At 69.9% G+C, this 48043-nt stretch carries 39 protein-coding genes, 1 pseudogene and 2 riboswitches (1 of these 42 cut by a window edge); of the genes and pseudogenes, 19 read left to right on the top strand and 21 right to left on the bottom strand.

The features are described from left to right. Positions 1-535, bottom strand: the 5' portion of a protein-coding gene (locus tag Aco03nite_RS10260) for a GNAT family N-acetyltransferase (RefSeq protein ID WP_203794622.1). It extends 17 nt beyond the left edge of the window; 535 of the gene's 552 nt are visible here — the first part of the coding sequence; the start codon lies at positions 533-535; its stop codon lies off the left edge, out of view. 71 nt (positions 536-606) lie between these two features. Here Aco03nite_RS10260 and Aco03nite_RS10265 point away from each other — a divergent pair, with 71 nt between their 5' ends. Next, a complete protein-coding gene (locus Aco03nite_RS10265) occupies positions 607-1572 on the top strand; it encodes an Acg family FMN-binding oxidoreductase (protein WP_203794624.1) in 966 nt (321 codons plus the stop codon). Positions 1573-1587: 15 nt separating this feature from the next. On the opposite strand, the gene Aco03nite_RS10270 is transcribed toward Aco03nite_RS10265, so the two are convergent. Beyond that, positions 1588-3243, bottom strand: a complete 1656-nt coding sequence (locus Aco03nite_RS10270; protein ID WP_203794625.1) for an alkaline phosphatase family protein — start codon at positions 3241-3243, stop codon at positions 1588-1590. Between the two features lie 87 nt (positions 3244-3330). Between Aco03nite_RS10270 and Aco03nite_RS10275 the strand changes: the two genes are divergently transcribed. The 3 genes from Aco03nite_RS10275 to Aco03nite_RS10285 are packed head-to-tail and all read left to right on the top strand — an operon-like array spanning position 3331 to position 7639. Then, positions 3331-3939, top strand: a complete 609-nt coding sequence (locus tag Aco03nite_RS10275) for a TetR/AcrR family transcriptional regulator (RefSeq protein ID WP_203794627.1) — start codon at positions 3331-3333, stop codon at positions 3937-3939. Then, the gene (locus Aco03nite_RS10280) at positions 3933-5672 is read left to right on the top strand and encodes an ABC transporter ATP-binding protein (protein WP_203794629.1); all 1740 of its coding nucleotides are present in this window, start codon (positions 3933-3935) and stop codon (positions 5670-5672) included. The genes Aco03nite_RS10275 and Aco03nite_RS10280 overlap by 7 nt, the downstream gene beginning before the upstream one ends. After that, positions 5669-7639, top strand: coding sequence for an ABC transporter ATP-binding protein (locus tag Aco03nite_RS10285; RefSeq protein ID WP_203794630.1), 1971 nt, complete (start codon positions 5669-5671; stop codon positions 7637-7639). The genes Aco03nite_RS10280 and Aco03nite_RS10285 overlap by 4 nt, the downstream gene beginning before the upstream one ends. Positions 7640-7697: 58 nt before the next feature. Here the strand turns inward: Aco03nite_RS10285 and Aco03nite_RS10290 are convergent, their stop codons facing one another. The 8 genes from Aco03nite_RS10290 to Aco03nite_RS10325 all read right to left on the bottom strand — a co-directional run bounded on the left by Aco03nite_RS10290 (position 7698) and on the right by Aco03nite_RS10325 (position 17436). Then, positions 7698-11072: a Calx-beta domain-containing protein gene (locus Aco03nite_RS10290; protein ID WP_203794632.1), complete on the bottom strand. Its 3375-nt coding sequence runs from the start codon at positions 11070-11072 to the stop codon at positions 7698-7700. Positions 11073-11087: 15 nt separating this feature from the next. Continuing rightward, positions 11088-11166, bottom strand: a riboswitch (cyclic di-GMP riboswitch). A 266-nt stretch (positions 11167-11432) separates the two neighbouring features. After that, positions 11433-12140: a collagen-like domain-containing protein gene (locus Aco03nite_RS10295; protein ID WP_203794633.1), complete on the bottom strand. Its 708-nt coding sequence runs from the start codon at positions 12138-12140 to the stop codon at positions 11433-11435. A 166-nt stretch (positions 12141-12306) separates the two neighbouring features. Next, the gene (locus Aco03nite_RS10300; protein ID WP_203794635.1) at positions 12307-12924 is read right to left on the bottom strand and encodes a response regulator; all 618 of its coding nucleotides are present in this window, start codon (positions 12922-12924) and stop codon (positions 12307-12309) included. Then, positions 12921-14036, bottom strand: a complete 1116-nt coding sequence (locus tag Aco03nite_RS10305; RefSeq protein ID WP_239145043.1) for a sensor histidine kinase — start codon at positions 14034-14036, stop codon at positions 12921-12923. The genes Aco03nite_RS10300 and Aco03nite_RS10305 overlap by 4 nt, the downstream gene beginning before the upstream one ends. After that, complete coding sequence (locus Aco03nite_RS10310; protein WP_203794636.1) at positions 14033-14824, bottom strand: ABC transporter permease; 792 nt, start codon at positions 14822-14824, stop codon at positions 14033-14035. The genes Aco03nite_RS10305 and Aco03nite_RS10310 overlap by 4 nt, the downstream gene beginning before the upstream one ends. Continuing rightward, a complete protein-coding gene (locus tag Aco03nite_RS10315) occupies positions 14821-15657 on the bottom strand; it encodes an ABC transporter ATP-binding protein (protein WP_203794638.1) in 837 nt (278 codons plus the stop codon). The genes Aco03nite_RS10310 and Aco03nite_RS10315 overlap by 4 nt, the downstream gene beginning before the upstream one ends. Before the next feature lie 79 nt (positions 15658-15736). Further along, positions 15737-16495, bottom strand: coding sequence for an ABC transporter permease (locus tag Aco03nite_RS10320; protein WP_239145044.1), 759 nt, complete (start codon positions 16493-16495; stop codon positions 15737-15739). Beyond that, positions 16492-17436, bottom strand: a complete 945-nt coding sequence (locus Aco03nite_RS10325) for an ABC transporter ATP-binding protein (RefSeq protein WP_239145045.1) — start codon at positions 17434-17436, stop codon at positions 16492-16494. Before Aco03nite_RS10325 ends, Aco03nite_RS10320 begins: the two co-directional genes overlap by 4 nt. A 141-nt stretch (positions 17437-17577) precedes the next feature. Between Aco03nite_RS10325 and rnhA the strand changes: the two genes are divergently transcribed. After that, positions 17578-18030, top strand: coding sequence for a ribonuclease HI (gene rnhA, locus Aco03nite_RS10330; protein WP_203794640.1), 453 nt, complete (start codon positions 17578-17580; stop codon positions 18028-18030). 7 nt (positions 18031-18037) lie between these two features. Here rnhA and Aco03nite_RS10335 read toward each other — a convergent pair whose 3' ends face one another. Next, entirely contained in the window at positions 18038-18370 is a 333-nt protein-coding gene (locus Aco03nite_RS10335) for a hypothetical protein (protein WP_203794642.1), read from the bottom strand. 73 nt (positions 18371-18443) lie between these two features. Here Aco03nite_RS10335 and Aco03nite_RS10340 point away from each other — a divergent pair, with 73 nt between their 5' ends. From Aco03nite_RS10340 to Aco03nite_RS10360, 5 genes are all read left to right on the top strand, one after another. After that, on the top strand, positions 18444-19694 hold the full coding sequence (locus Aco03nite_RS10340; RefSeq protein ID WP_203794643.1) for an ABC transporter substrate-binding protein: 1251 nt from the start codon (positions 18444-18446) through the stop codon (positions 19692-19694). Positions 19695-19711: 17 nt separating this feature from the next. After that, on the top strand, positions 19712-20662 hold the full coding sequence (locus Aco03nite_RS10345) for a DNA polymerase domain-containing protein (RefSeq protein WP_203794645.1): 951 nt from the start codon (positions 19712-19714) through the stop codon (positions 20660-20662). A gap of 106 nt (positions 20663-20768) precedes the next feature. Then, on the top strand, positions 20769-21866 hold the full coding sequence (locus Aco03nite_RS10350) for a sensor histidine kinase (protein WP_239145046.1): 1098 nt from the start codon (positions 20769-20771) through the stop codon (positions 21864-21866). Continuing rightward, a complete protein-coding gene (locus tag Aco03nite_RS10355) occupies positions 21863-22519 on the top strand; it encodes a response regulator transcription factor (RefSeq protein ID WP_203794649.1) in 657 nt (218 codons plus the stop codon). Before Aco03nite_RS10350 ends, Aco03nite_RS10355 begins: the two co-directional genes overlap by 4 nt. Positions 22520-22568: 49 nt before the next feature. Continuing rightward, the gene (locus tag Aco03nite_RS10360) at positions 22569-25166 is read left to right on the top strand and encodes a putative bifunctional diguanylate cyclase/phosphodiesterase (RefSeq protein WP_239145047.1); all 2598 of its coding nucleotides are present in this window, start codon (positions 22569-22571) and stop codon (positions 25164-25166) included. Between the two features lie 130 nt (positions 25167-25296). Here the strand turns inward: Aco03nite_RS10360 and Aco03nite_RS10365 are convergent. From Aco03nite_RS10365 to Aco03nite_RS10390, 6 genes and pseudogenes are all read right to left on the bottom strand, one after another. Next, positions 25297-26178 (bottom strand): annotated as a pseudogene (locus Aco03nite_RS10365) (ABC transporter ATP-binding protein); the annotation flags it as partial. Next, entirely contained in the window at positions 26175-27248 is a 1074-nt protein-coding gene (locus tag Aco03nite_RS10370; protein WP_203794652.1) for an ABC transporter ATP-binding protein, read from the bottom strand. The gene Aco03nite_RS10370 and the pseudogene Aco03nite_RS10365, both read right to left, overlap by 4 nt. 31 nt (positions 27249-27279) lie before the next feature. After that, on the bottom strand, positions 27280-28269 hold the full coding sequence (locus tag Aco03nite_RS10375) for an ABC transporter permease (RefSeq protein WP_203794654.1): 990 nt from the start codon (positions 28267-28269) through the stop codon (positions 27280-27282). 87 nt (positions 28270-28356) lie between these two features. Further along, positions 28357-30093, bottom strand: a complete 1737-nt coding sequence (locus tag Aco03nite_RS10380) for an ABC transporter substrate-binding protein (protein ID WP_203794656.1) — start codon at positions 30091-30093, stop codon at positions 28357-28359. A 92-nt stretch (positions 30094-30185) separates the two neighbouring features. After that, positions 30186-31208, bottom strand: a complete 1023-nt coding sequence (locus Aco03nite_RS10385) for an ABC transporter permease (protein WP_203794657.1) — start codon at positions 31206-31208, stop codon at positions 30186-30188. Positions 31209-31715: 507 nt separating this feature from the next. After that, complete coding sequence (locus tag Aco03nite_RS10390) at positions 31716-32627, bottom strand: TIGR03619 family F420-dependent LLM class oxidoreductase (RefSeq protein WP_203794659.1); 912 nt, start codon at positions 32625-32627, stop codon at positions 31716-31718. A gap of 593 nt (positions 32628-33220) precedes the next feature. Between Aco03nite_RS10390 and Aco03nite_RS10395 the strand changes: the two genes are divergently transcribed. After that, positions 33221-33853, top strand: a complete 633-nt coding sequence (locus Aco03nite_RS10395) for a carbohydrate-binding protein (protein ID WP_239145048.1) — start codon at positions 33221-33223, stop codon at positions 33851-33853. A 178-nt stretch (positions 33854-34031) separates the two neighbouring features. On the opposite strand, the gene Aco03nite_RS10400 is transcribed toward Aco03nite_RS10395, so the two are convergent. Then, on the bottom strand, positions 34032-34439 hold the full coding sequence (locus Aco03nite_RS10400; protein WP_203794661.1) for an Hsp20/alpha crystallin family protein: 408 nt from the start codon (positions 34437-34439) through the stop codon (positions 34032-34034). A 145-nt stretch (positions 34440-34584) separates the two neighbouring features. On the opposite strand from Aco03nite_RS10400, the gene Aco03nite_RS10405 reads away from it, so the two are divergent. Both Aco03nite_RS10405 and dinB read left to right on the top strand, forming a co-directional pair. Next, positions 34585-34995: an alpha-L-rhamnosidase C-terminal domain-containing protein gene (locus Aco03nite_RS10405; protein ID WP_275415856.1), complete on the top strand. Its 411-nt coding sequence runs from the start codon at positions 34585-34587 to the stop codon at positions 34993-34995. A gap of 10 nt (positions 34996-35005) precedes the next feature. Beyond that, positions 35006-36184: a DNA polymerase IV gene (gene dinB / locus Aco03nite_RS10410; protein ID WP_203794665.1), complete on the top strand. Its 1179-nt coding sequence runs from the start codon at positions 35006-35008 to the stop codon at positions 36182-36184. 18 nt (positions 36185-36202) lie between these two features. On the opposite strand, the gene Aco03nite_RS10415 is transcribed toward dinB, so the two are convergent. Then, positions 36203-36631, bottom strand: a complete 429-nt coding sequence (locus Aco03nite_RS10415) for a hypothetical protein (protein ID WP_203794667.1) — start codon at positions 36629-36631, stop codon at positions 36203-36205. 423 nt (positions 36632-37054) lie between these two features. On the opposite strand from Aco03nite_RS10415, the gene Aco03nite_RS10420 reads away from it, so the two are divergent. From Aco03nite_RS10420 to cobF, 3 genes are read left to right on the top strand one after another with little or no spacing between them, the layout of a single operon-like run. Then, positions 37055-38179, top strand: a complete 1125-nt coding sequence (locus Aco03nite_RS10420; protein ID WP_203794669.1) for a sensor histidine kinase — start codon at positions 37055-37057, stop codon at positions 38177-38179. After that, positions 38176-38934 carry a response regulator transcription factor gene (locus Aco03nite_RS10425; RefSeq protein ID WP_203794670.1) on the top strand — a complete coding sequence of 253 codons (759 nt, stop codon included), beginning with the start codon at positions 38176-38178 and terminating at the stop codon, positions 38932-38934. Before Aco03nite_RS10420 ends, Aco03nite_RS10425 begins: the two co-directional genes overlap by 4 nt. 15 nt (positions 38935-38949) lie before the next feature. Then, the gene (cobF, locus tag Aco03nite_RS10430; protein WP_203794672.1) at positions 38950-39711 is read left to right on the top strand and encodes a precorrin-6A synthase (deacetylating); all 762 of its coding nucleotides are present in this window, start codon (positions 38950-38952) and stop codon (positions 39709-39711) included. Here the strand turns inward: cobF and Aco03nite_RS10435 are convergent. Together Aco03nite_RS10435 and cobN are read right to left on the bottom strand one after the other, a co-directional pair. Then, positions 39698-40210 carry a GNAT family N-acetyltransferase gene (locus Aco03nite_RS10435; protein ID WP_203794674.1) on the bottom strand — a complete coding sequence of 171 codons (513 nt, stop codon included), beginning with the start codon at positions 40208-40210 and terminating at the stop codon, positions 39698-39700. The genes cobF and Aco03nite_RS10435 overlap by 14 nt on opposite strands. Then, on the bottom strand, positions 40207-43869 hold the full coding sequence (gene cobN, locus Aco03nite_RS10440; protein WP_203794676.1) for a cobaltochelatase subunit CobN: 3663 nt from the start codon (positions 43867-43869) through the stop codon (positions 40207-40209). Before cobN ends, Aco03nite_RS10435 begins: the two co-directional genes overlap by 4 nt. 33 nt (positions 43870-43902) lie before the next feature. Continuing rightward, a riboswitch (cobalamin riboswitch) is annotated at positions 43903-44021 on the bottom strand. Between the two features lie 114 nt (positions 44022-44135). On the opposite strand from cobN, the gene Aco03nite_RS10445 reads away from it, so the two are divergent. The 3 genes from Aco03nite_RS10445 to Aco03nite_RS10455 are packed head-to-tail and all read left to right on the top strand — an operon-like array spanning position 44136 to position 47954. Next, positions 44136-45629 (top strand): ferredoxin-like domain-containing protein, encoded by a 1494-nt coding sequence (locus tag Aco03nite_RS10445; protein ID WP_239145049.1) that lies wholly within the window; start codon positions 44136-44138, stop codon positions 45627-45629. After that, entirely contained in the window at positions 45629-46246 is a 618-nt protein-coding gene (locus Aco03nite_RS10450) for a precorrin-8X methylmutase (RefSeq protein ID WP_239145053.1), read from the top strand. Before Aco03nite_RS10445 ends, Aco03nite_RS10450 begins: the two co-directional genes overlap by 1 nt. A gap of 37 nt (positions 46247-46283) precedes the next feature. Next, positions 46284-47954, top strand: coding sequence for a precorrin-2 C(20)-methyltransferase (locus Aco03nite_RS10455; protein ID WP_203794680.1), 1671 nt, complete (start codon positions 46284-46286; stop codon positions 47952-47954). Positions 47955-48043: the final 89 nt, after the last annotated feature.

The raw sequence follows: 48043 nt of genomic DNA on the forward strand, positions 1-48043 counted from the left end.
GCCACTCGGACGCGAGCACCGCCCAGATCTCCGTGTCGTTGCGGCGGCCCTGCCACGGGTAGGCCTCGCGGAGCAGCGCCTCCCGGGTCATGCCGAGCCGCCGGGCGACGTTCGAACTGTCGACGTTGAGCGGGTTGCAGTGCCACTCGGCCCGGTGCAGGCCGCGCACGGTGAACGCCCAGTCGATCAGCACCCGCACCGCCCGGGTGATCAGGCCCCGGCCGGTCGCGGACGGCTCCAGCCAGACGCCGATCTCACAGTTGCCGACCTTGGTGTCGAAGGCCACGAACATGGTGCCGCCGACCAGGATGCCGTCCAGCCAGATCCCGAACAGGCGCTTGCCGTCCTGCGCCTGCCCGTCGGCGTACCGCTGCAGTGTCGCGGTGGCGCCCGCCAGATCGGCGCTGACACTGGCCCAGGGGATCCACGGGTCCACGGTCGCCCGGGCCCGGTCCATGTGGGCCAGGAACTCCTCGGCCTGCCACGGTTCGAGCGGGCGGAGCTGGGCACCTTCGGTCAACTCGATCGAGAACACGAAGCAGAGCCTAACGATGATAGGGCCGTTGGACCTTACCCGTCGCCGAGCGGAAGGCGCACGATCGGAGTATGAACGAGAAAGACGAGGTCAAGCGGGCACTGGTCCAGGCGGCGGACGCGGCACGGTTCGCCCCGTCGATCCACAACACGCAGCCCTGGCGCTGGGTGGTCCAGGGCGATCGGCTGGAACTCTTCGGGGTCGCCGAGCGGCAGTTGCACGAGCAGGACCCGGGTGGGCACATGCTGTTGCTGAGCTGCGGGACCGCCCTGCACCACGCCCGGGTGGCGCTGGACGCCGAGGGCTGGCGGCACGAGGTGGACCGGCCGGCCGGCGAACCGCTCGCGGTGCTGCGCCCGGTCGAGCGGATCCCGGTCGCCCCGGAGGCCACCCGGCACTTCCAGATGCTGCAGGTACGGCGCACCGACCGGCGCACCGTCACCGACGAGCAGGTGCCCGAGGACACCCTGCGCCACCTGGTGAAGGTGACCGAACAGAACGGCGCCCGCCTGCACGTGCTCGGCCGCGACCAGGTGCTCGCGCTGGCCGTCGCGGCCGACCGGGCCCAGCACGCCGAGGACGGCGACGAGCGGATCGCGGCGGAGACCGCGGCCTGGGCCGGCGGCGACCGGCCGGACGGCACCGGCATCCCGGCGTCGGTGCTGCCCGAGGAGGTGCCGCTGACCACGGTGGCCGAGCGGGACTTCCACACCACGGGCACCCTTCCGGCCGGGGACGGGCACGACGCGGCGGCGACGTACGCGGTGCTCTACGGCGAGGGTGACGAGGCCGAGGACTGGCTGCGCGGCGGCGAAGCGCTGAGCCGGCTGTGGCTGGCCGCGACCGAGCAGGCGGTGAGCCTGCTGCCACTGAGCGGCCCGGTGGAGATCCCGTTCACCCGGCAGACGCTGCGCCGGATGCTCGGCGACGTCGGTTTCCCCTACCTCGCGGTGCGGCTGGGCACCCTCGACCCGGCGACGTCGGCCCCGCCGAAGACCCCCCGGCTCCCGGCCGGGCAGGTCATCGACGTGGCGTGATGCCGCCGGAACCGGTCAGTGCGGGTCGCCTTCCGGGCCGAAGGCCGCGAGGAACTTGTCCCGGAAGGAGTCCATCCGCCAGATCGGGGCGGCCGGGTCCGGCTTGAGGCCGTCGGTCCAGCCCCACGAGGCGATCCGGTCCAGGGTCTTCGGGTCCTTCGCGATGATCGTGATCGGCACGTCCTTGGTCGCCTCGGTGCCGACCACCACCGACGCCGGCTGGTGGTCGCCGAGGAAGACCAGCACGGTGTCGTCGTTGCCGTACTCGGTCAGGTGCCCGAGCAGGCTGTCGATCGAGTACGCGACGGACCGGGCGTACTCGGTGCGGATCTTCTCGTCGTGTTTCCACACGCTGGCGGTGCTCTCGGCGCTCGCGACGACCGGGCCGTAGACGCTGCCGTCACCGACCGCGTTCCAGTCCAGCATCGACGGGACCGGCGACCACGGGGTGTGGCTGGAGGTCAGGGTGATCTCGGCGAGCAGCCGGCCCCGGTCGGCCTTGCCGTACTCCAGCTTCTGGAACGCCGACATCACGAACTGGTCGGGCATCGACGACCAGCTGAACGACGGCCCGTTGTAGCCGAGCGTGTGCGAGTCGTAGATGTGGTCGTAGCCGTAGAAGCCACCCTCCGGCCAGGCGAAGACGATGCCCGGTTCGACGCCGACGGCCCGGTGCCCGGACTGGGCGAACGCGCGGGTCAGGGTGAGCCGGTCGGACGAGACCAGGCTGCGGTACCGCTGCTCGTTGTCGATCCAGAGACCGGACAGGAACGTGGAGTGCGCCAGCCAGCTGCCGCCACCGGCGGTCGGTGAGGCGAGGAAACCGCTGCGGCTGGCGTACCCGGCGGCTTTGAGCTTGTCGCCGTTGGCCTGCAACGAGGCGAGGACCGCGCCGTTGTAGGCCGGGTTCTCGATCGCGTCCCGGCCGTAACTCTCGATGAACCCGATGATCACGTCCTTGTCGCGCAGGGCGGTGAGCATCTGGTCCGGGTCACGGTCCCGGTAGTTGTCGACCTGCACCTCGGCGGCGAACTTCTTGCGGTCGGCGAGGTTCTGCGGCAGGGCCATCACGGTGTGCCCGGCCAGGTCGGCGGCGGCGTGCGAGGCGACCGGGAGACCACCGATGAGCTGGACGCCCAGCACCGCGAGCACCGCCCAGGCGACGCCGGCCGTGCCGATCCCCCGCCAGGCGCCGATCCGGTGACCGCGCATCACGGTGTCGAGCCGGAGCACCGCCCAGGTCATCCCGGCGACCAGGAGCACCCCGCCGAGGACCAGGCCGATGGCGGCGGCGACGGTGGCGGCCTGCCCGATCGAGTCGACGAGGAAGTTGAAGCCGTCGTCGAAGAGGGTCCAGTCGAGCACCGGGTCGAACCGGCGGGCCAGCACGGCGTAGAAGCCGACGTCGATCATCTTGATCACGGTGAGCAGCCCGAGCACCACGCCCAGCCCGATCACGATGCCGCGGCGGCCCTTCTTCGGCAGCAGCAGCAGGATCGCCGCGGCGATCAGCGCCTCGACCGGGATCCGCAGGAGTGCCGTCCAGGGTGAATTTCCGGGCGGCAACCGGGTGATCTGGTCGGGGACGATCAGGGCGAGGAACACCAGCACTGCGGCGAATCCCGTGGTCACGTGCCGGATGGCCCGGCGGTACGGCTTGGTTGTGCTCACGTTCTCTTCATACGCCACTGGCGTCACTCTGGTTCGACTGGCTTGTTCATTTGAATGAGCGAGCACTCACTCAGTACAGTCGACCACATGGAGCAACGACGCAAACGCGTCCCGGCGATGCAGCCGGAGGAACGGCGGGCCGCCCTGATCGAGGCGACCATCCCGCTGCTGCACGAGCACGGTCTGGAAGTGAGCACCCGGCAGATAGCCAGCGCCGCCGGAGTGGCCGAGGGCACGATCTTCGGCGTCTTCGAGAGCAAGAGCCAGCTGGTGGTCTGCTCGGTGATCAAAGCGCTCGACCCGGAGCCGGAGCTGGAGGCACTGGCCGCGATCGACCGTTCCCGGCCACTGCGCGAACGGGTGATCATCGCCGCCGAGCTGGTGCACAAGCGCTTCCTGGAGCGCGCCCACCTGATGCACGCGGCCCGAAAGATGATCATGGTCGGGGAGCAGGACCCGGAGACCGTCAAGCGGATGGCCGCCAACCGGGCCCGGATCGGCGAGGCGGTCGCGGACGTCTTCGCGCCCGACGCGGCCGATCTGCGGGTGGCACCGGACCGGGCTGCCCACCTCCTGCTGATGTTCTGCGGCGCCAACACCTTCGGGCCCTACGGGGAGCCCGACTCGTTCAGTGGTGCCGACCTGGCGGCGTTGCTACTGGACGGCATCCACATCAAGGAGAGCCCGACGTGCTGATCAAATTGTTGAGAGTCCATCTCCGGCCGTACCGGAAGGAGATCGGTCTGGTGGTGCTCTTCCAGTTCCTCCAGACCATCGCGACGCTCTATCTGCCCGCGCTGAACGCGGACATCATCGACAAGGGCGTGGTCAAGGGCGACACCGGCTACGTCATGCAGGTCGGCGCCGGCATGCTCGGCATCACCCTGCTGCAGATCGCCGCCCAGATCGTGGCGGTCTACTTCGGGGCGCGCACCGCGATGGCCGTCGGCCGGGACATGCGCTCCTCGATCTTCACCCGGGTGCAGAGCTTCTCGGCCCGTGAGGTGGGCCAGTTCGGCGCGCCCACCCTGATCACCCGGACCACCAACGACGTCCAGCAGATCCAGATGCTGGTGCTGCTCACCTTCACGCTGATGGTGTCGGCGCCGATCATGTGCATCGGCGGGATCGTGCTGGCGCTGCGCGAGGACGTCCCGCTGTCCGCGTTGCTGCTGGTCGCGGTGCCGATCCTGATCACCGTGATCGGCCTGGTCATCGTGCGGATGCGGCCGCTGTTCCGGTCCATGCAGGTGCGCATCGACCGGATCAACCAGGTGATGCGCGAGCAGATCACCGGCATCCGGGTGATCCGCGCGTTCGTCCGCGACGACCACGAGCGGCAGCGGTACGGGGTGGCCAACGACGAGCTGACCGACGTGTCGGTGCGGGCCGGCCGGATCATGGCGATGATGTTCCCGACCGTGATGCTGGTGGTGAACATCTCCAGCGTCGCGGTGATCTGGTTCGGTGGCCTGCGGATCGACTCCGGCGGCATGCAGGTCGGCGCGCTGACCGCGTTCGTCAGCTACCTGATGCAGATCCTCATGTCGATCATGATGGCCACGTTCATGTTCATGATGGTCCCGCGCGCCGAGGTCTGCGCCGAGCGGATCGAGGAGATCCTCGGCACCGAGTCCAGCGTGGCGCCGCCGGCGAAACCGGTCACCACCCTGGCCCGGCACGGCGAACTGGAACTGCGGGACGTCGGCTTCAAGTACCCGGGCGCGGAGGCAGGTGTGCTTTCGGGGGTACATCTGACCGCCCGCCCGAACGAGGTCACCGCGATCATCGGCAGCACCGGCAGCGGCAAGACCACCCTGCTCAACCTGGTCCCCCGGCTGTTCGACGCCACCGAGGGCCAGGTCCTGGTGGACGGGGTGGACGTCCGGGAGATCGATCCCGATCTGCTGGCCCGGGTGATCGGGCTGGTGCCGCAGAAGCCGTACCTGTTCACCGGCACGATCGGTTCCAACCTGCGGTACGGCAACCCGGACGCCACCGACGAGGAGCTCTGGCAGGCCCTGGAGATCGCCCAGGCCAAGACGTTCGTCGAGTCCATGGACGGGCAGCTGGACGCGCCGATCGCGCAGGGCGGCACCAACGTCTCCGGCGGTCAGCGGCAGCGGCTCGCGATCGCCCGCACCCTCGTGCACCAGCCCGAGGTCTACCTCTTCGACGACTCGTTCTCGGCACTCGACTACGCCACCGACGCCGCGCTGCGATCGGCGCTGACCGAGCACATCACCGGCGCCACCGTGGTGATCGTGGCGCAGCGGGTCAGCACCATCCGCGACGCCGACCGGATCATCGTGCTCGACGACGGCAAGGTGGTCGGCACCGGAACCCATGAGGACCTGATGGACAACAGCCCGACGTACCGCGAGATCGTCCTGTCGCAGCTGACCGCGGAGGAGGCGAGCACCCGATGAGCTCTTCTGAAACGCCGCAGCGCCGGGGTCCCGTTCCCGGCGGGCCACCCGCGGCCCGGATGATGATGGCCGGTGGTCCGCCGGAGAAGCTCGAGGACTTCAAAGGCTCGACCAAGAGACTTCTCACACTTCTCAAACCCCAGCGGTTGTACGTGGGGGCAGCGCTCGCCTTCGGTGCGGTGAGCGTGTTCCTCTCCGTGCTCGGCCCGTACATGCTCGGACGCGGCACCGACGTGATCTTCAGCGGGGTCATCGGCCGGCTGCCGATCTTCCGGACCGGGGTGACCAAAGAGCAGGCTGTCTCCGGTTTACGCGCCGACGGGCAGGACAACCTGGCCGACCTGGTCGCCAACGTCGACTTCACCCCCGGCCAGGGCATCGACTTCGACCGGCTGGGCCAGGTGCTCGCCTGGGTGGCACTGATCTACGTGTGCGCGTGGTTCTTCGGCGTGTTCCAGGGCCGGCTCACCACCCGCGCCGTCCAGGCCGCCGTCTACGACCTGCGCCAGCAGGTGGAGGCGAAACTCGGGCGGCTGCCGCTGTCCTACTTCGATCAGCAGCCGCGCGGTGAGGTGCTGAGCCGGGCCACCAACGACACCGACAACATCGCGCAGACGTTGCAGCAGACCTTCGCCCAGTTGGTGACGTCCCTGCTCATGATCGTCGGCGTACTGGGGATGATGTTCTGGATCTCCCCGCTGTTGGCCCTGATCGCCCTGGTCACGGTGCCGCTGTCGATCTGGCTGACCACCGTGATCGGCAAGCGGTCCCAGCCGCAGTTCGTCAGCCAGTGGAAGGTCACCGGGCAGCTGAACGGGCACATCGAGGAGATGTTCACCGGGCACACCCTGGTCAAGGTGTTCGGCCGGCAGCACGAGGCGTCCACGGTCTTCGGCGAACACAACGACAAGCTGTACGCCAGCAGCTTCCGCGCCCAGTTCATCTCCGGGCTCATCCAGCCGGCCATGATGTTCATCGGCAACGTGAACTACGTGCTGGTGGCGGTCGTCGGCGGTCTGCGGGTGGCGTCCGGGACGCTGACGCTGGGCGAGGTGCAGGCGTTCATCCAGTACTCGCGGCAGTTCAGCCAGCCACTCACCCAGGTGGCGTCGATGGCGAACCTGGTGCAGTCCGGGGTCGCGTCGGCGGAGCGGGTGTTCGCGCTGTTGGACGCGGCCGAGCAGTCGCCGGAGCCTGGTTTCCAAGAGATGCCGGCCGTACAGGGGCGGATCACCTTCGAGAACGTTTCGTTCCGCTATCTACCGGACAAACCGCTCATCGAGAACCTGAACCTGACCGTCGAGCCGGGCCAGACCGTCGCCATCGTCGGGCCGACCGGCGCCGGCAAGACCACCCTGGTCAACCTGCTGATGCGGTTCTACGACGTGACATCCGGACGGATCACTCTCGACGGGGTTGATATCGCGACGATGCCCCGTGAACAGTTGCGCTCGCACATCGGGATGGTGCTGCAGGACACCTGGCTGTTCGGGGGGAGCATCGCGGACAACATCGGGTACGGGGCTTCCGTTTTTGATCAGGCTTCCGTCCACGCCGCCGCCGAGGCCGCCCATGTCGACGGATTTGTGCGGATGCTGCCCGACGGTTACGACACGAAGATCGACGAGGAGGGCTCGAACGTCAGCGCCGGGCAGAAACAGCTGGTCACGATCGCCCGAGCGTTCCTCGCCGAGCCCAGCATCCTGATCCTGGACGAGGCCACCAGCTCGGTCGACACCCGCACCGAGGTCCTGATCCAGCAGGCGATGGCCACACTGCGCAGCGGCCGCACCAGCTTCGTCATCGCCCACCGCCTCTCCACCATCCGGGACGCCGACGTGATCCTGGTGATGGAGAACGGAACCATCGTCGAACAGGGCTCCCACGACACCCTGCTCGCAGCGGACGGCGCGTACGCCCGCCTGTACTCGGCCCAGTTCGCCCAGGCCGTGGTCGAACTCGACTGACTTTTTCATACGGAACGGGGGCGGCCTGTCGGCCGCCCCCGTCTCGTACTACCAGGCCTTACTTGATGGTGATCCACTTCTCAACGGACCAGCCACTGTTGATGCCCATGCTCGCGGCCGCACCGACCTCGGCACGGATCTTCAGCTTGGCCCCGGACTTCTGCGACCAGGTGCCCTTGTAGACACCGTTGGAAGCGGTCTTGCCCGGAGTGGCGACGTTCTTCCACTTCTTGGCCTTGGCGTCCCACCACTGCACGGTGACCGTCTGACCAGCCCACTTCGGGTTGCTGGTGACCGACACGGTCAGCTTCCCCTTGGTGCTGCTGACAGCCAGAACCGGGTTCTGCGTCAGCTTGACCGTCTTGACAACCGAGACAAGCTCATCGGACATTGTCGCGAACGCGTAGCCCTGGTTCACCGACCAGTCCTTGAACTCGTACCAGCCCTTGCCGTCGGCGTCGGTCTTGGCGAGCCACTTGAACTTGGTCGGGTCGGTGGTCGGCAGAGGCGCCCCCCACAGGTCGACGGTGGCGTACGGTCCCGCCATGCCCTCGAAGGAGACCTTGCCGGCACCCTTGGCCGGGCCCTTGACCGTCAGGACCGGCTTGACCGGCTTGACCGTCTCATCCGACTTGATGGTGACCTCGCCGGCCGCCTTCTTGATCGGCGAGCCGATCGGGTTGAGCGGCGTGCCCAGCTTGACCCAGAAGTTCTCGTCCCGCTCAGCCAGATTGTCGTCGATCAGCTCGACGTTGACCTTCGCCTCGAGCTCGCCCGGCTTGACGGTGATGACGCCCTTCGAGGCCTTGTAGTCCTCGCCGGCCTTCGCCGTACCGTCCGCCGTATACCACGGGATCGAGATGGTCTGCGTGGTCGACTTGGTGTTCGCGTCGAAGGCGAAGTCCACGTGGACGTCGACCGACTTCTCGTCCTCCTTGATCGACTCATCGTGGACCGAGGCGGCCGGCGGCATGTCCGCCGGGTCGTCGTTGATCCGGTAGGTGCCGGTCACGTCGGTGAAGCCCTGCAGGAACGGCGTCACCTCCTTGACCGTGAAACCGAAGGTCTCGGTCGGCTCGTCGATGTCGTCCGGCTTGAGGTAGATCTCAGCGAAGTTGCCGGTCAGCTTCTCCTGGCCACGAGTGATGTTGACCGTGGTGGTGGCGAAGTTGGTCGGCAGCTCGTAGTCGACGCCGACCGTGGCCGGGTTCTCCCCGATCGGGCCGGTCGCGAAGCCGAGCGTGTACGGGTACTGCGAGACACCGACCAGCGTGCCGCTGACCCGCATCGTGCCACCCTCGGTGCCGTCGATCTCGTCCAGCTTGACCGTCGGCTTGGCGTCGTCGTTGACGATCTGCACCCGCGACTTGGTGAGGTTGGCGGCCGACGGCGTGCTGTCCACCGCAGTGCTCGTGGTGGCGAAGGTGACGCTCAACCACTCGTCCCGCTCGTAGGTGGTGTCTCCGTTGATCGGAATCTGCAGCCAGCCAGACTTGTCGCCGGCCTTGATCGTGACAGTGGATACGGCGGGCACATCGTAGTCGTTGTCACCGGCGGTGGCACCGGAGTTCACACCGGTCTCGGTGGCGGTGCCGTCCGAGCCGAAGGTGGCGCTGAACGTCACGTCGGAGGCTGCCGGGCCACTCAGCAGGACCGGTACCTTCGCCGATGTTGCGCCCGAGTTTCCCTCAGCGACGGAGATATCGTTGGTGGTCCAGGTCGGGTTGGCGTCGGCCTCACCGTTCTCGGTGAGGTAGATCGTCTTGGTGCTCGGTGAGATCGTCTTGGTGGAGCTGGTGAACAACACCTGGAATGTCTCGTTGCCCTCCAGGATCGTGTCACCCACGACCGTCACCGGGATTTTCGCGCTCCACGTCGTGGAGGTGGCCCCGACCGGGATGGTGAAGCTGCCGGCGGTGCCCTTGTAGTCGACCCCGTTCGTGGCGGTGCCGTCCTTGAAGGCGTAATCGACCGTCAGTGGGAGCTGCCATGGGCCGGTGCTGCTCGGCAGCGACAGCGCGATGTACCGAACCGCCTCGTCGCGGTCCATCTCGTGGAACGACGAGCCGGAGTTGTTGATGGCGTCGTTGCCCGGGTCGGCCGTGGTGTCGGCGGTGATCGCCGGGCCCGAATTGGTGTCGTTGATAACGCCGTAGCCGCTGGTGGTCTTCCCCAGCGTGACCCCGACCGGCGCGTTGGGCGCGGCCGAGAGCAGGGACGCCTTGACGTTCTCGGGCCCCTCCAGAACGCTGTCGGTCAGCGTGAGCACCGACAGGGTCCGGCTCTTCGAGTAGGCCGGGATGACCGCGGGGTTCGGCGGGTTGCTCGATGCGGTGATCGCGGTGTAGTCGCTGCCCGCGGTGGCCGGATTGGATCCGGACTGGACCACACCGTCCGAGGTGGCGTATTTGATGGTCATGTTCGGGTCGTCGGACGGCCGGTCCAGGGTCAGCGGGAAGGCGAGGTAGCCCCCCTCGTCGACCGCTGGGGCATCACCGAGAGTAGCCACCGGGACCGGATCGTCGTCGGTGATGCTGATCGTCGACTTGTCGGTCGTGCCCGGCGTGGTCGACGGGATCGGCGCGGTTCCGGTGGCGTTCACGGTGAACGACTGGTTGGACGCGATCTCGTGGACGGCGTCGTCGTACAGTTCGACCGGGATGCTGCCGCTGAACGAGTACGCCGGGATGGTGATGACGGCGTTCGCCGGCAGGGCCGTGTAGTCGCGCAGTTCGCCGCCGGTCGACACCGCATTGTTGGTGGCGGTTCCGCTGGTTCCGTCAGCGGTGGCCACCGGGATCCACAACGGGTGCGGCAGGACCTTGGTGAGGGTCGCGGTGACGTTGACCGTCTTCTGGGTCGTGACACCACTGGTGGTGGCCGCGGTCTCGGCCACCGTCGTGGTGGCCGGGCTGATCGCGAACGTCGGATAGTCGGCGTTGGCGACGGCCCAGATCGTGCCGAGACCGGTCTTGGTGTTACCGAGGCTGTCCGTCGCTCGTAGAGAGAACGTCTCGTCCGCCGTGTCCGCATCGTTCGCGGTAGTGACCGTCACGGTCACCGTGTTGTTGCTGCTCGACGCGGTGCCCGGAAAGCTCACCGAGGTGCGGCTGGGAGTGCTGTTGAAGTCCGTGGACGCAATGGGATCGGCACCGGATGCCGTGCCGGCGATCGTGTCGAGCGTGAACACCGCGCCGCCGGTGCCGGTGTAGGACAGCGTGAAGGTGAGCTTGCTGCCTTCCCAGTTGCCGGCTTCGCTGATCGTCAGGAAGTCGACGTTGGCGTAGGCGGGGTTGGCCACCATGACTGCCGGGATGAGGCCCACCGCGGCGGCGGTGGCAGTTGCCAGGACTTGCCGGACGCGGGAGCGTCCCCAGAGCGTGAACGACACCCGCTCGTGCGGCGGCGCCGTTTGGATTGGTCGATGACGCATTCTCTTCCTGTCTCCTTCGGCGGCTGGGCTGCCTCCCGTGGGGAGGCCCCTGGCTTTGCGTCCCCGTCTCGCGACGGGTTTGCCTGTTCGGGTACCGCACCAGGCGGTTGTGGGGGTGCCGGATCTCGGACCGGCCCTCAGCGCGCCCACACTCGGGGCGAGGCGGCGCCAAATGCAATCTAACCGGCGAATCGTGCGGTTACTGGCGGAACGGTTTTTTCGGTTGAAACTGCTTCACATAGCTGGCAATCGTCCTCAATGCCTCGCTCAACCCGAAGATCGGTGGTGGCGGGGACAAAAACGTCCGGGCCGACGGATGAACCGGCCCGGACGTCCTCACATGCCGGCTCGCGCCGGAGATCACGGAGTGGGCGACGCCGACGGAATGGCGCAGAGCACCGTGAGACTCACTGCCGCGCTCAGACTCCCGCTGAAGGTGAACTCCCACTTGTTCGGGGACGAGACCACCTGGCTGCTGCCCGTGACGCTGTCGCTGCCGGTGAGCGAACCATAGGAGCCGCCGACAGCGACGCCCTGGTCACAGGTCACCTGCTTGGCCGAGTCCCCGAGGGCGGCCGTGCCGAACTTCGTCTTCAGGTTGGACGGTCCCGGCGTACCCATCGCTCCGGTCGACCCCGTCGGCCCCGACGGGCCTGCCGGACCGGGGGGGCCCACCGCGCCGGGCGCACCCGCCACGCCGGGCGCACCGGGGCTGCCCTGCGGGCCTACCGCCCCCGGTGTGCCGGCCGGGCCCGCGGGCCCCTGCGGGCCGTCGGCGCCGTCCTGCCCCTTCTCACCCTTGGCGCCGGTGGCACCCTTGGGCCCCTTCGGGCCCTCCTCGTCCCACGAGACCAGGTTCTCGCCGGACCTGCAGCGGGTGGTGCCGGCGGGAACCCAGCGCATGTCGCCGCTCTTCCTGTTGACACACACCTTGATGTCCGACGGCGCTTGAGCGATCGCCGCGACCGGGGCGGGGCCGGCGAAGGCGCTCGCGCCGTACGTCAGGGAAGTGCTGGCCAGCACTATCCCCAGGGCACCGACCGAAGTGACCAGGACACGTGGTCTCATTACTGTTCCATCCTCTGCGGAATTGTGAGTCGTGGGCCCGTGGACCTCTGTCGACCCGGTCACGGTGCGTTCTCATCGACACCGGTACCGGCGAACACGGCCGGGCCGTCCACAGCCTAGGAACGAAGCATGGGCGATCTCAGCGAAACGGATATTCTGGTCGAGGTCAGAGCAGGCCATGGTGCATGGCGGTCGTCACCGCGGCGGTTCGGTCGGCCACGTCCAGCTTGTTGAAGGCTCGCAGCAGGTGAGTCTTCACCGTGGCCTCGCTGATGAACAGACGCTTGCCGATGTCGGCGTTGGTCAGGCCCGCCGCCACCAGGCGGAGCACCTCGGTCTCGCGGGCGGACAGCGACGGAGGGGCGGGCTGGCGCACCTGGCGGACCAGCGTCGACGCCACGCTGGGGGCCAGGACCGTATCGCCTCGGGAGGCTGCGCGGACCGCGTCGGCCAGCTCCGCGGGGGACGCGTCCTTCAGCAGGTAGCCGGCGGCTCCGGCCTCGATCGCCCGCAGGATGTCACGGTCGGATTCGTAGGTGGTCAGCACCATCACCCGTACCTCGGTGGTGGTGGAAAGGATCTTACCGATGGCCTCGACGCCGTCGCCTCCGGGCATGCGGAGGTCCATCAGGACGATGTCGGGGCGCTCGGAGAGAGCCAGTGCGACGCCCTCCACACCCGAGGACGCCTCGCCGATGACGGTCAGGTCGGGTTCGGCGTCGAGCATGCCTCGTAGGCCCATCCGCACCACGGGGTGATCGTCGACCAGGAGGATGCGGATCATTCGGGGGCCTCCAACGACACTTCCAGGGTGGTTCCGGAGTCGGGGGTGCTGCGGATGGTCAGGGCGCCTCCGGCTTCCGTGGCTCGCGCTCGCATTCCGGTGAGGCCGAATCCGGCTTCTTTGAAAACGTCGAAGCCCCGGCCGTCGTCGCGGACCACCAGGCGCACCGAGGACGGGGTGTAGGCCAGGACCACCGTCGCCTCCCGGGCGGCGGCGTGCCGGCGGATGTTGGTCAGCGACTCCTGGGCGGCGCGCAGCAGCACCACTTCGGCGCGGGTCGGCAGGGTGCGCTCGTCGCCGGTGGTCCGGAACGAGCAGGGCACCCCGGACTCCTCGGTGAAGCGGACCGTGGCCCGCCGTACCGCAAGGGGAAGTGAGGAAGCCGAGGTCAGCGCCGACGGTGAGAGGGCCGCGACCATGGCCCGGGATTCCGCCAGGTTTTCTTTCGCGGTCCGCACGGCGAGGGCGAGCCGTTCATCGCGAAGAGCCGGGTCGACCGCCTGGACCAGGGTGATGATGCTGGTGAAGCCCTGGGCGAGGGTGTCGTGGATCTCGCCGGCCAGGCGGTTGCGCTCGGCGGCGACACCTGCCTCGTGGGAGAGGCGGGCCAGCTCGGCGCGGCTGGCCTCCAGCTCGGCGATCAGCTCGGCGCGCTGGGAACTCTGCTCGGCCATCCGGGTGATCCAGACGCCCATGCACAGGCCGGCTGCGGTGGAGACGGCGGCGATGACCAGGTGGATGACGATGTCGTCGAGGCCGGCGCGGCGTATCTGCAGAACGACAGGGATCACGTTGGCGACGGCGACCAGGACGACCGCGGACCGCAGGGTCACCAGCATGAAGAACAGCGGGATGACCCCGAACATCAGCCAGGTGGCGATCTGCGCCCCGGCGACGGCCACGCCGAACAGGATCAGGAAACCGGTGCTGACCAGGAGCGCGGGGGTGCCCTGCCGGTCCTTGAGGATCATCGAGCGGGCGACGGCGACGTACAGCACGGCCATGCCGAGGACCGCGAGCAGAGCCAGGGACGATCCGTCCACCAGGAAGATCGCGATCGACAGCGCGACCGCGACCACCAGGAAGTAGACCTCCCACAACAGGGTGCTCACTTGTCTCGGCTGCTCCAGCGGAAGGTCACCAGGCACAGCGCCAATCCGACCACACACCAGATTCCGAGCACCAGGGCCACCCCACCCAGATTCCAGGTGCCGCCCAGTTCCTGGGCCGAGGCGTCGGACGGCAGGAAGACGTACCGGAAGCCCTGGGCCATCCAGCGCACCGGGAAGATCGACGCGACGGTCTCCAGCCAGTCGGGGAGCTGGCTCATCGGGTGGATGAAGACACCGGAGATGAACTGCAGGGCCACCACCGGCACGTTGAGGATGGCGCCGGCGTTGCGGGCGTTCTTGACCAGGCCGCTGACCGCGATGCCGATCAGCGAGCAGGCGACCACCGAGAGCACGAAGATCCAGCTGAAGGCGAGCCAGTTCGCGGCGGGTGGCAGCGGCATGTCGAAGACCAGCACGCCGACCAGGATCAGGACGATCGCTTCGGCGATGCTCAACACCAGAACCAGAAGGGCCTTGCCGATCAGGTACGCGGTGGCGGGCATCGGTGTCCCGCGCAGGCGTTTCAGGGTGCCGTCCTCACGATCGAGCGCCAGCCCGGTGCCCATCGTCACGAACGCCGTGGTCATCACCCCGTACGCGATCATGCTGGCGGTGAAGATCCGGCTGACCGCCACTCCCCCGTCGGTCGACTCGCTGCCGAAGATGGTGCCGAAGAGCAGCAGCAACAGTGCCGGGAAGAAGAACGTGAAGATCACCGCGGTCCGGTCCCGCAGGAAGCTCTTGATCTCGACCTGGCCCCGGGACGTGCTCATCGCGAGGGTGCTCATCGGGTGGCTCCGATCAGGTCGAGGTAGGTGTCTTCGAGGGTGGGCCGGGTGATCGTGAGCGTGGTGAGGTCGGCGCCCGAGGTCACCAGGTGCCGGATCAGGTCGCTGGGGTCGGCGACCTGCTCGCTGCGCACCAGCCCGTCCTCGGTCCACGACACCCGGGCCTCGCTGGCGGCGCGACCGCCCAGGGTGGCCGGGGTGCCCTCGGCGACGATCCGCCCGTCGGCCACCACCGCGAGCCGGTCGGCGAGGGCCTCCGCCTCGTCCAGGTAGTGGGTGGTCAGCACGATGGTGGTGCCGTCGCCGGCCAGGGTGCGGATCAGCTCCCAGAACTGGCGGCGGGCCTCCGGGTCGAAACCGGTGGTGGGCTCGTCGAGGAAGAGCAGTTCCGGGCTGCCGACGATGCCGAGGGCGACGTCGACGCGGCGGCGCTGGCCACCGGAGAGAGTCCGGATCTTGTCGTTGCGCTTGGCGGTCAGGCCGACGAGTTCGATCACCTCGTCGGGCTTGCGCGGGCTCGGGTAGAACCCGGCGATGTGCCGGACCGTCTCGTGCACGGTCAGGTCGGCGGCGTCGTCGGCGTCCTGCAGCACGATGCCGATCCGGCTGCGCCAGGCCGAGCCGGCCTTGCCCGGGTCCTCGCCGAGCACCCGCACGTCACCGGCGGTGCGGCGACGGTGGCCTTCCAGGATCTCCACGGTGGTGGTCTTGCCGGCGCCGTTCGGGCCGAGCAGGGAGAAGATCTCGCCGCGGGCCACGACCAAGTCGATGCCCGCGACGGCGTCGCGTCCGTTGTATGTCTTTCGAAGTCCGGTTACCTCGATGGCTTCCATGCCTGAAAGCCTCGCGTTTTTCTGAAGAAGAAGGGACGACCGGGCGGCTGTCAGGCGGTGTCAACCGGTCGGTGGACAGTCACTCCCACTTGAAACTGCGGGCCGCCGCGGTCAGCCAGACGACCGCCCAGGTCAGCAGGGCCGCCCAGATGCCGATCGGGACCGAGCCGTTGTGCATCAGCGTCTCCCGCAGCGCCTCCGCGTGTGCGGCGAGCGGCAGCAGGAACCAGCCTGCCACGCCCAGGTCGGGAGCGGCGAACATGATCCCGCCGACGGACAGCATCACCACGTAGATCAGGGTGGCCGCGCCGGTGGTGGTCTCCGGCTTGAGCACACTGGCCAGCAGCAGGGCCAGTCCGGTGTAGCCGCCCGCGGCCAGCACGGTCACCCCGATCGCGGGCAGCAGCGCGCCGGCCTCGGGACGCCAGCCGACCGCGATCCCGACCAGGGCGAGCACCAGCACCTGCAGCACGATCAGGGCGAACACGGCGGCGGTCTTGGCGATCAGCAGACCGGGACGGGTCAACGGCGAAGCCCCGAGCCTTTTGAGTACGCCGTAACTCCGCTCGTAGCCGGTGGTGATCGCCTGCCCGGTGAACGCCGTCGACATGACCGTCAGCGCGAGCACACCCGGCACCACATAGCCCAGACGGTCGTCGGTCGGCAGGTTCGTCACGTCGAACAGCCCGGCGCCGAGCAGCACCAGCAGCGGCACGCCCATCGCGAGCACCACCGCCTCACCCCGGCGGGCGGTCAGCAGCAGCTCCATCCTGATCTGCTTGCCGAGGATGGTGCGCATCGGAGCCCGGCCGGGAGCGGGGGCGAAGGTGCTGCTCATTTGGTGGCTCCCACCGGGGTCTGGGTGGCGGTCAGGGCGAGGTAGACGTCCTCCAGCGTGCGGCGGCGCGTGTTGATCGCGGTCACCGCGGCGCCCGCGGCGGCGAACCAGGCCAGCACCTCGGCCAGCCCGGCGGTGTCCAGCGAGCCGGAGACGGTGTAGAAGCCGGGTGACGCCTCGGCGACCGTGCGGCCGGCGCGCAGCCCGCTCAGGTCCAGACCCGGGTCGGCGCGCACCTCCAGCACGTCGATCGCCGCCGACGAGGTCAACTCGGCCGGGGTGCCGGTGGCCGCGACCTGCCCGGACCGCATGATCACCACGTCGTCGGCGAGGCGCTCCGCCTCGTCCAGCAGGTGGGTGGTGAGCAGCACCGACACGCCGTCGGCGCGCAACTCCTCGATCAGCTGCCAGGTGGTGTGCCGGGCCTCGGTGTCCATGCCGGCCGTCGGCTCGTCCAGGAAGACCAGCTCGGGGCGGCCGACCAGGGCCACCGCCAGGCCGAGGCGCTGCTGCTCGCCACCGGACAGCCGGCGGAACCGGGTGCGCTCGAACTTCCGCAGGCCGAGCCGGTCCAGCAGCATGTCGGTGTCGAGCGGGTTCGCGGCGAACGAGGCGAACAGGCGCAGGATCTCGCCGGCCGTCGCCCACGGGTAGACGCCGCTGGACTGCAGCATGATGCCCATCCGCGGCATCAGCTCGTCGTGCTGGCCGACCGGGTCCAGCCCGAGCACCCGGGCCTCGCCGCCGTCCGGCCGCCGGAAGCCCTCGCACACCTGGAGCAGGCTCGTCTTGCCGGCGCCGTTGTGCCCGAGCAGGGCGAGTACCCGCCCGCGGGGCAGGGTCAGGGACACCCCTGAGACGGCCGTCGTGTCGCCGTAGCGCACCACGACGTCCCGTACCTCGACCGCGGCCACGTCGCCACCACCCATGAGTCCCGCCAATCCGGAATCCGTCCGCCACCGGTCACCTTACGGTGGCCGCCTGAAAGCCCCCGCCCGACGGTGCACCGGATGGCTTGTCTCACCCTCCCCCGGCCGAGGCGGCGTGTCCTCCTCCCTGAGGCCGCCCTTTAGGCTCCCGGTATGGGCGTGGTGGAGATCTATACGGACGGCGCGTGCTCGAAGAACCCCGGGCCCGGGGGCTGGGGCGCCGTGCTGCGCTGGGGAAAGGCGGAGAAGGACCTCTGCGGTGGTGAGGCCGGCGAGACCACGAACAACCGGATGGAGATGATGGCGGCGATCATGGCGCTGGAGGCTCTGAACCGCGCGCCGCTGACCGTCGATCTCTACACCGACAGTGTGTACGTCCGTAACGGCATCACGAAGTACCTGGAGAACTGGAAGCGCAACGGCTGGATGACCGCCTCCCGGCAGCCGGTGAAGAACGTCGACCTGTGGCAGCGCCTGGACACCGTGGTCCGCAGGCACACGGTGACGTGGCACTGGGTGAAGGGCCACGCCGGGCACCCGGAGAACGAGCGGGCCGACCGGCTGGCCGCGCGCGGCCTGAAGGAAGCGCTGGCGGCGGCGCGCTAGGTCCTAGCTAGGTGCGCGGGTGCGGCACCCGGGCGCGGGCCACCCGGTCCGGCGGCAGCAGATAGGTCGCGGCGCGGACGAGTTCCTCCGGGACGGCGTGCCGGCCGGGCACGTCGGGGCCGACCGGCTCGGCCTCCGGCGCGGTCGCCCGGCGGCCGGCGGCCCGGGCGGCCATGCTGAAGACGCTGCGGGTGGCGGCGTCGTACCCCCGCTTGTAGGCGGTGGCCCGGTCGGCTCCGCTCTGCCGGCGCTGGTGCAGACGCCCGGCGGCGTATCCACAACAGGCCATGAGGGCGGCGGCCAGGATGATGACGAGAATGGTGTCGCCCGGTGCGGTCATACCTGAATTGTGCAGACTGGAATAGACCGCGAGCTATGGCCCGTTTGACGTACCCCGAACGATGGAGGTGCCCATGCGTATCACACGACGCGCCCTGACAGCCGTCGTCGGCGCCGCCCTGCTGCTGGTGGCGTCCGCCTGTTCGGCCGCCGAGGACGATCCGCCGGCCTCGACCGTCGAGGTCTTCACCTGGTGGGCCGAGGGTGGCGAGAAGGCCGGACTGGACGCCCTGGTGGCCCGGTTCACCGCCGGATGCCCCGGCCAGACGTTCGAGAACGGGGTGGTGGCCGGCGGCGCCGGGATCAACGCCAAGCAGGTGCTCGCCGGCCGGCTGCAGCAGGGTGACCCGCCGGACCTCTTCCAGGTGCACGCCGGCGCGGAGCTGCTCGACCACATCGACGCCGGGCAGGTCGCCGATCTGAGCGCCGACTTCGACACCTGGGGTCTGCGCGCCGCGCTGCCGGACGGGCTGATCCAGACACTGACCGTCAATGGCCGGGTCTGGTCGGTGCCGGCCGGGGTGCACCGGGCCAACGTCGTCTGGGCCAACCAGCGGGTGCTCGCCGAGGCCGGGATCCGGGCCGCGCCGGCGACGGTGGCCGAGTTCGTCGCCGACCTGGAGACGCTGCGCCGCGGCGGGATGGAGTCGCCGCTCGCGCTGGGCCGGGACTGGACCCAGCTGATGCTGCTGGAGGCGGTGCTGATCAGTGCTCTGGGGCCGGAGGAGTTCACCGGGCTGTTCACCGGCGACACCCGGTGGGACGGCTCGGAGGTGACCGGGGCGATCGAGGACTACGCGCGGATCCTGGCGTACAGCAACACCGACCGGAACTCGCTGGACTGGCCGCAGGCGCAGCGGCTGCTCGCCGACGGCAAGGCCGGGTACCAGCTGATGGGCGACTGGGCGGCCGCCGACCTGACCGACGGGTTCGGCACGTTCGCCTTCCCCGGCAACGGCGCCGCCTTCCAGTGGCTGGCCGACTCGTTCGCGCTGACCAGCGCCGCCGCCAACCCGGAGGGTGCGCGCTGCTGGCTGAAGACGGTCGCCTCGCCGGAGGGGCAGCGGGAGTTCAACGCGCGCAAGGGTTCCATCCCGGCCCGCACCGACACCGCAACTACCGGTTTCAGCGACTACCAGATCCGGGCGGCGGCGGACTGGCGCTCGGGTGTCCCGGTCCCGTCGTGCGCGCACGGTTCGGCCTGCTCGCAGCCGTGGCAGAACGCCGCCAACGCGGCGGTCGCGGCATTTTCACAGTCAAAGGATCGGGTGTCGTTGCAGGACGCCCTGGCCGCCGCCGCCAAACAGTTCGTCAGGCAGCAGTAACAGGGCACGATGGGTGCATGGCCGAAGAGCGCGAGGGTGTGCCACTGACCAACCTGGACCAGGAGCTGTTCCCGGAGGCGGGCGCCACCAAGCGGGACCTGGTCGACTATCTGGACGTGATGGCCGGCCGGTTCCTGCCGGTGCTGCGGGACCGGCCGCTGTCGGTGATCCGGGTGCTCCGCGGCCAGGAGCGGTTCATGCAGAAGAACCTGCCGAAGTACACGCCGGACTGGGTGCCCCGGGCGAGCCTGTGGGCCGACTCGTCGCACCGTGAGGTGACGTACGCGCTGGCCAACGACCGGCGCACGCTGTTCTGGCTGGGCAATCAGCGGGCCGTCGAGTTCCACCCGGCGCTGATGCCCGCCGGTTCGCCGCACCCCACCCACCTGATCATGGACCTGGATCCGCCCGAGGACGGCGGGTTCGGCCTGGCCGTCGCGGGCGCCCGGCTGGTCCGGCGGGCGCTGCTCGACATCGGGATGGACGGGGCGGTCAAGACCAGCGGCGCCAAGGGGGTGCACGTCTTCGTGCCGCTCGCCGGTGATCCCGCGCCGGAGGACGTGGCCGCCGCCCAGCGCGCGGTGGCCGCCCGCGCCGAGCGGCTCGACCCGGAGCTGGCGACCACCGCGTTCATCCGCGACGACCGGCACGGACGGGTGTTCCTGGACGCCACCCGGGCCGGCGGGGCGACGGTGGCGGCGGCGTACAGCCCGCGGGCCCGGCCGGGGGTGCCGGTGTCGTTCCCGGTCGCCTGGTCCGACCTGGACGACGTGACGCCCGCCGACTTCACCCTGCACACCGCGCCCGGGCTGCTCGGCGACCGCGACCCGTGGGCGGAGACGATGCCCGCGCCGCAACGATTGGACGAGGGCCTGGTCGCCGAGGGGCACACCATCCCGGTGGCCCGGGTGCAGGCGATGCACGAGGGCAAGCGGCGCGCGAAGGCCCGCCGGGAAGCCGATGGGTGACGCTGGTATACATCGAACGGTGTAGCGGCGTACGCGGGAGGCGTCCATGCGGGAGACGGTGCCGGGAGGACGCGGCGCACCACCCGCCGCCCCTAGCGTCCCGGGCATGACGACAAATTTCACCCGGATGGCCGCCGCGGCGACTCTTGTCGGGATTCCGGCCGGCCTCGCCCTCATCAGTGACAGCAACGACACCGTTCTGACCGTCACGCTGGCCGGCTGGCTGGCCCTCTTCGTCCTCGCGGCCCGCCGGTGGCCGTTGGGCGTGCTGCTGCTGAGCCTCGCGAGCCTGGCGGCCTGGCGGATGGCCCACCTGATCGGGATCGGCTGGGTGTGGCCGGCCACCGCCGCCCTGGTGGCGCTGGTGCTGGCCGGCCGGCTCCGGGCCGCGGTGGTCGCCTCGGCGGCCGCCCTGCTCTGGGGGGCGGTCTGGGACGGCGTCGTCGAGCTGCGCGACACCGACTCGCTCTTCGCCCACCTCGGCGGGGAGGCGCTGTGGGTGGCCGCGGTGCTCGCTGTCACCGCCGCCTACCGCAACACGCTGCGCTGGCGGATCGAGGTCGGGCACCGGCTGGCCCGGGACGAGCAGGAGCGGGAGCTGGAGGCGCGGCGGCGGCGGGCCGAGGAGCGGGTGGAGATCGCCCGGGACCTGCACGACGTCGTCTCGCACACGCTCGCCGTGGTCGGTGTGCATCTGAACGTGGCACTCGACGCCTTCGACACCGAGCCGGACGAGGCGAGGGAGTCGCTGCGGCTGGCCCAGGAGGTCCGCGGCCAGGCGATGACCGACCTGAAGGCCCTGGTCGGCGTGCTCCGGGACGGCGAGCTGCCCCGGCTGGAGGGTCTGGAGCCGTTGTTCGCCCAGGTGCGTGCGGCGGGCCTGGCGGTGTCCTTCAACGAGATCGGAGCACCGGCCGAGGTGCCGGCCCCGGTCGCCGCCGCGGTCTTCCGGGTGGTCCAGGAGGCGCTCACCAACACGGTCCGGCACGCCGGCGCCTCGAAGGTGCTGGTGACCCTGCGCTACGGTCCCGCGGATGTGCTGGCCGACGTCCGGGACGACGGGACGAGCGTCGCGGGGTTCGTCGAGGGGCACGGCGTCAGCGGGATGCGGGAGCGGGTCGCCGCCCTCGGCGGGGCGCTCACCGCGGGCCCGGACAAGACCGGTTTCACCGTACGAGCAGTCATCCCCCTGGAGTCCGCATGACCATCTCGGTCCTTCTCGCCGACGACCAGCACCTGGTCCGGGCCGGTTTCCGGAGCCTGCTGCGGCGGGGGAAGGACATCACCGTGGTGGGCGAGGCGTCCACCGGCGACGAGGCGGTGCGGACCGCCCGCGCGCTGCGGCCGGACGTGATCCTGATGGACATCCGGATGCCCGGCATGGACGGGATCACCGCGACCCGGGAGATCCTGGCCGCGCAGGAGACCCGGGTCATCATCCTGACCACGTTCGAGACCGACGAGTACGTCTTCTCCGCGCTCGCCGCCGGGGCCAGCGGCTTCCTGACCAAGGAGATCGACCCGGACGGGCTGCGCACCGCGGTCCGGGTGGTGGCGGCCGGTGACGCGCTGCTCTCCCCCGGGGTCACCCGCCGGGTGGTCGGCCAGTTCGCGAGCCGTCCGGTGCCGGCCGCCGCGGTACCGGGCCGGAACCGGCTGGCGGTGCTGACCGAGCGGGAGCGGGAGGTGGTCCAGCTGGTCGCCACCGGCCTCTCCAACGACGAGATCGCCAGGCGGCTGGTGATCAGCCCGCTCACCGCGAAGACCCACGTGACCAGGGCGATCAGCAAACTGGGGGTCCGCGACCGGGTGCAGCTGGTGATCCTGGCGTACGAGGACGGCCTGGTCGGTAATTGATCTTGGGGGATCTTCTCAGGAGCGCCCGCACCGGCCCGATGACCCCGAGGTGACCACCGATCTGGACTGGACGACCACCGCCTGGGGACTGCTCGCCGGGGGTGTGGCGGCCGCCGTGGCCTGCTGGTGGCGGGCCGCCGGGTTCGCCGGCCGGGCGCGCTGGGGCTGGGCCGCGATCGGCGCCGGCCTGCTGTTCTGGAGCATCGGCCAGTTCTCCTGGTTCGCCGGGCCGCCGTTCTTCGAGATGTTCAAGGTTCCGGCCCTGCTCGGTCTGGTGGTCGTGGTGCCGGCCGGTCTGCTGATCCTGCCGAGCGGTTCGCAGCCGCTCGCGAACCGGCTGCGCAGCGTGCTGGACGGCCTGCTGATCGCCGCGTCCCTGGCCCTGGTGGCCTGGGTGTTCGTGATGGATCCGCGGCTGGAGAGCGGGCCGGCCGGCCCCGGTTTCTACGTCACGCTGCTCTTCCCGCTCACCGACATCATGCTGGCGACCATGGTCGGCTACATGCTGCCGGCGCAGCGTCTCCAGCAGGGCCGCGGTTCCGACCTGATGTTCCTCGGCGCCGGTTTCAGCGCCTTCGTGATCACCGACATCGGGCACGTCTACCTGGTGCTGCTCGACTCGGTGGCCGCCGCGCCGCTCGTGCACCTGCCGTCGATCGCCGGCTTCCTGCTGATCGCGGTGGGCGCGCTGCGGCCCCGGACGGCGGCCGCCGGTACGCTGCCGGACCTGTCGCCGGGCGTCTGGAACACCGCGATCATGGTGCCGTACACGGCGGTGCTCGCCGCCCTCGCCTCGAGCGTGTACTTCCACCTGAGCCACGCGCACAGCGACCCGTTCGTCAACTACACCCGGTCGCTGCTGATCCTGCTGATCGTCGGCCGTCAGCTGCTGACCCAGCTGGAGAACCGGGCGCTGACCCGCACCCTGGAGTCCCGGGTGGCCGAGCGCACCGCCGAACTGCACGACCGCGAGCAGTGGTTCCACTCGCTGATCCGGCACAGCTCGGACGTGGTGACGGTGATCGGCGCGGACGGGGTGATCCGCTACCAGAGCGAGTCGATGCAGCGGGTCTTCGGGTACGGCCCGGAGGTCTTCACCGGCCGCCGGTACACCGATCTGGTCGACCCCGACGTGGCGATGCGGCTGGCCGAGGCGATGCGGCGGGTGGCGACCACGGCGTACGGGACGGTCACGCTGGAGGTGGTGCACACCCACCGGGACGGCCGGAAACGCCCCTCCGAGGTGATCATCACAAACCTGGTGGACGACCCGCGGGTGGCCGGGTTCGTGCTGAACACCCGGGACATCAGCGAGCGCAAGGAGCTGCAGGACCAGCTGGTGCACGAGGCGTACCACGACTCGCTGACCCAGCTCGGCAACCGGGCGCTGTTCCAGGACCGGGCCTCCGCCGCACTGCGCGCCGGTGGCGACGTGGCCGTGCTGCACCTCGGGCTGGACGGCTTCAAGCGGGTCAACGACAGCCTCGGCCACCTGGCCGGCGATCAGCTGCTGGTGCGGGTCGCCGACCGGCTCCAGGCGTGTGTCCGGGATCAGGACGTGGTCGCCCGGCTCGGCGCCGACGAGTTCGCGATCCTCGCCCCGGACGCCGGTGACGCCGAGCTCATCGCCCGCCGGATCCTCGACGACCTGGAGGCGCCGGTGGAAGCCGGCACCCGGCTGATCCACGTCCGGGCCAGCATCGGCCTGGCCACCACGGCCACCCTGCCCGGCGAGATCGCCGGCGACCGGCCCGGTGAGCGCGCCGAGCAGCTGATCCGGGACGCCGACCTGGCCATGTACCAGGCCAAGTCGACGGGTGGGGGCGTGTTCACCGTCTACCACCCGCGGATGCGGGACGGGCTGGTGGAGCGTCTGGAGCTGGAGAACGATCTGCGCGGCGCACTGGAGCGTGGCGAGCTGCGCCTGCACTACCAGCCCACCATCGATCTGGCGACCAGCCAGGTGATCGGCTTCGAGGCGCTGGTCCGCTGGCCGCACCCGGTCCGCGGCATGATCAACCCGCTGGACTTCATCCCGATCGCCGAGGTGACCGGGCAGATCGTGCCGCTCGGGCACTGGGTGCTGCACGAGGCCTGCCGGCAGGCCGTCGAGTGGTCCGCGGCGGCCGGTGGGCGGCCACTCAAGATGGCGGTGAACGTGTCGGTCCGCCAGCTGGACCGGGCCGACTTCGCCGAATCGGTGGCCCAGGTGCTGGCCGAGACCGGGATGCCCGCCGACCGGCTGTGCCTGGAGATGACCGAGAGCGTCCTGATGACCGACACCGAGGCCAACCTGGAGCAGCTGGTCCGGTTGAAAGGGCTCGGGCTCACCCTGGCGATCGATGACTTCGGCACCGGGTACTCGTCCCTGGCGTACCTGCGCCGGTTCCCGGTCGACACCCTCAAGATCGACCGCTCGTTCGTCGAACGGCTCGGGGTGATCGCCGACGACACCGCGCTCACCGACACCATCGTGCGTCTCGGCAAGAGCCTCGGTATGGCCACGGTGGCCGAGGGCATCGAGGAGTTCGGGCAGCTCGCGGCGTTGCGGGAGATGGGCTGCGGGTTCGCCCAGGGCTACTACTTCTCCCGGCCGATCCCGGCCGCCGAGGCGGGACGCCTGTTCCTGGAGGGCGCCACCGTATAGAGCCGCCGTATGGAGCCGCCGTATGGATGGAAAGAAGGTCCCCGCCTGATGGCGGGGACCTTCTCCAGAACCGATCTCGGACCAGCTCGCCGGTCTCCGGGAAGTCGCCGGAGAGCGGGTCGAGCGGCTAGCGGACGTCGCCCTCCGGCTTGATCCGCTTTGTCCGGCCGATCTTGGTCACGTCCGGCACCGCCGAGAGAAGCGCCTGGGTGTACGGGTGGGAGGGCCTCTCGTAGATCTCCTCGCGGGTGCCGATCTCCACCATCTCGCCCCGGTACATGACCGCGATCCGCTCACAGAAGTGCCGGACCACCGCCAGGTCGTGGGCGATGAAGACGAACGACAGTCCCAGGTCCTTCTGCAGCCGGCGCAGCAGGTTGATGACCTGGGCCTGGATCGACACGTCGAGCGCGGAGACCGGCTCGTCGGCGACGATCAGCTTCGGCTGGAGGGCGAGCGCCCGGGCGATACCGATACGCTGCCGCTGGCCGCCGGAGAACTCGTGCGGGTACCGGTTGTAGTGCTCCGGGTTCAGGCCGACGGTGTCCAGCAGCTCCTGGACCCGCTTCTTCACCCCGCCGGGCGGGGTGATCCCGTTGACCTGCAGCGGCATCGCGACGATCTTGCCGACCGTGTGCCGCGGGTTCAGCGAGGAGTACGGGTCCTGGAAGATGATCTGGATGTCCTGGCGGAGGTTGCGCAGCCTGGTGCCCTTGGCGTGGGTGATGTCCTCGCCCTGGAAGGTGATCTTGCCGGAGGTGGACTCCAGCAGGCGCACCAGCATCCGGCCGGTGGTGGTCTTGCCGCAACCGGACTCGCCGACCAGGCCGAGCGACTCGCCGGGACGAACGTCGAAGCTGACGTTCTCCACCGCGCGGACGAACTGCTTGGTGCCGAAGAAACCGCCCCGGACCGGGTAGTGCTTGGTCAGGCCCTCGACCTTGAGCAGCGGCTCGCTGACCGGCGTGGTCAAGGTGCCCCCGCTCGCCGCGGAGTCTGCGAGATCTGTCATTGGGCCACTCCTGCGTGCGCGATGTCTTCAGCGTAGATGCGCTGGCGGTTCTCGGCGGAGAGGTGACAGGCCAGCATGTGCCCGGCCTCTCCGGCCGACCGAAGCTCGGGCCGCTCGGTGAAGGAGAGGTTCCCGTTGGTTCCGGCGTAGCGGCAGCGCGGGTTGAAGGCGCAACCGGTCGGCAGGTTGATCAGCGAGGGCGGGTTGCCCTTGATCGGCACCAGGTCGGCGCCCGCGTCACCGTGCAGCGACGGGACGCTGGCCAGCAGACCCCAGGTGTACGGGTGCTGCGGCCGCTTCATGATCTGCTCGACCGAGCCGGTCTCCACCGGGCGGCCGCCGTACATCACCAACACGTCGTCGGCGACCTGCGAGATCACACCGAGGTCGTGGGTGATCATGATGATCGCCGAGTGGAACTCCTCCTGGAGGTCCTCCAGCAGTTCCAGGATCTGCGCCTGCACCGTCACGTCGAGCGCGGTGGTCGGCTCGTCGGCGATCAGCAGCGCGGGGTCGTTCACCAGGGCCATCGCGATCATCGCGCGCTGGCGCATACCGCCGGAGAACTCGTGCGGGTACTGGTTGGCGCGGCGCTGCGGCTCCGGGATGCCGACCCGGTCGAGCATGTCGACGGCCCGGGTCATGGCCTCCTTCTTGCTCGCCTTCGGGTGGTGCACCTTGTAGGCCTCGGCGATCTGCACGCCGACCTTGTAGTACGGGTGCAGCGCGGACAGCGGATCCTGGAAGATCATCGCGACGTCCTTGCCGCGGAGGCGCTGGATCTGCTCCTCCTTCATCCCGACGATGTTGGTGCCACCGATCGAGATCTCGCCGCTGATCTTGGTCCGGGCGGGATTGTGCAGGCCGAGGATCGACATGCTGGTCACGCTCTTGCCGGAACCGGACTCACCGACGATGCCGAGGGTCTGCCCGCGGCGCACCGAGAAGGTCACGCCGTCCACCGCGCGAACCAGGCCGTCCTCGGTCGGGAACTGCACCTTGAGGTCGCGTACCTGCAGGTAGGCATCCGGGTCGACGGTGACTTCGGCAGGGCTGGTCGAGGTCGTCATTTCGCTCTTTTCCACGTCAGCTCTGTGCGGCTCAGCCGAGTCGGACGCGGGGGTCGATCACCGCGTAGAGCATGTCGACGATGATGTTCATGGTGACGATGAAGAACGCCGCCAACAGGACGGTGGCCATGACGATCGGAAGGTTCAGATCGGTGACCGCCTGTGCGGCCTCACGGCCGATGCCGTTGAGGCTGAACACGCTTTCGGTGATGACCACGCCGCCGAGGTAGGCACCGAGGTCGACACCCGCGATCGTGACGATCGGGGTGATCGCGGCACGCAGCGCGTGGCGCCGGTTGACCACGCCGGGGGACAGGCCCTTGGCCCGCGCCGTACGGACGAAGTCCTCCTGGAGCGTCTCGATCATCTGGGCTCGCGACAACCGGGCGTACATCGCCGAGTTGATCAGACCGAGAGTGATCCAGGGCAGGAGCATGCCGGACGCCCAGTCCAGGGGATTCTCGGTGATCGGCGTGTAGTGCGGGTTGGGCAGGAGCCCGGTGGAATAGACGAGCACCAGGAGCAGGACACCACCGAGGGTGTAGGTCTGTGTGGAGGCGAAGCCGACCGAGGCGCCGATCGCGACGCGGTCGAAGACCGTGCCCTTCTTCAGCGCGGCCAGCATGCCCAGGCCGACACCCACGGTCAGGAAGATGACCATGGCGCCACCGACGATGCTCACCGTGATCGGGAGCGACCGGGTGATGGTGTCGGTGACCGGCTCCTTGCTGCGGAAGGAGTAGCCGAGGCAGGGGGCTTCGCACTCGCGGATGGTCCCGGCGTCGTCGATCGTACGGCCGACGAAGATGCCCTGGACGAAGTCTGTGTACTGCTTGGTGATCGGCTGATCGAGACCGAGGCTCTGCTCGACCTGGGCGATCCGCTCGGGGGAGCAGTTCCGCCCGCACATCACCCACGCGGGACTGGACGGCACCGCGAAGAACAACAGGAAGGTGACGATCGAGATGGCCACAAGCGTGGTCGACGCCAGGAGCAGGCGCTTGATCAGGAAGCGGAACACGGTTCTCTACATTCCTCTTGACTGGCCACGGCCGGTGGGATGACCGCGGGTTACGCGATCACCCCACCGGCGTGGTTGGAGAGACTGTTACGGCTTGACGAACATGGTGTTGAGGGTCAGGTGACCGTACGAGTCGCTCAGGAACGTCCCGCCGACCTTCGACCCGGTGATCTCGTAGTTGCCGATGTAGTACTGCGGGATCAGCGGCGCGAAGTCAGTCATGATCTTCTTGTCCAGCTTGGCCCACTCGGCAGCCGACTCAGTGGCCTTGAGGCCCTTGATCCGGTCGATCTCCTTGTTGACCTCGTCGTTGTTGAAGTACGCGAGGTTCTGGTTGCCCTTGTCGCGGATGGTGCGACCGTCGAGCAGAGCCGGGATGACGGTCGAGGCGGACGGCCAGTCGGCACCCCAGCCACCACGGATCAGGTCGTACTGGTTGCCCTTGGTGCCCACGCTGTCGTAGTAGGTCGCGGGGTCGAGCGGGGTCAGGACCAGCTCGATACCGGCCTTGGCGTAGACCTCCTTGGTCTTCGCCGCCATCTGCTGCCGCACCGGGACGTTCGGGAACGCGTAGGTCAGCTTGATGGTCTTGCCACCGAGCAGCTCCTTCGCCTTCTCGGCGTTGCCGGTCGGGCCACCGTCGTAGGCGTTGAAGTTCTCGTAGCCCGCGATGGTCGGGGAGATGATGGTCGAACCGAACTGGTCGGTACCACCGCGCACCTTGATGATCGCGTCACGGTCGACGGCGTAGTTGAGCGCCTGGCGCACCTTCAGGTCGGTGACCCGGTCGGTGTTGATCCAGGTGTACTCGACGTACTGCGACGGGCCGGCCTTGACCCGCTCCTTGACCTCCGGAGTGTTGGTCTTGGAGAGCACGGCGGCCGGGACGTTCGCCCACATGAAGGCGGTCTGGTCGTCGGCGGCGTTCGCGACGATCCGGTTCGCGGAGGCCTCGGCGTCGATACCGAACTCGACCCGGATGCCGTCCGGGTACGCGTTGCGGATCGGGTCCGTGTTGGCGTCCCAGTTGGGGTTGCGAACGAAGTCGATGTACTGGTCGTACGCGTGTTCCTTGATCATGTACGGACCAGAGGAAACCGGCTTACGGTCGTAGTCGCCCTTGGTGTCCTTCGCCTGCGGGACCGGCGCCGTGGTCGGCATCGCGACCGCGTACGGGGTCTCACACTGGGGCTGCGGGAACGTGAAGGTGATCACGTTTCCGTCGGCCTTGAGACCGGGTACCTCAGCACCGGCGCTCTGGAACGGGCCCTTGTAGGTGGTGTTGTACTCGACCGCACCGGTCAGCCACTGCTGGATGTAGGTCGGGCCGACGCCCCACTCGGGGTCGAACGAGCGCGAGACGCCGTAGACGACGTCGGCGCCGGTGATCGGCGTGCCGTCCTCGAACTTCAGGCCGTCCTTCAGGGTGTACTTCCACACCTTGCAGTCGCCGTTGACGTCCTCGCCCGCGTTGGTGGCGAGGTCGCCGACCAGCTTCAGGGCGCCGGTGCCGTCCTCCTTGTACCCGGTCAGGGTACGGGCGAACTGGGTCGCCATGGAGAGCGCGTCCGAGACGTAGATCTTCTGGGGGTCGAGGTGCTCGAACTCCGCCGCGTGGAGGAGCTTGACGGTGCCACCCTTGGTGGCACCCTCGACGGCCTTGGCCGGGCCCTGCGAGTCCGCGGGGTCGGTGGCGATACTGCCGGTCTGCACCACGCTCTGCTGGTTGCCGCCTGCCGGGTCGTTCGTGGTCTCCGAACAACCGCTGGCAACAAGGGCAACCGTCAGAACGCCGATGGGCAGCGCTCCGAACTTCCGTCGCACTAGGTTCTCCTTCTCTCAACCGATTCGTGCCTGGGCCACCCGACCCGCCGCGGCACGAGCGGAAATTTCACTGGTGTTTCAGTTCCGGCCGGTCACTTCGACGACTTGGGGTCAAGCGCGTCCCGAAGCGAGTCGCCCAGCAGGTTGAACGCGAGCACCGCGATGAACACGGTCGTCGCGGGGATCAGGAAGTACGCCCAGTCCGGGGTGCCGAGCCACTGCCGGCCGTAGTAGACCAGCCGGCCGAGGTCGGGCGTGGGCTCGACGACACCGATGTTCAGGAACGACAGGGCGGCCTCGGCGGCGATGAAGCCGGGCAGAGCCAGAGAGAAGGAGACCAGGATCGGCGCCCAGATGTTCGGCAGGAGCTGCTTGAACAGGATGTGCCCGCTGCCGGCGCCGGCGGCACGGGCCGCCTCCACGTACTCACGCTCGCGCAGCGACAGGATCTGACCGCGGACCAGACGGGCCGTCGTCATCCAGCCGAACAGTGCGAACACCCCGATGATGACCGCGATCCGGAACGAGCCGGGGACCTCTTCGCCCACGTCGTACGAGGCGGTGTTGATGATCGGGATGATCGCCAGCGCGAAGACCAGGAACGGGAACGCCAGCATGAAGTCGGTGAACCAGGTGAGGGTCTGGTCGACCCAGCCACCGAAGTAACCAGAGACGATGCCGAGGATGACACCGAGCACGATCGAGATCGTCGCGGACAGGAACGCGATGATCAGCGAGGTACGCATGCCGAAGATCAGCTGCATGAACAGGTCACGGCCGATGCCGGCCTCCAGGCCGAGCCAGTGCTCGCCGCTGATGCCGCCCAGGTAGCCGGTGGGCAGTCCCTGGTAGGTGAGCTTCTCACTGAAGCCCTCGGTCGCGGTGATGCCGTACAGCCGGGAGATCACCGGCGCGAGAACCGCGAGGAGGATGAAGAAGACGACAGTGATGAAGCTGGCGAACGCGGTCCGGTCCCGCTTGAGGCGGATCCACGCGAGCTGGCCCGGGGAACGACCGACGAAAGCCTTCGCCGCCGTTTCGGGCTGGACAACCGCTACCGCCGTGTCCTCGGTGCTTGGTGAGCGGGAGTCGGCGGCGGCCGGGGTGTTGCTCATGATGCGGTGTCTCCTCGTAGCGGACTTGGACGCGGGTCGAACCCTTGCCTCGTATGGGTGACGAGGATGATCCGGCCGGGGATGTTACCTCGCGGCATCTCCACCACCCTTTCCCCGTATCCCACCGAGAGACGTATGTGAGCGGTATTCGCCTGCCGCGCTTGGAAAATGTAGTCGACAACCATTGGCCGAGAAATGTGTTGACGCATCGATCCGGTAACGGAACGGGTTCACTCCCATAAGGCCTAGGTCATACCGTCGGCCCACGCGCGAGGTGATAAGACCACATTTTAGGGATAAATCCCTGCAATGTTTCGGCGAACCATCACCCTTGTCTCGAATGTCTGCTTCACCGCTCTTGTGCCTGCCCTCCGTAGCGGAGAGTCACGCTTTCCATCCGGCCCGAACGCATCAAGATCGTTTCTCGAATGTTTCGGATTTCCGGCGATCATAGGCGTTTGTTGATGAATGTTTAGCTCTGGGGGTATCCGTCTTTATCGACGCCCATTACCCACCGGGCGGCGGGACCGGCGCCAGACGGGCCAGAACCTCCGTGCCGAGCGCGACCGCGGTCTCCGGATCGGCGTCCGGGCCACCGATCCGCGGATCGAAGTTGGGCTCGTAGAACAGCTCGGTGGCCCCGGCCTCGGCATATCGCTCCGCACCCGACCGAATCTGATCCCAGTCGCCGGAGAGCGGCAGTGCCTCGTCGCGCCGGCCGGGCCGCACCACACCCCGTACAACGATACGCACCGCGGCCGGGTCACGCCCGGCGGCCTCCGCCGCGGCCCGCACGATCCGGGCCCCGCGCTCGATCTCCGGCAGGCTGGTCCGGCTGCTCGTCACCCAGCCCGCGGCGAGCCGCCCGGCCCGGCGCAGCGCCGGATCGGCGAGCCCGCCGAGCAGCACCGGGGGCCCACCCGGCCGCACCGGCGCCATCCGGCTCGGCGGCACCCGGTAGAACCGCCCCTCGAACTCCGCCTCCGCGTCGCTGAACAGGGCCCGGAGCACCGCCAGGTACTCCTCGGTGCGCGGCCCGCGCGGGTTCGGGTCCGAGCCGGTGGCCAGGAACTCCGGCTCCGACCAGCCGGTGCCCAGGCCCAGGTCGAAGCGGCCGCCGGAGAGCAGGTCCAGGGTCGAGGCCTGCTTGGCCAGGTAGGCCGGCGACACGTACGGCAGGTTGATCACCGAGACGCCGAGACGGATCCGGGAGGTGCCGGCCGCCGCCCAGGTCAGCGCGACGATCGGGTCCAGGACGCTGCGGTACACCGGCGCGAGGTCCTGATCCCGGCCGGCCAGCAGCCGCTGGAACGCCCAGAGCCCGTGGTAGCCGTACTCCTCGGCCTGCCTGGCGACGCCGGCGAGTGTCTCCGGCCGCGCCCAGGCACCGGCGACCGGCAATCCGAAACTGATCAGCACTCTCGCAACCTAGCGCGCGACAACGCTTCGACCACCGGAAGAGCTTTATGACCGTTTTATGCATGAAAAGCGGCAAAAACACCATCGGGGGTAGATGGGGCACCGATGATCGGCGAGAAGTCGCAGGCCAGGGCAGGTCCGCGACGCACCTCGCGCTGGGTCGACTCCGCCGGGACCGGACCGCGGTGGTGCGCCTGGGCGTCGTCGCCTTCGTCCTGATCGCTGGCCCTGATCGCGGCCGGGGCGGCGCTGCTGACTGCACCGGCCGGCCAGGACCCGGTCGACAACTTCGGCCATCCGATCATCGGGCTCACCGCCGAGCACTGGTTCGGCGTCGAGCCGCGCGACTCGGCCGTGACCCTCTTCACCCGCTGGGTCCACGGCTCCCGACCGTCACTCATCGTAGCGATATCAACTACTCGACTGTCCACAGTGATCGGCGTGACCGTCGGGCTCGTCGCCGGCTTCACCGGCGGCTGGATCCACCGGGTTCTCTCCTGGACCTTCCGATTGCGCCCGGGCATCCGCTACGCGGACGGGAGCAAGATCAATGCCGCTCTCCACGAGCGGCCCCTGCCATTACCCTTGATCGGGTGGACCAGCCATCCCCCAGCGTCTATCGCACCAAGTCCTGGAAGACCCGGCAGCGGACGCTCGTCATGCTCGGAGTCCTCGTCCTCGTCCTGATCGGCTACCTGATCGGGCGCTGGCAGGACGAACCGGATCCGGTCGCGGCGGCGACACCCGCGCCCTCCGCGCCGGTCTCCCCCTCCGCGTCGCCGTCACCGTCGGAGTCGGTGTCACCGTCACCGTCGCTCTCCCCCACCGAGTACGCCGTGCTCCAAGCCGAGTCGGCCTCCGAACTGGCCGGCATCGACAAGCAGGACACCAGCGACGAGGGCGGCGGGCAGAACGTCGGGTGGATCAACCGGGACGACCATCTGCGGTTCGACAACTTCGACTTCGGGGCGGTGCCGGCCACCAAGGTGGCGATCCGGGTGGCGTCCGGGGCCGGGACCACCGGGCGGCTCCAGGTGCGGCTGGACAGCCGGGACAGTGATCCGGTCGGGGAACTGTCGATCAGCAACACCGGGGACTGGCAGGCCTGGCGCACCGACACCGCCGTGCTGACCCCGGTGACCGGGGTGCACACCGTCTTCATCACGTTCAGCTCGGACGAGGACGCCGAGTTCGTCAGCCTGAACTGGCTGAAGTTCCAGCACTGAGCTGTTTCAACCTGGCTGCTTCGACCCCGGCCACTTTTGGCCTTGGCCGCTATGGCGGCCCTGGCCGCTTCTGGCCTTGGCCACCCTGGCCACTTTTGGCCTTGGCCACCCTGGCCACTTTTGGCCTTGGCCGCCATGGCGGCCCTGGCCGTTTCTGGCCTTGGCCACCCTGGCCGCTTTAGCTGGCCGCGGCTCCGGCGCTCACCTCGATGCGGCGGGGCTTGCGCTCCAGGATCGGGATGCTCAAGGTGAGCACTCCGTTGTCGTAGCGGGCCTCCAGCCGGTCGGTGTCCAGCTTCTCGGAGAGCCGGATCTGCCGGGCGAAAGCACCCATCGGCCGCTCGGCGATCACCAGGTGGCGGGTCTCGCTCTCCGGGCGGCGGCGCTCGGCCCGCACCGTCAGCACCTTGCCGTCGACGGTGATGTCGATCGAGGCCGGGTCGACGCCGGGCAGGTCGATGTCGATGTAGAAGGTCTCGTCCTCCCGGTACGCGTCCAGGCGGGCGCCGCTGTCCCGGGACGAGGTGTCGAAGACCCGGGCAGTGAGGCGTTCGAGGTCGCGGACGCTGGGGCTGGTGAGCAACATGGGTAGCTCCTCGGTTCTCTCTGGTTGAGCGTGGGTGACTCAACTCTTGAGAACCGGGATTCCCGGTTCGGGATTCCCTGCCCCGCTGTGACCGTCGCCGCGTTTCGTCAGCGCGTTTCCGTCAGCCTTCCTCATCTTTTACGAACTGCCGCTCCGGGACGGCGAACCGTCGTGGACGGTGATGCTCGACCGGGGCGCCACCACGGTCTGGGAGCACTGGAACGGGGTGGACGCCGACGGCCGGCCACGGGACTCGCTCAACCATTACTCGAAAGGGGCGGTGATCGGGTTCCTGCACCGTTACACCGCGGGGATCCGGATCGGGACGCCCGGTTACCGCACGTTTCGGATCGCGCCGGTGCCTGGTGGGGGCATCAGCCGGGCCGAGGGGTGGCACGAAAGCCCGTACGGCCGGATCGGGTCTGTCTGGAGGATCTCGGACGGGCGCCTGGATCTCAGGGTGCAGGTGCCGGCGGGGACGTCGGCCGAGGTCGTGTTGCCCACGTCGGTGCAGGTGGTGGGCCCGGGGGTGCATCGCTTCGAACATGCGTACTAATATAGCTCGCATGATTCTCCATGCCGACCTCGACTCGTTCTACGCGTCGGTCGAGCAGCGCGACGACCCCGCGCTGCGCGGCCGGCCGGTGCTGGTCGGTGGTGGAGTGGTGCTGGCCGCGTCCTACGAGGCGAAGGCGTTCGGGGTGCGGACACCGATGGCGCTCGGCCGGGCCCGGGCGCTCTGCCCGCACGCCGTCGTGGTGCCACCGCGGATGGGCGCCTACTCGGCGGCCAGCAAGGCGGTCTTCGAGGTGTTCCACGACACCACGCCGCTGGTCGAGCCGATCTCCATCGACGAGGCGTTCCTCGACGTCGACGGCCTGCGGCGGATCCGAGGCGACGCCGAGACGATCGCCCGGCGGTTGCGCGCCGACGTGCGGTCCCGGACCGGGCTGCCGATCACGGTCGGGGTGGCGCCGACAAAATTCCTGGCCAAGGTGGCCAGCGGGGCCGGCAAACCGGACGGGTTGCTGGTCGTCCCACCCGGCGGTGAGCTGGCGTTCCTGCATCCGCTGCCGGTGGAAAAACTGTGGGGCGTCGGGCCGGTCACCGCCGCCAAGCTGCGGGACCGACAGATTCACACGGTCGGGCACGTGGCCCGCGTCGGTGAGGCCGCGCTCGTCGCCATGCTCGGCGGCGGCGCCGGGCGGCATCTGCACGCACTCGCGCACAACCGTGACCCACGCCGGGTCGAGACCGGGCGGCGGCGCGGGTCGATCGGGGCGCAGTGCGCGCTCGGCCGGTCCGATGCTCGGGGGCCGGCCGAGGTGGAGGCCGTTCTCGGGGCGCTCGTCGACCGGGTCACCGGGCGGATGCGGCGGGCGCACCGGTCCGGGCGGACGATCACGTTGCGCCTGCGGTTCGGCGACTTCCAGCGGGTCACCCGGTCCCGCAGCCTGATCAAGGCGACGACGGGGACCGGGGTGGTGCTGCGGACCGCCGTCGACCTGCTGCGGGAGGCCTGGCCGATGATCACGGTGCGCGGACTGACCCTGGTCGGGGTGGCGGTCAGCAACCTGGACGGGGAGGGGGCGGTCCAGCTGGAGCTGCCGTTCGAGGAGCCACGCGCGGACGGGTTGGACGCGGCGGTCGATCGGGTGCGTGACCGGTTCGGATCAGCTGCGCTGCGCCGGGCGGCGATGGTGGGGCGGGAGCTGCACCCGTCCGTTCCCCTGCTGTCCGACTGAACCCGGGCGGCGGGAGTGCTATCTGGTGGACGGCTGCTTTTCGGTGGGGCGCTTTCGGCTGGTGAGCAGCCAGGCCACGGCTCCGCAGGCGGCGCCGGCCAGCAAACCGGTCAGCAGGCTGGAGATCGACATGGTCGTGCGCAGCAGCAGTTCTTCGACGGGGGCGGAGAAGCGGCCGGCCAGGGTTCCGGACAGCCTCGCCGCGCCGTCCCACAGCAGGTTGTGGATCACGGCCAGGCAGATGCCGTAGACGAGGCCGGCCTTCAGCGGCAGGCGGAACGAATCGGCTCCGGCGCGGACCGCGATCAAGATCCAGACGATCAGCGGTACGAAGACCAGCGCCGCGTTGAGGCCGGTCTCCGGTTCGATCAGTTCGAGGTCGTGCAGGACGGCTCGCGGGGCAGCCAGCAGGCCGAGAGCGACCGGCAGCCAGAACGTCGTCTTCATGGAACCGACGGTAGGAATCCGGCCGGCGTCACGGATCCGGCCGGTGGCGTCAGCAGGTGTCGCTTTACGGCGTACCCGGACCCGGAGATTCCTGCCTAGGCTTTCGATGATGCTCGCCGGCGCGAGGCGGGGAGCCGTGGGTGACGCTTCCCGACGCGAGGCGGGGAAGCGTGGGTGACGCTTCCCGACGCGAGGCGGGGAAGCGTGGGTGACGCTTCCCGGCGCGAGGCATGAAGCTGTGAGCAGTACACCTCGGCGCAGGGCGGGGAACCAATGACGGCACGAGTGGGGAACCGAAGACGGCACGAGTGGGGAACCGAAAGCGGCACAGGCGGGGGAACCGAAAGCAGCACGAATGGGGACCGAAGGCGGCGTAAGGCGGGAACCGAAAGCGTCGCGAGGCGGGAACCGGAGGTGGTGAGTATGCGGGGCGCGGTTTCTCGCCGGGCGGGGTCGGCGTGGGGTGGGCGGCAGCGGCTGGTGGACGTCGCGGTCGCGGGTGGGGTCGCCGGCGTGCTGGCGCTGATCGCCTCGGCTGAGCTGGACGGGAACGAACCGGGCGGGAACAGCGGCGGGTGGGCGTATCTCGCGGCCGTCGCGCTCGGTGGGCTGATGCTGGGGCGCCGCCGGTGGGCGCGGACCACTGTGGGGCTGACCGTTTTCGGACTCTTCGCCTGGTACGCGGCCGGCTTCCCGCCGATCGGTGTGGCGGTGCCGGTGGCGGCCGCCCTCTACTCGGCGGCCGAGGCCGGGCACCGCCGGAGCGCCTGCTCGTGGGCGTTCGTGGCGCTCGGTGTGTCGGTCGGGTTCCGGCTCCGGGAGGGGCAGGACTTCGGGTACGTGGTGCTCTACGACGGAACCGCGCACCTGGCGTTGATGGGCGCCGCGATCGCCCTCGGTGAGCTGGTCCGGGCCCGGCGCCGGATCGCGGCCCTGACCGAACGGCAGATCGACTGGGAGGCCGAACGGCGTGTGCACGAACATCAGCGGGAACTCTCCCGCGAGCTGCACGATTCGATCGGGCACGCGCTGACCGTCGCCGCGATCCAGGCCAACGTGGCCCGGCAGGAGTCCACCCGGGATCCGGACGCCACGGCTGCCGCGCTCGACCATGTGGGCCGGGCACTGTCCGAGGCGCTCGACGAGTTGCGCGGGACGGTACGGAACCTGCGAGCCGTCCCGGCGCCGTCGGCCGAGGACGTGGCGGAGCTGCTGGAGACGGCCCGGGCCGCCGGGTTCGAGGTCCACGCCGATCTGGAGCAGGTCCGGGATCCGGCTCCGGCACACCGGCTGATCCGGGAGGCGGTGACGAACGCGCTACGGCACTCGACCGGCCGCCGGATCGACGTGCAGGTCCGCGAAACCGGCGATGAGCTGCTGATCCGGATCCGGGACGACGGTGATCCGGCGGCCCCGAACCCAGGCGGGACCGGACTGGCCGGGATGCGTGAACGGGTACTCGCGCTGGGCGGCCGGTTCGACGCCGGACCGGTGGAGAGTGGCTGGCTGGTCAGCGCGGCCATCCCGACGGTCCGGGAGGGGCTGTGACGACGATCCGGGTGGTGCTCGCCGACGACCAGTCACTGGTCCGCGCCGGGATCACCGCGCTCCTGACCGGCGCCAACGAAAGCAGGAGCAACGACGCGAACGAAGGCAAGAGCAACGGCGCGAACGAAGGCGAAAACAACGGCGCGAACAGAAGCGAGGATAGAAGCCGCATCGAGGTAGCCGGGGAAGCCTCCGACGGGGTGTCCGCCGCCGCGCTGGTCCGCCGGATCCGGCCGGACGTCGTGCTGATGGACATCCGGATGCCCGGTGGTGACGGGATCACCGCCACCCGGGCGATCCGCGCCGACCCCGAGTGCCGGGATGTGGCGATCCTGATGCTCACCACGTTCGACACCGACGACGAGGTGCTGGCGGCGATGCGGGCCGGCGCCGACGGATACCTGCTCAAGGACACCGCGCCGGAACCGTTGCGGGCCGCCGTCCGGTCCGCCGCCCGGGGCGAGCCGGTCCTCTCCCCCGGCGTGGCCCGGCAGGTGATGGGGCATGCGGCGGCGGTGCCACAGCCGGTCGCCGATCCCCGGCTGGGCCGGCTCACCGCCCGCGAACTCGAGGTCCTGGCCGCCCTCGCCGACGGCGACGACAACACGGCCGTCGCCAGGGCGCTGTCGCTGAGCCCGGACACCGTCCGGACGTACGTCCACCGGATCCTCGGCAAACTGGAAGCCGCGAGCCGGGCGCAGCTGGTGGCCATCGCCCACCGGTCCGGCCTCGCCGCGGCCCACCGCCGGCGGTAAGGCAGACTTCAGCCCGTGCGGAAGATTTCAGTGATCGGCATCGGCGCGGGCGACCCGGACCACCTGACCCTGCAGGCGGCCAAAGCGATCGGGCGGACCGATGTGTTCTTCCTGCTCGACAAGGGCGAGACCAAGGCCAGCCTGATCGACCTGCGGGAACGGATCATCCGCGCCTATTCGAAGCCGAGCAAGCGCATCGTCGAGGGGCGCGACCCCGACCGGGACCGCAACCCGGCCGACTACACCGGCACCGTCGCCGACTGGCGGCACCGGCGGTCCCTGGTGCTGGAAGAGCTGATCACCGAGTATCTGAAGGACGATCAGAACGGTTCGATCCTGGTCTGGGGAGATCCTTCGCTGTACGACTCGACCATCGCGATCCTGGAGGAGATCCTGGAGCGCGGGGCGATCGAGTTCGAGTTCGACGTGATCCCCGGCATCAGCAGTGTCTCCGCGCTCGCCGCCAAGCACCGGATCGGGCTGAACCGGGTCGGCCAGCCGATCCAGATCACCACCGGGCGGCGGCTCGCCGAGGGCTGGCCGGACGGGGTCGACGACGTGGTCGTGATGCTGGACGCGCAGCAGGCGTTCACCAGACACCCGGAGGCGCAGATCTACTGGGGCGCCTACGTCAGCACCGAGGACGAGCTGCTGGCCGCCGGGACCGTCGCCGAGGTCGGCGACGAGATCGTGACGACGCGGACCGAAGCCCGCGAGCGCCACGGCTGGATCATGGACACTTACCTGCTGCGCCGCCCGCCGGCTACAGATCGTTGAACGGGCTCGCGTAACCGAAGACGCCTCGCTGCGCCGGGTCGTAACCGGTCAGGGTCCGGACCTGGAAGTACGGGGCCCACTCGGCGACCGGCGGTTCGATGCCGTACCCGGCGGCGAGGCGGAACCCGAACCGTGCGTAGTAGCCCGGGTCACCCAGCAGCACCACCATCGGCTCGCTCAGGGCGTCGGCCGCGCCGAGCACCGCGTGCATCAGCGCCGAACCCACACCACGCCGCTGGTGGCCCGGGCCCACGCTGAGCGGGCCCAGGCCGAGGGCGGCCGCCTGTCCGACGTGGCCGCGGGAGCAGACGACGTGACCGACCACGTCCTCGCCGTCGACCGCCACCAGGGACAACGCCGGAAGCCAGCCCTCGTCGGCCCGCAACCGGTCCACCAGCGGCGCCTCGACGGGCGCCGGGGAGTCCGGGCGGGTGAAGGCGGCTGCCGTCACCGCCCGGATCGCGTCGATGTCGGCGGCCGTCTCACGTCGGATGATCATCGGGCCGGACCGTCCTCCAGGTCGCCTTCGGTCTCCAGGTAGAGCTGCTGCAGGGCGGCAAGCGTCTCCGGCTCGGGCGCCTCCCACAGCTTACGGTCGGCGGCCTCCAGCAGGCGCTCGGAGATGCCGTGCAGGGCCCACGGGTTGGACTGGCGCATGAACTTCTGGTTGTCCGGGTCGAGCACGTAACTGGCGGCGAGCTGCTCGTACATCCAGTCGGTGACGACACCGGCGGTCGCGTCGTACCCGAAGAGGTAGTCGACCGTCGCGGCCAGCTCGAAAGCGCCCTTGTAACCGTGCCTGCGCATGGCCGCGATCCAGCGCGGGTTCACCACCCGGGCCCGGAAGATCCGCGCGGTCTCCTCGGTCAGGCTGCGGGTCCGCGCCTGGTCCGGGTTGGTGTTGTCGCCGATGTACGCCGCCGGAGCCTTGCCGCTCAGCGCCCGCACCGTGGCGATCATGCCGCCGTGGTACTGGAAGTAGTCGTCGGAGTCGACGATGTCGTGCTCGCGGGTGTCGATGTTCTTCGCGGCCACGTCGATCCGCCGGTACGCGTTCTCCATGTCCGCCCGGGCCGGCACCCCGTCGAGCCCGCGCCCGTAGGCGAAGCCACCCCACACGGCGTAGACCTCGGCCAGGTCGGCGTCGTCACGCCAGTTCCGGCTATCGATCAAAGGCAGGATGCCTGCGCCGTACGCGCCGGGCCGGGAACCGAAGATCCGGGTGGTGGCGCGGCGCCAGTCGCCGTGCTCGCCCTGATCGCGCAGGGCGTGCTCACGCACGTAGTTGTCCGGCTCGTCCAGCTCGGCGACCAGCTTGAACGCGTCGTCGAGCATCGCCACCACGTGCGGGAACGCGTCCCGGAAGAAGCCGGAGATGCGGACCGTGACGTCGACACGCGGGCGGCCCAGTTCCTCGGCGGTGATCGGCTCCAGCCCGGTGACCCGCCGCGACGCCGGATCCCAGATCGGTCGCACACCGATCAGGGCCAGGATCTCGGCGATGTCGTCACCGGCGGTGCGCATCGCGCTGGTGCCCCAGGCGGAGAGACCGACCGAGCGGGGCCAGTCGCCGTAGTCGGTCCGGTACCTGGTCAGCAGCGACTCGGCCATCGCCTGCCCGGTCTCCCAGGCCAGCTGGCTCGGGATCGCCTTGGGGTCGACGGAGTAGAAGTTGCGCCCGGTCGGCAGCACGTTGATCAGCCCACGCAGCGGCGACCCACTGGGCCCGGCCGGCACATAGCCACCACCGAGAGCGTGCAACACGTGCGTCAGCTCGTCGGTGGTCTTCGCCAGCCGCGGCACGACCTCGCCGGCGGCGAACTCCAGCACCCGCACAATTTCCGACAAGTCGAAAATTTCGGAAATGTGCGCGGGGTTGGGGGTGGGTGCGGCGGCCGGCGCGGCCGACGCCGGGTTGGAGGTAGGCGTGGCGGCCGACGCGGGGGTGGCGACCGCGGCGAGGGCTGTGGATACCAGGGACTGCGGCACGGTTGTCGGCCAGTCGGCCTCCTCCATGGCGGTCACCAGGGCTCGGGCCTGCGCCTCCACCGCGTCGGTCGCGGCGGTCGAAGCGTCCTCGGGCAGGCCCAGGGCCTCGCGGAGGCCGGGCAGCGCGGCCACCTTGCCGGCCCACATCTGGCGGGCCCGCAGCATCGCCAGGACCAGGTTGATCCGGGGCTCGCCGGACGGCGCCTCGCCGAGGATGTGCAGGCCGTCGCGGATCTGGACGTCCTTCACCTCGCACAGCCAGCCGTCGATGTGCATGATGAAGTCGTCGAACTCCTCGTCGTCCGGCCGGTTGGCCTGACCGAGGTCGTGGTCCATCTTGGCGGCCTGGATCAGCGTCCAGATCTGGGCGCGGACGGCCGGCAGTTTCGCCGGGTCGAGGGCGGCGATGTTGGCGTGCTCGTCGAGCAGCTGCTCCAGGCGGGCGATGTCGCCGTACGACTCGGCGCGGGCCATCGGCGGGATCAGGTGGTCGACCAGGGTGGCGTGCGCCCGGCGCTTGGCCTGGGTGCCCTCGCCCGGGTCGTTGACCAGGAACGGGTAGATCAGCGGCAGGTCGCCGAGGGCCGCGTCGGTGCCGTCCGAGGCGGACATCCCGACATTCTTCCCCGGCAGCCACTCCAGGTTGCCGTGTTTACCGACGTGCACCACCGCGTGCGCACCGAAGTCGTCGGCCAGCCAACGGTAGGCGGCCAGGTAGTGGTGGCTCGGCGGCAGGTCCGGGTCGTGGTAGATGGCCACCGGGTTGGCGCCGAAACCCCGCGGCGGCTGCACCATCACGACGATGTTCTCGTCGCGGAGCGCGGCCAGCACGATGTCGCCGTCATCGGTGTACAGCTCGCCGGGCGGCGGGCCCCAATGCTGCTGGACGCTCGCCCGGAAATCCTCCGGCAGGGTCGCGAACCACGCCGCGTAACGATCGCCGGGGATCCGCACCGGGTTCGCCGCGAGCTGCTCCTCGGTCAGCCAGTCCGGATCCTGCCCACCGGCCGCGATCAGGGTGTGGATCAGGCCATCACCGTCGTACGCCCCGAAGTCTCCGATCCGATAACCCGCCGCCGCGAGGGCGGCGAGCAGCGCGACGGTCGAGGCCGGGGTGTCCAGGCCCACCGCGTTGCCGATCCGCGAATGCTTCGTCGGGTAGGCCGACAGCATCAGCGCGACCTTGCGCTCGGCCGGTGGCACGTGCCGCAACCGGGCGTGCGCAACCGCGATCCCGGCGACCCGGGACGCCCGCTCGGGGTCGGCGACGTAGACCGACAGCCCGTCCTCGTCGATCTCCTTGAACGAGAACGGCACCGTGATGATCCGGCCGTCGAACTCCGGGATCGCCACCTGCGTCGCCGCGTCCAGCGGGGTCAGGCCGTCGTCGCTGGCCTCCCAGGCGGCCCGCGAACTGGTCAGGCAGAGCCCCTGCAGGATCGGCACGTCGAGGTCGGCGAGGACCCCCACGTCCCACGCCTCGTCGTCGCCGCCCGCACCGACCGCCGCCGGCTTGGTGCCACCGGCGGCCAGCACCGTCACCACCAGCGCGTCCGCCTTGCGCAGCTCGGCCAGCAGCTCGGGCGGCGCGGTCCGCAGCGACGCCGTGTAGATCGGCAGCGCCCGCGCGCCCTTGGCCTCGATCGCCTGGCTGAGCGCCTCGACGAACGCGGTGTTGCCGGCCATGTGGTGGGCCCGGTAGTAGAGCACCGCCACGGTCGCCGGGCCGGTGTCGGCCGCCGCCTCGCGGGGCAGCGGGCCCCACTCCGGCGCGGCGACCGCGGGCGCGAACCCGTTGCCGGTCAGCAGCACCGTGTCGGAGAGGAAGTCGTGCAGCGACGTCAGATTCTCCGGGCCGCCCTGGGCCAGGTAGACGTGTGCCTCGGCGGCCACCCCGGCGGGCACCGTGGAGAGTTTCATCAACTCGGCGTCGGGGGCCTGCTCGCCGCCGAGCACCACCACCGGGACCGTGCCCGCGAGCAGCGCGTCGAGGCCCTCCTCCCAGGCGCGGCGGCCGCCGAGGATGCGCACCACCACCAGCTCGACCCCGTCGAGCAGGGCCGGGAGGTCGGCGACGCCGGTGCGGGCCGGGTTGGCCAGGCGCCACGGCGAACCGCTGGCCCGGGCGCTGAGCAGATCGGTGTCGGACGTCGACAGCAGCAGGAACACGCGCGCACTCCCCCTCGGGGTCCGCGCCCCGGGTAGAACGGAAAGACGGCGACCGGAGTTCCTGGCTCCCAGAGAAAACCCTGGTGACAGTGGCGGGACCGCGCCGGACTCGCACCGGCTTCCTCCGCGGCGTCGCCGCCCTTGAGCCCCTTGAGCTTCCCGAACCCCGGTGTCCCACGTCAAGGCGGATCCGGCGCTGTGACGCTCCCGACCCGCGGCCCACCGAAGGTGAATTCGTGTCGGAGGGCGGCCGTAGTATCCCGGCCATGGCTCCCCGTCGAACCTCCGAGACCGACGCCTGCCCCGGCGCTCTGCGGCTGCATGCCGCGGCCGACGGCATGCTCGCCCGGGTGCGGCTGCCCGGCGGGATGCTGTCCGGGGCGCAGCTGCGTGCGCTGCGGGAGCTGGCCGAGGAGTTCGGTGACGGCGCGCTGGAGTTGACCTCGCGCGCCAACCTGCAGCTCAGAGGCCTGGACCCGAGCGATGCGAGCGCGCTGGCGGACAGGTTGCGGTCGGCGGGTCTGCTGCCCTCGGCAACCCACGATGCGGTCCGGAACATCGCGGCCCCGCCCCTCGCCGGCCGGTCGCTGCGCAGGCTCGTGGAGCAGCTCGACCGGGCGATCCTCGACGATCCGGCGCTGCCCGCGCTGCCGGGGAAATTCCTGTTCGCGATCGGGCACGTGCCACTCGCCTCGGACGTCGCCGCGGTCCCCGATCCACCCGGCCGGTCGTTCACGATCCGGTTCGCCGGCCACGACACGGGAGTCCGTGTGGGGTCCGCTCACGTGGTTCCGGTGTTGGTCGCGGCCGCGCACGCGTTCCTGTCCGAACGGGACGCGCAACGTGGTGACGGGGGTTCGGCCTGGCGGCTGCGGGAGCTGACCGACGGTCCGGCCCGGGTGTCGGCCCGGGTCGTGGCGGCCCTCGGGTTGACCACGGTGCCGGTCGAGGTGGCGGTTCCGGTCGATGCCGCGGAGCCGGGTGACCTGATCGGGGTCGTCCCGCAGGAGGACGGGCGGGTCGCGGTCGCGACTCTGGTTCCGCTCGGGCGCTTGACCGGCGTACCGCAACGGGTCTTGGAAGAAGCGGACCACCTGGCCGTGACGCCCTGGCGTGGGATCGTCGTCACCGATCTTCCGCCGGAGGCGGCTCGGCCGTGGGCGGATCGCATGGCCGCCGCCGGGCTCGCGGTGACCGCCGGGTCGCCCTGGTCCGGGGTGACCGCGTGCGCCGGGCAGCCGGGGTGTGCGAAATCGCTGGCCGACGTGCGGGCCGACGCGGCCGGTGCGGCCCGGTTCGTCGACGGTCTGCCGGTGCACTGGGCGGGGTGTGGGCGGGCCTGCGGCAGCCCGGCCGGGCCACACGTGCTGGCCGAGGCCACCGCCACCGGTTACCGGATCACCCGCCGCCCGACGGCGAGCACCCCGCTCGGCGGCCTCCCACCGGCAAGCGCCCCTCCTGACGGCCTCTCACTGGCAAGCGCCCCTCCCGATGGCCTCTCACTGGGGAGCACGCATCCTGGCCGCTTTCCACAAGCGGGCGGCCCTCGCCCACCGGTGAGCACACCTCCCGGCGGCCTCCCACCGGCGAGCGACCATCTCGCACTGGCGAGTGGCGCTCCCGGCGGCGGAGCGGGTGGGCAAAGCGGACTGGTCGGGCCATCGACTGCGGCGGCGGAATCGCTGAGGATCGGCGGAGCCGAACCGGTCACGGCGCGGGACTTGGCAGACGTGGTGGCTGGGGCGAGGAGACCTGAGTGATGGATTACGTGCGCGACGGTGCGGAGATCTACCGGCGTTCGTTCGCCACCATCCGGGCGGAGGCGGACCTGTCGGGGCTGCCGGAGGACGTGTCGCGGGTGGTGGTCCGGATGATCCACGCCTGCGGGATGGTGGATCTGGTAGAAGATGTCCGGTTCAGTCCGGGAGTGGTCACCGCCGCCCGGAAAGCGCTGCTCGCCGGCGCCCCGATCCTGTGCGACGCCGAGATGGTGGCGTCCGGGGTGACCCGGACCCGGCTGCCGGCCGCCAACGACGTGGTCTGCACACTGCGGGATCCGGCGGTGCCGGCGCTGGCGGCCGAGATCGGCAACACCCGGAGCGCGGCCGCCCTCGACCTGTGGGGCGATCGGCTCGACGGTGCCGTGGTGGCGATCGGCAACGCGCCCACCGCCCTGTTCCGGCTGCTGGAGATGATCGGGGCGGGTGCGCCCCGGCCGGCCGCGGTGATCGGTGTCCCGGTCGGGTTCATCGGTGCGGCCGAGTCCAAGGAGGCGCTGGCCGAGTCCGGGCTGGAGTTCCTGATCGTGCGGGGCCGCCGGGGTGGCAGCGCGATCACCGCGGCCGCGATCAACGCCCTCGCGTCCGAAGCGGAATGAAACCCGGAACCGAAGTAGCGAAGCAGAGCGGAACAGCATGACGGAAACACAGAAGACCGGTCGTCTGTACGGGGTGGGGCTGGGGCCCGGCGACCCGGAACTGGTGACGGTCAAGGCCGCACGGCTGATCGGCTCAGCAGACGTGATCGCCTACCACGCGGCACGGCACGGGCGCAGCAACGCCCGGGCGATCGCGGCCGGCTACCTCCGCGACGGGCAGATCGAGGAGGCCCTGATCTACCCGGTGACCACCGGGACCACCGATCATCCGGGTGGGTACCAGGGCGCGATCGACGAGTTCTACGAGGAGTCGGCGGCCCGGCTCGCGGCCCACCTGGACGCCGGGCGGGACGTGGTGGTGCTGGCCGAGGGCGATCCGTTCTTCTACGGGTCGTACATGCACATGCACAAGCGCCTGGCCGGGCGATACGAAGCGACTGTCGTTCCCGGGGTCACCTCGGTGAGCGCCGCCTCCGCCGTGCTCGGGCGGCCGTTGATGGAGCGCGACGAGGTTCTCACCGTGCTGCCCGGCACCCTCGCGCCGGAGGACCTGGCCGCCCGTCTGGCCGGCACCGACTCGGCCGCCGTGATGAAACTGGGCCGGACCTTCACCGGGGTCCGGGACGCTCTGGAACAGGCCGGTCGTCTCGACGACGCGTGGTACGTGGAGCGGGCCACCACCGGGCAGGAACGGTCACTGCCGTTGCGGGAGGTCGATCCGGCCACCGTGCCGTACTTCTCGCTGGCCCTGCTGCCGAGCCCGGCCGCGTCCGCGTTCGCCGACGCCCGGGCCGTTTCCGGCACCCCCGCGGGCGTCGGATCCGCCGCACGTGTGGCCCGGGCCGCGGTGAGCGACTTCGACGGGGCAGTCGCACCGGGTGAAGCGGACGGCGGGATGGTCAGCCTGGAGGACGCCAACGTCGCGGCGCTGAGCGGCTTCGGCGGTGGGCGGGGCCTCGCCGGTGGGGTGACAGTCGTCGGGCTCGGGCCGGGCGCCCGGCACTGGCTGACACCGGAGGCGCAGGAGGCGCTGGCCGCCGCCGACGACCTGGTGGGGTACGGGCCCTATGTGGACCGAGTTCCGCCGAACCCGCGGCAGCAGCGCCACCCGTCGGACAACCGGGTCGAGGCGGAACGGGCGGCGTTCGCCCTGGACCTGGCGAAACGCGGTCGCCGGGTGGCTGTCGTCTCCTCCGGTGACCCGGGGGTCTTCGCGATGGCGGCCGCCGTCCTGGAGGTCGCCGAGGACCCGCAGTGGCGGGACGTTCCGATCCGGATCATCCCCGGGCTGACCGCGGCGCAGGCGGTGGCGAGCCGGGCCGGGGCGCCGCTGGGCCACGACTTCTGCATCCTGTCCCTGTCCGACCGGCTCAAGCCGTGGTCGGTCATCGAGTCCCGCCTGGAGGCCGCCGCGTCGGCCGACCTGGTGATCGCCGTCTACAACCCGGCGTCGAAGACCCGCCGTGAACAGCTAGTCCGCGCCCTGGACCTGCTGCGCGCGCACCGCGGTCCGGCCACCCCGGTGGTGGTCGGGCGGGACGTCGGAGGCCCCACCGAGACGGTACGCATCACCACCCTGGCCGCACTCGACCCGGCCACTGTCGACATGCGCTGCCTGCTGATCATCGGTTCGTCCCAGACCCGGGCGGTGACCCGGGGCGACGGCACCACAGCCGTCTTCACCCCACGCCACTACCCCGCAGCCTGAACCTCCCACGCGCCGCGACGTCCCGGCGATCCGGAACGTCGCGGTGGTGTGGGACGTCCCGGTGGTCTGAGGCCTCGCGGTGGTCTGAG

It is taken from the genome of Actinoplanes couchii, assembly GCF_016862075.1.
Taxonomy (GTDB): Bacteria; Actinomycetota; Actinomycetes; order Mycobacteriales; family Micromonosporaceae; genus Actinoplanes; species Actinoplanes couchii.

Coding starts and splice junctions, on each gene's coding strand:
- Aco03nite_RS10265 (WP_203794624.1), top strand. CDS start 607: ATGAACGAGAAAGACGAGGTCAAGCGGGCACTGGTCCAGGCGGCGGAC.
- Aco03nite_RS10275 (WP_203794627.1), top strand. CDS start 3,331: ATGGAGCAACGACGCAAACGCGTCCCGGCGATGCAGCCGGAGGAACGG.
- Aco03nite_RS10285 (WP_203794630.1), top strand. CDS start 5,669: ATGAGCTCTTCTGAAACGCCGCAGCGCCGGGGTCCCGTTCCCGGCGGG.
- Aco03nite_RS10290 (WP_203794632.1), bottom strand. CDS start 11,072: ATGCGTCATCGACCAATCCAAACGGCGCCGCCGCACGAGCGGGTGTCG.
- Aco03nite_RS10295 (WP_203794633.1), bottom strand. CDS start 12,140: ATGAGACCACGTGTCCTGGTCACTTCGGTCGGTGCCCTGGGGATAGTG.
- Aco03nite_RS10300 (WP_203794635.1), bottom strand. CDS start 12,924: ATGATCCGCATCCTCCTGGTCGACGATCACCCCGTGGTGCGGATGGGC.
- Aco03nite_RS10310 (WP_203794636.1), bottom strand. CDS start 14,824: ATGAGCACCCTCGCGATGAGCACGTCCCGGGGCCAGGTCGAGATCAAG.
- Aco03nite_RS10315 (WP_203794638.1), bottom strand. CDS start 15,657: ATGGAAGCCATCGAGGTAACCGGACTTCGAAAGACATACAACGGACGC.
- Aco03nite_RS10320 (WP_239145044.1), bottom strand. CDS start 16,495: ATGAGCAGCACCTTCGCCCCCGCTCCCGGCCGGGCTCCGATGCGCACC.
- rnhA (WP_203794640.1), top strand. CDS start 17,578: ATGGGCGTGGTGGAGATCTATACGGACGGCGCGTGCTCGAAGAACCCC.
- Aco03nite_RS10335 (WP_203794642.1), bottom strand. CDS start 18,370: ATGACCGCACCGGGCGACACCATTCTCGTCATCATCCTGGCCGCCGCC.
- Aco03nite_RS10340 (WP_203794643.1), top strand. CDS start 18,444: ATGCGTATCACACGACGCGCCCTGACAGCCGTCGTCGGCGCCGCCCTG.
- Aco03nite_RS10345 (WP_203794645.1), top strand. CDS start 19,712: ATGGCCGAAGAGCGCGAGGGTGTGCCACTGACCAACCTGGACCAGGAG.
- Aco03nite_RS10350 (WP_239145046.1), top strand. CDS start 20,769: ATGACGACAAATTTCACCCGGATGGCCGCCGCGGCGACTCTTGTCGGG.
- Aco03nite_RS10355 (WP_203794649.1), top strand. CDS start 21,863: ATGACCATCTCGGTCCTTCTCGCCGACGACCAGCACCTGGTCCGGGCC.
- Aco03nite_RS10370 (WP_203794652.1), bottom strand. CDS start 27,248: ATGACGACCTCGACCAGCCCTGCCGAAGTCACCGTCGACCCGGATGCC.
- Aco03nite_RS10385 (WP_203794657.1), bottom strand. CDS start 31,208: ATGAGCAACACCCCGGCCGCCGCCGACTCCCGCTCACCAAGCACCGAG.
- Aco03nite_RS10400 (WP_203794661.1), bottom strand. CDS start 34,439: ATGTTGCTCACCAGCCCCAGCGTCCGCGACCTCGAACGCCTCACTGCC.
- dinB (WP_203794665.1), top strand. CDS start 35,006: ATGATTCTCCATGCCGACCTCGACTCGTTCTACGCGTCGGTCGAGCAG.
- Aco03nite_RS10415 (WP_203794667.1), bottom strand. CDS start 36,631: ATGAAGACGACGTTCTGGCTGCCGGTCGCTCTCGGCCTGCTGGCTGCC.
- Aco03nite_RS10420 (WP_203794669.1), top strand. CDS start 37,055: ATGCGGGGCGCGGTTTCTCGCCGGGCGGGGTCGGCGTGGGGTGGGCGG.
- Aco03nite_RS10435 (WP_203794674.1), bottom strand. CDS start 40,210: ATGATCATCCGACGTGAGACGGCCGCCGACATCGACGCGATCCGGGCG.
- Aco03nite_RS10445 (WP_239145049.1), top strand. CDS start 44,136: ATGGCTCCCCGTCGAACCTCCGAGACCGACGCCTGCCCCGGCGCTCTG.
- Aco03nite_RS10450 (WP_239145053.1), top strand. CDS start 45,629: ATGGATTACGTGCGCGACGGTGCGGAGATCTACCGGCGTTCGTTCGCC.
- Aco03nite_RS10455 (WP_203794680.1), top strand. CDS start 46,284: ATGACGGAAACACAGAAGACCGGTCGTCTGTACGGGGTGGGGCTGGGG.